Origin of the sequence: Paraburkholderia sp. CNPSo 3272 (genome assembly GCF_024206495.1) — a bacterium.
Taxonomy (GTDB): Bacteria; Pseudomonadota; Gammaproteobacteria; order Burkholderiales; family Burkholderiaceae; genus Paraburkholderia.
On record NZ_JAMBPQ010000005.1, the window covers coordinates 170913 to 228583 of the forward strand.

Annotated in this window: 41 protein-coding genes and 1 pseudogene (2 of these 42 cut by a window edge); 10 read left to right on the plus strand and 32 right to left on the minus strand. The window is 62.6% G+C overall.

Annotated features, from left to right (window positions below; genetic code table 11):
* Positions 1–64: the final stretch of a lytic transglycosylase domain-containing protein gene (locus M3I53_RS08715; RefSeq protein ID WP_375542487.1), read on the plus strand. Its footprint begins 569 nt before the window's first position; 64 of the gene's 633 nt are visible here — the last part of the coding sequence; its start codon lies beyond the left edge, outside the window; its stop codon occupies positions 62–64.
* A gap of 154 nt (positions 65–218) precedes the next feature.
* Here M3I53_RS08715 and M3I53_RS08720 read toward each other — a convergent pair whose 3' ends face one another.
* The 8 genes from M3I53_RS08720 to M3I53_RS08755 form a co-directional block, all read right to left on the minus strand.
* On the minus strand, positions 219–638 hold the full coding sequence (locus M3I53_RS08720) for a DUF1269 domain-containing protein (protein WP_375542483.1): 420 nt from the start codon (positions 636–638) through the stop codon (positions 219–221).
* 159 nt (positions 639–797) lie between these two features.
* Positions 798–2516 (minus strand): c-type cytochrome, encoded by a 1719-nt coding sequence (locus M3I53_RS08725; protein ID WP_254315542.1) that lies wholly within the window; start codon positions 2514–2516, stop codon positions 798–800.
* Positions 2513–3349, minus strand: a complete 837-nt coding sequence (locus M3I53_RS08730) for a hypothetical protein (RefSeq protein WP_254315543.1) — start codon at positions 3347–3349, stop codon at positions 2513–2515. Before M3I53_RS08730 ends, M3I53_RS08725 begins: the two co-directional genes overlap by 4 nt.
* A gap of 30 nt (positions 3350–3379) precedes the next feature.
* On the minus strand, positions 3380–4324 hold the full coding sequence (locus M3I53_RS08735) for an outer membrane lipoprotein-sorting protein (RefSeq protein ID WP_254315544.1): 945 nt from the start codon (positions 4322–4324) through the stop codon (positions 3380–3382).
* Between the two features lie 43 nt (positions 4325–4367).
* Positions 4368–4862 (minus strand): hypothetical protein, encoded by a 495-nt coding sequence (locus M3I53_RS08740; protein WP_254315545.1) that lies wholly within the window; start codon positions 4860–4862, stop codon positions 4368–4370.
* Positions 4859–13126, minus strand: a complete 8268-nt coding sequence (locus M3I53_RS08745; RefSeq protein WP_254315546.1) for a choice-of-anchor Q domain-containing protein — start codon at positions 13124–13126, stop codon at positions 4859–4861. Before M3I53_RS08745 ends, M3I53_RS08740 begins: the two co-directional genes overlap by 4 nt.
* A 17-nt stretch (positions 13127–13143) precedes the next feature.
* Positions 13144–14664, minus strand: a complete 1521-nt coding sequence (locus tag M3I53_RS08750; RefSeq protein ID WP_254315684.1) for a multicopper oxidase domain-containing protein — start codon at positions 14662–14664, stop codon at positions 13144–13146.
* A 171-nt stretch (positions 14665–14835) separates the two neighbouring features.
* Complete coding sequence (locus tag M3I53_RS08755; RefSeq protein ID WP_254315547.1) at positions 14836–16404, minus strand: multicopper oxidase domain-containing protein; 1569 nt, start codon at positions 16402–16404, stop codon at positions 14836–14838.
* A 522-nt stretch (positions 16405–16926) separates the two neighbouring features.
* Between M3I53_RS08755 and M3I53_RS08760 the strand changes: the two genes are divergently transcribed.
* Positions 16927–17778: a hypothetical protein gene (locus M3I53_RS08760; RefSeq protein ID WP_254315548.1), complete on the plus strand. Its 852-nt coding sequence runs from the start codon at positions 16927–16929 to the stop codon at positions 17776–17778.
* A 239-nt stretch (positions 17779–18017) separates the two neighbouring features.
* A complete protein-coding gene (locus M3I53_RS08765; RefSeq protein ID WP_254315549.1) occupies positions 18018–19463 on the plus strand; it encodes an MFS transporter in 1446 nt (481 codons plus the stop codon).
* 68 nt (positions 19464–19531) lie between these two features.
* On the opposite strand, the gene M3I53_RS08770 is transcribed toward M3I53_RS08765, so the two are convergent.
* The 4 genes from M3I53_RS08770 to M3I53_RS08785 form a co-directional block, all read right to left on the minus strand.
* Positions 19532–20437, minus strand: a complete 906-nt coding sequence (locus M3I53_RS08770) for a LysR family transcriptional regulator (protein WP_254315550.1) — start codon at positions 20435–20437, stop codon at positions 19532–19534.
* A gap of 183 nt (positions 20438–20620) precedes the next feature.
* Positions 20621–21013 carry a VOC family protein gene (locus M3I53_RS08775; protein ID WP_254315551.1) on the minus strand — a complete coding sequence of 131 codons (393 nt, stop codon included), beginning with the start codon at positions 21011–21013 and terminating at the stop codon, positions 20621–20623.
* Positions 21014–21025: 12 nt separating this feature from the next.
* Complete coding sequence (locus M3I53_RS08780) at positions 21026–22003, minus strand: hydroxymethylglutaryl-CoA lyase (protein WP_254315552.1); 978 nt, start codon at positions 22001–22003, stop codon at positions 21026–21028.
* Positions 22004–22018: 15 nt separating this feature from the next.
* Entirely contained in the window at positions 22019–23209 is a 1191-nt protein-coding gene (locus tag M3I53_RS08785; protein ID WP_254315553.1) for a CaiB/BaiF CoA-transferase family protein, read from the minus strand.
* 382 nt (positions 23210–23591) lie between these two features.
* On the opposite strand from M3I53_RS08785, the pseudogene M3I53_RS38415 reads away from it, so the two are divergent.
* A pseudogene (locus M3I53_RS38415) lies at positions 23592–23725 on the plus strand (glycerate dehydrogenase); the annotation flags it as partial.
* 45 nt (positions 23726–23770) lie between these two features.
* Here the strand turns inward: M3I53_RS38415 and M3I53_RS08790 are convergent.
* From M3I53_RS08790 to M3I53_RS08800, 3 genes are all read right to left on the minus strand, one after another.
* Positions 23771–24019 carry a hypothetical protein gene (locus M3I53_RS08790; protein ID WP_254315554.1) on the minus strand — a complete coding sequence of 83 codons (249 nt, stop codon included), beginning with the start codon at positions 24017–24019 and terminating at the stop codon, positions 23771–23773.
* A gap of 210 nt (positions 24020–24229) precedes the next feature.
* The gene (locus M3I53_RS08795; RefSeq protein ID WP_254315555.1) at positions 24230–25558 is read right to left on the minus strand and encodes an MFS transporter; all 1329 of its coding nucleotides are present in this window, start codon (positions 25556–25558) and stop codon (positions 24230–24232) included.
* A 91-nt stretch (positions 25559–25649) separates the two neighbouring features.
* Entirely contained in the window at positions 25650–27287 is a 1638-nt protein-coding gene (locus tag M3I53_RS08800) for a gamma-glutamyltransferase family protein (RefSeq protein ID WP_254315556.1), read from the minus strand.
* Positions 27288–27442: 155 nt separating this feature from the next.
* Here M3I53_RS08800 and M3I53_RS08805 point away from each other — a divergent pair, with 155 nt between their 5' ends.
* Complete coding sequence (locus M3I53_RS08805) at positions 27443–28306, plus strand: LysR family transcriptional regulator (protein ID WP_254315557.1); 864 nt, start codon at positions 27443–27445, stop codon at positions 28304–28306.
* A gap of 362 nt (positions 28307–28668) precedes the next feature.
* Here the strand turns inward: M3I53_RS08805 and tssJ are convergent, their stop codons facing one another.
* From tssJ to M3I53_RS08875, 14 genes are all read right to left on the minus strand, one after another.
* Positions 28669–29202: a type VI secretion system lipoprotein TssJ gene (gene tssJ / locus M3I53_RS08810; RefSeq protein ID WP_309249492.1), complete on the minus strand. Its 534-nt coding sequence runs from the start codon at positions 29200–29202 to the stop codon at positions 28669–28671.
* Positions 29203–29281: 79 nt separating this feature from the next.
* A complete protein-coding gene (locus M3I53_RS08815; RefSeq protein ID WP_254315559.1) occupies positions 29282–30016 on the minus strand; it encodes a hypothetical protein in 735 nt (244 codons plus the stop codon).
* Positions 30017–30021: 5 nt separating this feature from the next.
* The gene (locus tag M3I53_RS08820; RefSeq protein WP_254315560.1) at positions 30022–31134 is read right to left on the minus strand and encodes a phospholipase effector Tle1 domain-containing protein; all 1113 of its coding nucleotides are present in this window, start codon (positions 31132–31134) and stop codon (positions 30022–30024) included.
* A 23-nt stretch (positions 31135–31157) separates the two neighbouring features.
* The gene (locus M3I53_RS08825; RefSeq protein WP_254315561.1) at positions 31158–31601 is read right to left on the minus strand and encodes a DUF3304 domain-containing protein; all 444 of its coding nucleotides are present in this window, start codon (positions 31599–31601) and stop codon (positions 31158–31160) included.
* Positions 31602–31621: 20 nt separating this feature from the next.
* The gene (gene tssG, locus M3I53_RS08830; protein ID WP_254315562.1) at positions 31622–32704 is read right to left on the minus strand and encodes a type VI secretion system baseplate subunit TssG; all 1083 of its coding nucleotides are present in this window, start codon (positions 32702–32704) and stop codon (positions 31622–31624) included.
* A complete protein-coding gene (gene tssF, locus M3I53_RS08835) occupies positions 32701–34440 on the minus strand; it encodes a type VI secretion system baseplate subunit TssF (RefSeq protein ID WP_254315563.1) in 1740 nt (579 codons plus the stop codon). The genes tssG and tssF overlap by 4 nt, the downstream gene beginning before the upstream one ends.
* Positions 34441–34502: 62 nt before the next feature.
* Complete coding sequence (gene tssA, locus M3I53_RS08840) at positions 34503–36092, minus strand: type VI secretion system protein TssA (protein ID WP_254315564.1); 1590 nt, start codon at positions 36090–36092, stop codon at positions 34503–34505.
* 14 nt (positions 36093–36106) lie between these two features.
* Positions 36107–39670: an ImcF-related family protein gene (locus M3I53_RS08845; RefSeq protein ID WP_254315565.1), complete on the minus strand. Its 3564-nt coding sequence runs from the start codon at positions 39668–39670 to the stop codon at positions 36107–36109.
* Complete coding sequence (locus tag M3I53_RS08850) at positions 39667–40824, minus strand: hypothetical protein (protein ID WP_254315566.1); 1158 nt, start codon at positions 40822–40824, stop codon at positions 39667–39669. The genes M3I53_RS08845 and M3I53_RS08850 overlap by 4 nt, the downstream gene beginning before the upstream one ends.
* 83 nt (positions 40825–40907) lie before the next feature.
* Positions 40908–41159 (minus strand): PAAR domain-containing protein, encoded by a 252-nt coding sequence (locus M3I53_RS08855; protein WP_254315567.1) that lies wholly within the window; start codon positions 41157–41159, stop codon positions 40908–40910.
* Between the two features lie 26 nt (positions 41160–41185).
* On the minus strand, positions 41186–42907 hold the full coding sequence (locus M3I53_RS08860; protein ID WP_254315568.1) for a DUF2235 domain-containing protein: 1722 nt from the start codon (positions 42905–42907) through the stop codon (positions 41186–41188).
* Positions 42908–42928: 21 nt separating this feature from the next.
* Complete coding sequence (locus M3I53_RS08865; protein ID WP_254315569.1) at positions 42929–43348, minus strand: DUF3304 domain-containing protein; 420 nt, start codon at positions 43346–43348, stop codon at positions 42929–42931.
* Positions 43349–43881: 533 nt separating this feature from the next.
* Positions 43882–44781, minus strand: coding sequence for a DUF4123 domain-containing protein (locus tag M3I53_RS08870; RefSeq protein ID WP_254315570.1), 900 nt, complete (start codon positions 44779–44781; stop codon positions 43882–43884).
* Positions 44782–44790: 9 nt separating this feature from the next.
* The gene (locus M3I53_RS08875; RefSeq protein WP_254315571.1) at positions 44791–47157 is read right to left on the minus strand and encodes a type VI secretion system Vgr family protein; all 2367 of its coding nucleotides are present in this window, start codon (positions 47155–47157) and stop codon (positions 44791–44793) included.
* 647 nt (positions 47158–47804) lie between these two features.
* Between M3I53_RS08875 and tssK the strand changes: the two genes are divergently transcribed.
* From tssK to M3I53_RS08900, 5 genes are all read left to right on the plus strand, one after another.
* Positions 47805–49166 carry a type VI secretion system baseplate subunit TssK gene (gene tssK, locus M3I53_RS08880; RefSeq protein ID WP_254315572.1) on the plus strand — a complete coding sequence of 454 codons (1362 nt, stop codon included), beginning with the start codon at positions 47805–47807 and terminating at the stop codon, positions 49164–49166.
* Positions 49163–49828 carry a DotU family type IV/VI secretion system protein gene (locus tag M3I53_RS08885; protein ID WP_254315573.1) on the plus strand — a complete coding sequence of 222 codons (666 nt, stop codon included), beginning with the start codon at positions 49163–49165 and terminating at the stop codon, positions 49826–49828. The genes tssK and M3I53_RS08885 overlap by 4 nt, the downstream gene beginning before the upstream one ends.
* 290 nt (positions 49829–50118) lie before the next feature.
* Positions 50119–51735: a phospholipase D family protein gene (locus M3I53_RS08890; protein WP_375542484.1), complete on the plus strand. Its 1617-nt coding sequence runs from the start codon at positions 50119–50121 to the stop codon at positions 51733–51735.
* A 127-nt stretch (positions 51736–51862) separates the two neighbouring features.
* Positions 51863–53290 carry a cytosine permease gene (locus M3I53_RS08895; protein WP_254315574.1) on the plus strand — a complete coding sequence of 476 codons (1428 nt, stop codon included), beginning with the start codon at positions 51863–51865 and terminating at the stop codon, positions 53288–53290.
* A 106-nt stretch (positions 53291–53396) separates the two neighbouring features.
* Positions 53397–54455 (plus strand): porin, encoded by a 1059-nt coding sequence (locus M3I53_RS08900; RefSeq protein WP_254315575.1) that lies wholly within the window; start codon positions 53397–53399, stop codon positions 54453–54455.
* A 75-nt stretch (positions 54456–54530) separates the two neighbouring features.
* Here M3I53_RS08900 and hutG read toward each other — a convergent pair whose 3' ends face one another.
* The 3 genes in view from hutG to hutI are tightly spaced (at most 42 nt apart) and all read right to left on the minus strand, a layout consistent with a single transcriptional unit that may run on beyond the window.
* A complete protein-coding gene (gene hutG, locus M3I53_RS08905) occupies positions 54531–55340 on the minus strand; it encodes an N-formylglutamate deformylase (protein ID WP_254315576.1) in 810 nt (269 codons plus the stop codon).
* A 42-nt stretch (positions 55341–55382) separates the two neighbouring features.
* Positions 55383–56801: a formimidoylglutamate deiminase gene (locus M3I53_RS08910; protein ID WP_254315577.1), complete on the minus strand. Its 1419-nt coding sequence runs from the start codon at positions 56799–56801 to the stop codon at positions 55383–55385.
* A gap of 14 nt (positions 56802–56815) precedes the next feature.
* On the minus strand, positions 56816–57671 hold the 3' portion of the coding sequence (gene hutI / locus M3I53_RS08915; protein WP_254315578.1) for an imidazolonepropionase. 377 nt of this gene lie beyond the right edge of the window; only the last 856 of its 1233 coding nucleotides appear in the window; its start codon lies beyond the right edge, outside the window; the stop codon is at positions 56816–56818.

The window sequence follows — 57671 nt, forward strand, 5'->3', positions numbered from 1 at the left end:
GGAAACACGTCTGTACGTTCCGCGCGTCCTGGCGCGCTACAAGCAGCTTCTTGCGGCCAGTTAATCGCCCGCTTGCGCGCCCCTGACTGCCGGCATAGCGAACCGGCCGACTGAGGACCAGTTCAGTCGGCCGGACGCCCTCTGCGACGTAGAACGTGCACTTGCTGGGTGCTTCGTCCTACGCTCTCCCTGCGTTGTCTACCGCGTGCGGGCGCACATCACCGAAACAAGGGTATGGTCTTGTCCGCGCCCACGCCGTGCGCGTATGCATAGTGAAGCTCGATCATCTGCTCGATCTCCTCCACGCGCTCCTTCGGGACGTCGATCATCACCAGAAGTTCGCCGCGGAGAATCGCTTCCTCGAAGCGCTTCAATCGTGTGTTTCGTACCTCGACGCCTATCATCGCCGCTACCCCCGCGCCGAATCCCGCGCTTGAGAGTATGAGGATCACCACAGTGCCGCCGGCTATCCGTACGTCTTCGGGCGGCCAGACAAGAGCAATCAGCGCCACCAGCAATCCGGTCGCACAACCTGCTGCCGCACCTCGTGCCAGCGAAGCGAGCAGATCGCTGCGTTGCGCAAGCGATGCCTGCGGCAAGCCGTCGAGCGACACGCTCTCATTGGCCATGACATGCATATGCCGCCACTCGACCCGATGCAAAAGCAGTTCGCTGACGACCGCTCGCGCGCGCTGTGCGGTGGGCAGCAGAAAGTAGACGCGTTGCATTTGAGCGACCCCCGCTTTCCGTCGAAAGTGTGCAGACGCACGGCACGCCCCCGCAAAGCACCATCGATCTCACGGCACGATCCAGTCCCCATCCGCGACGAGCTTGATGTGGTCCGGCCCGGCAAAGCGGACGATATAGCCGCCCTTGGACGCGAACGTCTGCCCCGGTGCCAGCGTCAGGCGCGGATAGTAACCCGTCAGGATGCGTCGTTCGAGCATGTCCTGAATCCGCTCCACCAGATAGTCCCTCACGAACGCATCGACCATATGGCTCAGGGTCTCGGCGAGCAGACCGCAGGCAAGGTAGGTGTCCGCCTGCACCTGGGGAGCCACCATCGGTATCTGTCTGATTGAAAACCAGCCGAAGGCGTAGTCGACGCGCACACGCCGGCCCTCCGGCAAATCGAACGGGTACGCAAGGCGCGTGACGCCACGCCAGCTCGTCGGCAAGGGAATACTGTCCAGCCCGCCCATGAGGCCTGACATGAACACTGTATGCGTCGCTGGAGGGATTCTCGCGAGCGCCGCGATATCGGGCGGTCGCAACCACAATACGAGCACATCCGAACGCGGTATGCCATGCATCGCACCGGCAATGCCCTCACCGCGGGCGAGCGCGTGGTTCGATACCGCAATGCCGTGAGCCGCCAGCGCCGTGGCGAGCGACTGCGCCGCGCGTTCGCCGTTGTCGCCGGTGCGATAGACCTGCCACACGTGCGTCGGCGCTTTCGCCTCTTTCGTTCCCAGCGCCTGCGGCGCGCCGGCTTCATCGACGATGCGGGCCGCGATCAGCTCCGACTCGAGCAGCACGCCCTTCGAGAAATAAACGGAATAGAAGTCGCGATCGTTTTCGATCGGCACCTCGACGTTGGGAAAGAGACACGGCACGGCCTCCTGCTCGCAGAAGTCGTGAATCGGCGCCCAGTTTTTGCCGCCGAGACCCGACAACACCGCGAACACGGGCTGCCGGGCCAGAAACTGCGTGAGTTGCCCGCGCCAGGTGTCCGGCGGACCTTTGAGCTCCCACACGTGCAGTTCCCAGCGGCGATTGACCATGAACATCATCTTGCGCGACGAACGCAACGGCGGCACCGCACCGAGCGGAAAGACGTTCTTGTCGGCGAAGTAATGCGTGAGCACATCGAGCATCCCCGCGCGCTTCACCGGGTCCGCATCGGGGGTGATGACCGTCGCAAAGTGCAGCACGGTTTCCGTGACGCCCGTCGGCCTGCGCCGATCGAGCTGCTTCAGATAACCGATTAGCGCCTGCATATCGGCGTCGTTCAGCGCGTACTGCGGCATCAAGCTGCTGAGCGGCTTGCCTTCGGAGTCGATGCCTTCGCGAATGGCGCGCGCGACCGTCACCTCCGTGTACGGTTCACGTTCGGCGCGCATCCCGGGAACGTACGGCAACTCGCCCTCTTCCGGGTTTTGTGCGCGCGGCTCGACGAGGTAGCGCCAGCTGATTGGCGGGATGCTGCTGTTGCCTTCCCTCGAGCCCAGGCCGCTGCGGCGATGACAGTTCACACAGGCCGCGGCCGCGCCTTGCAGGCGCACGCCCCCGTCGTGCATCGCCTCGAGCGCTTCGCCCGAACCCAGTACGCCCTGCTGATAGAGGGCCTGCCCGGCGCTCGCGGTCGCGACTCGCTCGGCGGCAGGCGCGCAATGCACTTCGCGCGCAGGCACGATCAGCGCGGCGAGCAACGCGCATGGAGCGAGCCATCGCGCCGCCAGCGACGGCAACCGTGTGCGGCCTGCTGGCCTGCTTGCCGCGCGTTTCATGATCATGGCGACGGATATCCGGCGCCAGGCAGCGCCGGCGAGGCATCGACGTCGATCGAAACCGGTTTGCGGTGCATCTGCGGCGGCGCGGGTCTCGTGAAGATTCCATCGTCCAGCGCCGGATTGAGCGACACTTTGTCGATGGTCAGCTTGTCCTTCTTGTCGGACGCCGCTGCCCCGCTCTCGATCTCGAGCGGTATCTGCAGTCCCTCGACGCTCCTGAAGTCGCTGTAGTTCACCTCCACGACGACCGTCTGCCCGCGCGGCGTACGCACCTGATGATCGACCTGCACGTCGAGAAACGTTTGTGCGTCGATCCACACATGGCGGATCACACCGGAAGGCAGCTTCGCGGCAAGGCGATACGCATCGCGCCCGCCCACCTGATCCTTGCCCTCGAGCGTGACCGTGACGCCCTTCGCTTCATGGTCGATCAGGAGCCCGTCGATTACCTGCTCGTCGCGTGCGGACATCGCCTCATCCATCGAGTACGGCCGCGGCGTCGCGCTGCCCATGCCGTTCGGGCCGAGTTTCCAGCCTTGCTTGCCGTCGAATACGCGCACGGACTTCTGGTTGAACACGGTGACCTCGAAGCGTGTCTTGTTCGGGCGCTTCATGGCGAGGACGAACGGCAGGTCAGGTGCAGGCGCATTGGCGCTATCCACGTGACCGGACCAGATCATGGTCTGGACTTTGCGCCAGGCGTCGAGGCCGCCTCGCGCCTCGACGTTCTTCTCGACGATCTCATCGACGCCCAGGTCGTGCGCGGGGATCTGCTCGCCCGCGAATACGACCGCCGCAACGCTGCCGGCAAGCACCCATACCGCGACTGGTTTCATGACCGTCAACCTCATGGGGGCACCCAGCGGCTAGTGGCTCGCGCTCTGGCGCGTGCCGGCGTGCGCCCCGGCATTTGCGCCTGGGTTCGCACTCGCCGCCGGACGCGGGCTCGGGTTCGGGCTCGCGCTCGGGCCCGGGTTCGCGCTGACGACGGGCGCCGGGTGCGTGACTTTCGACACCGTGAGCTGCGGCTTGGCGAAGAGCGTGTCGTCCGCCTGCGGGTTCAGCGCGACCTTATCGATGATCAGCTTGTGCGTGCCTCTCGCGCCGACGACAACCGTCTCGAGCGTATGCGGCATGACGAGACCGCCCTCCTTGCGGTAGTCGCGATAGAAGATGGCGACGTTGTGCATCTTGCCGTCGAGCTTGCGCGGGTCGCCATCGATCTTCAGTTCGAGAAAGCTGGCCGCATCGATCCATACGCGGCGCGACGTGCCGTCCTTCAGCGTCAGCTTGAGCAAATACGCGCGGTGGCCTTCGACCATTTCCATGCCGAGCACGTCGATGCGCGTGCCTTTCGCCGCATAGTCCATGAGCGGACCGTCCAGTTCGGCCCACGATGCGGCCGCCCTGGCCTCCGCGGGCGTGTAGGGCTCCGCTTCATTGCGGCCGAGGAACGGCCTGACCTTCCAGCCCTGCGCGCCGTCGTAGACCTGGAAGGCCGTCTGGTCGTTGAAGCGGACCTCGATGCGGCTCTTGCGCGGGCGCTTGAGCGTCATCGTGAAGGGAAGTTTGGTGTTCTTCGTGCCGCCCGCCTCGAGCTGCCCCGACATCGTCATCGCGTTGACCGCGTGCCACGCCTGCAGGCCGCCGCGCGCCGCGACGTTGCGCTCGACGATCTGCGCCGCGCTCATGTGCGCCGCGCCCGCGGTCTGGGCGCTCGCCGCAGAAGACCCCGCGAGCGCGAACGGAGCGCTTGCCACGAGCGTCACCACCGACGCGGTCCGAATCGCCAGCGAAAGTAAGCGGTTCATGAGTCATCTCCTCTTCGTCTGCGCGTGAAAAGCGCTTGCGCAATCATTCGACTATCAGCCCGTCGATGTGGAACGTCCCCACGAATACGTCGACGCGCTCCCCGGCCTTGATCAGACCGCCCTTGTTCGAGAACACCATCCAGTACTCCTGACCGGTTTCCAGCGGACCGCTCTGGCGCAGCGCGCCGACCTTGTCCATCACCGGGATTTCGAGCAACGCATGGCTCGTGCGCCCGAACATCACGGCCGTCGCGGTCTTTTCGCCGAGCGGCCGCGCGGCCACCGGGTCCGTCACGCGATAGCTGAAGCGGACCAGGTTGCCCGACGCCGTGCGGCGCACGCTCAGGTGGTCGATGCCCTGCATCAGCTCGTAGTAGCCCCTCGCGCGCTGCGGCAGGCTCGCCGGCGAGTACGGCGACTGCTTCGCCGCCGCGCTCGCACCGGCCTCGCCCACCGCCGGCTGAAGCGAGGCGGCAGCGAGGCAGACACTGCCGGCCGTCAGCACGGCCCGCCGCGACCGGTGGCGACGCTGGCTCATGGCAACGCTCCCAGTGTCTTCAGACCCGCCGGCGTCGTGACTGCGGGCGGCGTGCCCACCGGCAGCGCAGGCTGGCCCGGATTGCCCTGTGCGCCTCCGATGCCGGGCAGCCCTCCGCTGTTCGCGGCGTTTGGCAGGATCCCCTGCAACAATCCGAGCAGCGTCACCGGATCGTTCACCCCGAGCGCGAGCGGATACGGCTGCGAGGCGAACACGCCGGGCCTCACGAACTCGACTGCGCCGATGTCGTAGCCACCCAGCTGCGGCCGCGGCGTGCCGAAGATGTCACGATTCGGCGCGCCCGCTGCCGTGGCATGGTTGACCGCCGGCGAGGTCCCGGGGATCGTGTAGTTGCCGAGCAGCGTGTTGCGTTGCGCGCCCGTGCTCGCCTCGTTGAACAGCGACAACGGACCGTACGACATGTTGATCCAGTTGTTGCCCTCGTCCGGCGTCGCCGACGGCAGCAGGCTGAACAACGGATTCGGCAGCACCGTGTCCGCAATACCCGGGGGCACCGTGATGCCGATACCGCCCGCCTCCGGCGGCACACGCGCACCGTTGCAGTACTGATGCACGACGCCCGGATTCGATCCGCTGTTGTTCGCGTTCGGATAGTCGCCGGCGTCGGTCAGGATCGAGTACCGCGGGTTCATCGTCAGACCGGACCCATGGTTCGCGGCTCCCGTGTCGCCGAACGCGCCGATGTCCCAGTAGACCGCCTTCGGATCGCAATAGCCCGTGGTGTGCCCGGCCTGGTTCAGCGACGGATTCAGCGTGACCACGTTCTGCAGCCCCGCAATGCCCGGATCCAGTCCTCCCACGGTGATGTAGAACGTGCGGTTCTGCCAGAACAGGTCATTCGTGAGCACCGGGTTCGAGAACGTCGTGCAGTCCGGGTTGCCCGCCGGGCACTTCACGTTCGGCCTGGTGAATGCCGCCACCAGGTTCTGCGTGTGGCGCGCGGTCTCGAGCCCGGCCGGCTCGTACTGCGACGTCGTGGTCGGCTGGCACGTCGTTTCCGAACCCGAGGTCGTGCAGTTCGGCGGCCCGACGTTGGCCTGGGTCGCAGCGGACGTGTTGAACAGCACACCGGCCGTCGCGGTCGAGTCGTTGGAGACGACCGTGTTGTTGACGAAGCTCACCGCCACGGCATCCTGCAGCGACACGCCACCGCCCGCCCAGCCCGCCACGTTGTTCGCGATGATGTTATTCGTCACCTTCACCCGATACCACCTAGAGCTGTCGTTCGGACTGCGTTGCACGTCGGTACCGTTGACGTTCTGCAGCCGCAGGCCGCCGCCCTTGCCGCTTTCCGCCGTGTTGCCGACGATCAGGTTGCCGTCGATCGTGATGTCCGGGCCCGCGCCGTCCGAGAGCTGCGGCGCGCAGTCGACGTCGGTGGCCGCGTTCTCGCAGAAGGTGCCGTCGGGCGGCACACCCTGAACGATCAGCCCGCCGCCGTACGTCGGCAGCGTCGGGTTGTTGCTCTGATTGAACAGGATCCAGTTGTGCGACAGGTCGCCGTTGTAGCTGAAGCCGAAGTGCGCGACACCGCCGCCGTCGCCGCTGCTGATGTTGCCGCATACCCAGTTGTAGTTGAACTTGTAGTAGTCGGCGCCCGAGCAGAACGTCACTCCTCCTGCCGAAGACGGCGTGGTCGAGTTGATTTCGTCGCCGTACGAAGCGTTCGACGTGACCTGGTTGTTGTGCACGTTCACGTGGACGTTGTACTGGAACGGCAACTGGGTCACGTTATTCGCCGCGATGTTGCCGTCGGGCACCTCGACCTGGCCGACGATGATGCCGCCCGTGAGCGTTCCCGCGTTGGAGAAGACGCGGTTGTTCGATACCTCCGTGTAGTGGTTCCAGCCATGCAGGTAGATACCACCGCCGCCTTGCGAGCTGTTCGTGAACGACATGCCGTCGATGCGCGACGGGTTGCACAGGAAGTTGCTCTGATAGGTATTGCAGTCCGCGGCGCTGTTGGTGAGCGGCGTGCAGATGCCGTTCGCGACGCAGTTCTGGTCCTGGGTCAGCACCCCGCCCACCAGCACGTCCTTCACACCCTTGCCGAGCACGGTAATGGCCGCGCCTTCGTACGCGCCCATCAGCGTCGGCTCGATCAGCGTCTCCGCGAGGTTACCGTTGAGGTTGAAATCCCAGCCCGAAGTCGGCTCGAACGGAATCCCGTCGATCTTGCGCTGCATCGAGGCAAGGCAACTGTATGCGCCGGTCGGATCGTACGGATTGCTCCCCGAGATCAGGCCGCCGTTCAGCGCATCGCCGAACAGGCACCCTATCTGCCTGCGCCACGGGTCGAGCTTGCCCGACGGATGCGGATTGGCGTCGACCGTCACGGACGTTGCCCCCACGCCTTGCAGCCGCACCGGCTTCCACATGAGCAGCATCTCCTTGTAGGTCCCGGGACCGACGACGATCATGTCGCCCGCGGTGGCATGGTCGATTGCGGTCTGGATTGCATTGCCGGCCGTGTTTTCGCCGCCCACGTAGGTGGGCGCCTTGCCGCCGATCGTCACGGTGACCGCATCGATCGAGCGCTTGCCGCTCGCTGCGGTGACGACGAGCTGGCCGCACTGGGTCGGCGTCGTCACGCCACGCTGCTGGATCGTGCAGGCCGCATCGGGACCGAGCAGAGGCGGCACAACCACGGTGATCTTCGCGTCGCTCCACGATGTCACCGGCGCCGGGATGCCCGCGATCGTCACGACGCCCCGTTGCTGGCCGAAACCGTAGTTGCGCGTGATGAACTTCTGGTTGAACGGCGCGGCGGTGGCAGCTGGACCCGTGTACGCATGGTTCGGCACCTGCTGCGTGCCGACCGACGTAATCGTCAGCGTCTTCAAGGGTCCACTAACCCACGGCCCCGCGCCGCCGTTGCTGCCCGCGGACGTATTGCCGGCAATCGCGTCGCCGGTCACGGAGGCAATGCCCGGCGTGCCGTCCGGGTAGGCGCAGTCCACCTGGTTATATCCGTCCGCGAAGGCCTGGACGGGCACCACCGGCGTATCCATGTACTGGGTCTGTCCGGGCATGAACGGAATCTCGTAGCAGAACTGGCTATATGCCGGGTTATAGAGCGGGTCCTTGATGGTCTGGCCGGAATGCGCAGGGTCGGGCATGTACGGATCGTTCATGCACGCAACCATCATCGTCGGCGCGTAGCCCGTCGGGTTCGGCGGGTTGACTTGCCAGGTCGAGTAGGTCAGCCCGTTGAAGATGCCCCACTGGTCCGAATAGGTGCGCGAAATTTCGTTGCCCGCGAAGTCCTTGAACGACACCGGCACGTTTGGCACTGCGAACTTCTCGCCGAACTGCGGCGAATACGGGTCGAACTCCGACGAGAAGTCGTCCAGCATGAAACCGGTGTAGTGGGCCGCAACGTGCGTCGAGCTGAAGATCCAGAACTTCGCCTGCACCGCGCTCTGATCGGTCAGTTCCACCTCCTTGCGGTCGCACAGGTTCCTCGAAGCCCCCGCGAACGGCGAGACTTCCTGCGAGCCCGGGAACAGGCTGATGTAGTCCGGGACGATCCGCAGCTCGCCGACGCACGGCCAGAAGCGTTCGATGGACCCGGTGTCGCCTTCTGCATGCGGGGTGGAGCCGAGATTCGAGGTCGGATTCTGCGGGTTGTTCCGGTTGTAGGTGGAGTTCATCGCCGCCTGGTCGGGCAGGATGAAGACATCGCCGATCCCGCCGAACTGCTGCGTGACCGGTGCAATGTAGTTGTCGCCGATCAGGATGTTCTTGTCCTCCTCCTTCACCAGTTCGTAGCCCGGCGGCACGATGATCTCGACCACATACTTGCCGGGCGGCAGCATCTGCGTGCCGTCCTTCGTGGGATTGGCGCTGCAGATCGTGCAGTGGGTGCCGGTCGGCAGGCCGCTATGCGGATCGCGGCCCGTCACGCTCGGGAACTCGTACATGCCGTCGAACGGCGCCGGCTGCACCTGGTTGAACACATGCATGCCGTCATAGCACTTGAACTGCGAGTTGTTGGGCAGCGCACGCTGCTGCGGGTCGAGCCAGTTCGGCGTGTTCCGCAGCGTGTAGAAGTACGGATCGCTGGTGCTCTGGCCCGGACAGTTCATGTTCGGCACGCCGTCCGAACGGAAGCCTTGGGCCCAGTCGTCCCAGCTCGCGGTCTTCGTCGTGTCGACGAGCTTCAGACTCGTGGAGCCGTCCGCCGCCACGCCTTCCTGGTACAGATTCACCGTGACGTTCGGCACGTCGGGGGTCCACTTTGTGTGAACCAGCAAGGTGGGATCGTCGAAGGGGCGCGTCGAAGCGTAGACGACTTCGCCACGGATCCCGCCGTTCTCGTTCGCCGCGTACTGCGTCTTGCCGAACTCGATGAACGAGTTCTGTCCCGAGAAGCCCTGCCAGCCCATCGTGGTCACCCACGGCGGATCGACGCGGCCGGTCGAGGGATTCGAGCCCGAGCGGTCGTTGCAGTCTGCGTCGTTGCAGTACACCGCGCCAGGCACCCGCAGGTTCGTCGGCAAATGCACCGATTCTTGCGTGTTCGCGAAGTTCGCGGCAATCGTCGACTTGCCGCCGCCCGGCGTGCCGTCGGGCGGACCGCCCGCGTCATAAACGACGTGCACGCCCGTCTGCTTGAAGCGCGTCAGGTCGGTATCGACGACATACCAGTTGAACAGCGGAAACTCTTCGTTGAACGATGCATAGCCGTTCCCGTCCGTGACGTTGAAATCCGAATAGCTGCCGTCGCGGAAACGGATATTGGTCGGCAGCAGCGCGAGGCCCGGCTTGCCGGGATCTCCCACGCCGTTGCCGTTCGTGTCGAGGAACGTCCGCGTATAGAGATTCGTTTGCCACTGAAGCACCGCGATATCTCCCGCGTCGGTCACCGTGCCGCCGCCGAGCGTCACGGCCGATGCGAGCCCGTCGACGATCTGGTCGTTCCACTGGTCGAACACGGTGATGCGGGTTATGCCGGCAGGCAGGCCCGTGAAGCTGAACGTGCCGTCCGCGTTGCACTTGGTGAACGCGTAGTCTTCGCCGTCCGGATCGCCCACGCTCACGTAGCATTGCGTGAAGCTCAACGGCTTGCGCGACTGGCTGCCGTACAGGTGCTCGTCAGGCGGACGGCTGTAGTGCAGGTTCGTCACCCGGCCCTTGAGCCCGTTGTTGCAGCCCGAGGTGGCGCACAGCAAAGGCAGCCGCGCGTTGATGATCTTCGGGTTCGCAAAGCCGATCGACACGTGGAAGCCCGCCGGACCGAATTCCTGGAAGTACGCGGGGCCACCGATCTTGATGAACGAGTCGTGGGCTTTCTCGCCGTCCAGCGTGTTCGTCTGCAGCCATTCCTCGCCTCGTGCGATGCGGTCAGCAGCGGGCGTCGCGATGATGCCGTAGCGGCCCGGCATCAGGTTCGCGATGATGGCCTGACCAACGAGCGGCGACAGCGTCTTGCCATCCGACTCGTATTTCGGGCAGGTCGGGATCATGCCGACGAGGCCATCGGTCGATGTCGAAATCGGGCACGCGTTGAGCCCGCTGACCGGATCGATCGTGCCTTGCAGCGAATTGGACAGTGGCATGTTGAACATGTCGTAGGTCATCTGTCCGGTCGGCTGACCGCTGCCGCCAGCGTCATCCCACAGCTTGATTTCGAAGCCGCCGAGTCCCGGTTCGCGCGCCGAGCCGAAGGTGTCGGTGCCGCCGCTCACGTCCACTTCGCCGTTCAGCGGTGCGTCGTCCTCGAACACGAACACGGAAACCTTCGCAGTCGGGAAAGGCGACTCCTCCAGCAACACGTTGACCGAAGTCTGACCGGCCGCGATCGGCGCGCCGCCCATGCCGTTGCCGCACTTGCCCGTGCCCGGCGCGAAGTTCGCGACGCCCGGACAGTCTTTGGAAATGTCGAACTGCCGCTGCGCGCCTGAGGGATTGTTCGGGTCGACCGGCTGCGGAACGCCGCCGCCGTTCGTGAACGAGTTGTACGCGTTGCCCGGCAGGATCGAAATGTAATAGCGCTTCTTCGGATCGAGCGCCACCTGCGACGGATCCACCGGCACCTGCTGCGCCGCCGTGGTCCGGCACACGCCGTTGCCGACATCGCAAACTGCCGGCAGGTGGGTCTGGCTGACCGGGTCATAGACCGTCTGCCCCGCTTCGCACGCGGCGACGCCGACACAGCCTGCCGCCACCACCGGCATGTAGCTCGTATGGAAGTTCGCACCGAGACTCGGCACAGGCAGCGGAGGACACGTCGCCGGACGCGTGGGCGAGTTCACCTGGCACGCCGGATCGATCTGGAACGTGCGGTCTTCCTCGATGATCCAGCGGTAGTCGCTGATCTTCACCGGCGTCTTGCCCGGCTGCGTGCTGGGCGCATCGAGTACGTTGACGACGAGTCCGCTGCCGCCCTTGAACGTCACCGTCACGGTCGCCGTGTTGCTCGCCGTATTCTGCGCATTCACCGCCTTGTACTGGAACGTCACGCTCGCGGACGCCGCGCTGCCCATAGGCGCCGTCGCCGGGCTCGCCGTGAAGGAGCCGTCGGGATTCAGCGTGACAGAGCCGCCCGTCGGCGTGCCGACAAGCGTTGCGGCGAGCTGCAGGCCATTCGGATCGCTGGCGTACGTGAGCACACCGGGCTCGGAGATCTGCAGCCGCGAGGCGATATTGCTCGTATAGGCGGCGTTGCCGGCCGTGGGCGGTCCGGACTGACACCCGTTGCCCGTCGTGCACGCGGTGAGCGTCACCGTCGCCGCGGCGTTCGGGTTGCCGTTCGCCTGGTACACGAAGCTGTCGGCCGTCGTGCCTTGACTCGGCGTGTAGACGAACGTGCCGTCCGGGTTCAGCGTGAGCGAGCCGCCAGTCGGTGGCGTCTTCACCTGCACGCCGTAGACGTTGGCGTCCTTCGCCGCCACGCCTCTCGCCGGGTCGGACACGGTCAGCGTCTTGCCGGGTACGAAGAAATACGTGGACCCGGTGACCGAAGCGTTCGCCACGGCGGCGGCGGACGCCGCGGTGGAGTTGTTCACGCTGATGTAACCCTGCATGCCGCCGTCACGCGCGTTGTTCGTCGACAGGCTCAGTTCGCGATCGAACACTGGCAGCGCGGAGGCGGCTGCCCCTGGCATGTTGACCAGCGCGTCGTAGGTCTTGCCTGCCGCCATGAACACTTCCGACTGAATCCGCGGATTGCCGGGCAGCACATTGCCGTCTTCGGCGATCAAAGCGAAGCCGGAGACCGGGGTCGTGCCCGTTTGCGCGCCGACCACAGCCGGCACGTGCATGCGCAGCCCCGCGTTGACGAAGCGAAGCATCACCGGCCCGGTGGTCGCGGCACTCGTCGCGGCAAACGTCGAAGCGCCCGAATTGGTGCGGTCGAACGAGACGCCGTTGATCAGGTAGTAGCGCGGATCGTAGTTCACCGTGGGCGGATAGCAGGTGCCGAACGCGGTCGACTTCGAATCGCCGCAGCCGCCCGGCTGCCCGGACCACGACAGGGTTTCGCTGAAGCCCGGCGTCGCGACCGCGGCGGCGACCGCGGTGTTCTGCACCGGGTCGATTTCGCTCAGCACGAGCGGCACGTCGGTGTCGTAGCTGACGCCCGGATACGCCTGCGCGGGCGTCGCCCCATTGGCCGCCGTTCTCACCACCAGCACCCCATAGAGCCCCATCGGCCCCTGGATCGACGGGTGCGTGCCCGACTCGATCAGATAGGTGCCGGGGTTCAGGTTGCTCCACGCGAGCGCAGTGGTGCTGCCGTGCGCTACTTCGGTCGCGAACGACTGCACGCGGGCCGCTTGCGTCGGCGGCGTGAACGTCGCCCCGCCGGGCGCGGCGGCGGCGGTCGGCCACGTGGTCGCGGTCTGGGTGGGGTGCGTCGGGCTCGGCATGCTCGTCGCCGTCGTGCCCAGACCGCCGCCCAGTTGCCCGACGACCACGAGCGAAGTCGGCACGGAGCCGGGCAAGCTGTTCTTGAGACTGATCGTGAGCGGCCCTGGCGGCACCGTGATGACGACGGGCGACCAGTTCGCCCCTGCCCCGGGGTTCGCCGCCGTACACGTGGCAGGCGCAGCAGCAGCCGTGCAGCTGTAACCCCACATCGGCACGGCCTGCCCGTCGGGCATCACGGCCGTGGTGGCCTTCGCAGTGAGATTGACGGATGCCTGGGCGAATGCCATCCCGCTCGCGCCCAGCAAAACGGAAGCGGCAATCGACGCCTTAAGCATCCCTAACAGATTTGCCTTGAGTGTGGTGGATCTCATCGCCGTTCTCCCCGCCTCTAGTTCGATTCGTCGATCAGGAACGCTTGCGGATCAACGAGCATCATCATCATCATTCCGCCAGGAAAGATGTTGTTCGTGGTGATCTCGCGCTCGTTGTGCGAGTGCCACATGAATGCGAAGCCGGCTTCCGTTTGCGGCGGATTCACCGACGTGCCGCTTGGCGGCGTCGTGCCCGTGGGTGAAGTCGCGCGCATGGTCGCGTCGGGTCCGAGATAGGGGCTGCCGCCGTACCAGAAGCCGTTGGTCAGCACGTGCGAGTCGGGCAGCGTCACCGGGCCGCCGCTCCCCACCTTGCCGAACGGATGGGTTTCGAGCGCTTTGTTGTGATCCGCGCACCATTCGTAATAGTTCGGCGCCGTCGGATCCTGCGTGTAGTAGCCGTTTGCATCCGGGATACAGACGCTGCCGTCGCCGGGATAGTGCCCATAGACGTCCCAGTTCAGGCCCTTGCCCGTCCAGTAGAAGATCCCGTCCATCGCAAGGCCCGGCGTCGTCGTGGTCGTGAAAAGCAGCGGGCCAGCCACCTTGGTCGCGTCCGTTTTCGCGAGCAGCATGTTGCCGTCGCGCGCGAGCACGCGCACGTGATTGCCGTGCTCGTGGAACGGGTGTTGCCAGCGCCCCGTGCCGATGATACGCAGCAGCACCAGCTCGCCGGGATGCATGTGCGGGTTGCCGTTGTATGGCTGATTCGGATATTGCGCCGCGTAGTTCGGGTCCATGTCGTCCGGCATCGAGCGTCCGTTCACCATGAAATACGCCGGGTGATAGGGCTCCGTCTCGACCGTCATGCAGCCGGTCGGACTCGTGCAGGCGTTGCCGGCCTGCTGCTCCGCCTGGGCATGAATGCGCGGATCCATTTCGGAGAACTGAAACAGATACTCGCGGTCGTAGCACGCGGCGCTGTGGTTGTAGGCCGCCGCGGCATTGCGGAAGTCGGGCTGGCCGTCCAGCAGCTTGCGCGTTCCCTGGATCGGGTTGCAGCCGGTCGGCACCGCGAGCGTGCCGGGCGACGACGTCGGCAGGACGATGACTGCGCCATACATGCCCATTTCGATCTGCAGATCGCCCTGCGTGCCGCTGTAGTAAGCGTGCGTGCCCGGTGTCGCCGCGATGAAGCTATAGGTGACCGCGACCGTATGGGACGCCTCGCGCGTGAGCAGGCCCTGCACGCCCGTCGGCGTGCCGGAGCAGAGCCTCGTCGTCGGGTCGATCGTTCCCATGCATACGTCAAACCCGGGAAAGAGAATCGACGTGTTGCCCGCCGCCGCGGGCAGATTGTTGGTGAGCGTCACCGTGACGATGTCGCCCTGGTTGACGATCAGCGTCGGGCCGGGAATCTGCATGGTCGGGCAATTCGCGCCGGCAATGTTGGGCGGCGAAAATCCGGCCGGAGCCGTATTGCAGCCGTAGCCCCACGAATAGACGCTATTGCCGTCCGGCTGGGTAATGCGGCTCGCCTCGGCGCGCAGGTCGAAATGCGTGCCCGTGATGCCAGGCGCGGCCGCATGCACCTGCATGCAGAAGAGCGCCGCCACGCCGAACCGTGCAAGCCGTCCGAGGCGCGCGAGGGTCGCGATCCCTATGCGGTAAGTGATGTGTCCCACGGCTCTTCTCCTAAGTGCAGGACTTCCTGGCCGGGTCCATGGCAGGCCAGCCATGAACCGTCTTTATCGCGTGCATGAAGCGTCTCATAGCGTGCAGACCTTCGTCTTCGGATCCACCGACCTGCAGATGTGCACCTCTGTCATCAGGCCTCCGAAGTTTTCCTGATCGTTTGCCAGATGATCCAGATTCGGCGTGTACAGGTAGAACACCTGCCCTGACTGATACTTCGTCGTGTCACTGGCGTCGAGGATCAGGTCGAGCGACTCACCGCCCCCGAGCGTGATCGAGTTCGTGTAGTAGGTCATGTCGTTGCCGGCCATGTCGCGCAGCAGCCGCGCATTGAGCGCGACCACGTGCATCGGAATGCCGAGCGAGGCGAGCGTCTGATATTCGGTGACGTCGAGGTCCGAGATGCGCAGCAGCACCTTGCCGCCGACGGGGATATTGATCAGCGACGGCAGCGGTTGCGAGAAGCGCGGCACGCCGTCCGACGCGGGCGTCGAAAGCGGATTCGGATTCACGGTGTCCGGATAGCTGCGGCCATTCAGCATGAAGAATTTGTCTTTCATGTCGGTGAAGGGCTCCGGATTGAACGTCATGCCGACGAAGTGGAAGTTCGGATCGAAGCCATGGATCTGCACCGGATACTCGACGTCATAGGCGGTCGAGCCATCGCCGTCGTTGTATGCGTAGAGCGTGGGCGTCCCGCTCAAATTGTTCACGTGCAGCACGCCGTTCTGTGGCGGCAGCGGCGTCGTGCAGAGAATGTCGGTGCCGCACCGCGTGCGCAGATCCTGCTGCTGCAACACCAGCGACTGGTACAGCGACTTGCCCGCGGGCACGCGGTTCTGACGCGGACGCACGAAGATCTGGCCGACCATCCCCATCTGCAGGTGCTCCGGCGGCGTGATGTGGCAGTGCCAGAAGTAGGTCCCCGCATCCGGGGCGAGGTAGTAGTAGGTGAAGCTCGCGCCGATGTTGATCGCGACCGAGGCGTCCGGCACGCCGTCATAGAACGACGAGGCATTCGGATAGCCGTGGAAGTGCACCGTGTGCTTCTCGAACAGGTCGGGGCGCATGATCATGCCGACGTTCGTGAGCGTGAGGAAGAACTCGTCGTCCTCGTCGATCGCCATCATCGGCGCGGGCTCGTTGCCGTTCATCACGCCGACGTCCATGATCGGCCGCGGATCGACATGGCCCGTGAGCTGGCCAGGCGGCGTGGATTCCGGATCGGGCGTGAGACCGACCGCGCCGTTGTAGGTCGGATCCGTTCTGGGATCGCCGACGGTGTTGAACACCGAGGCGAACTGCGTGCCGGGCAAGCCGGCCTTGATGTCGGCGAGACCGGACAGTGGCCCGAACGCGAACAGATAGGTCTGCACGCCATTGGCCATCGTCGCGTAACCGTCGCCACCCGAGATCTGCTGGCACTTGATGGCGCCGTTGACGACACCGGTCGATGCCGAGGTCTGGCCCGTGAAGGACGGTCCCGTGTACGGCGGTTCGCCGGCGCCCGACGGCAGCGCCGTCGGATGCGACGGCGTGGTCGGCGGGCATTGAACCATGAACGACTGGGCAAATGAGGGGATCGCAAACATCATGCACAGCAGGGTTGCCACGCTGTTGCGACACATGCGGATGCTGAACATATGACCTCCGTCCTTGGGGTCAAGCAGCGCGTCAGGCGCTGAACGTCACGCTCAACTGCAGTTGCGGGCTGATGCGATCGTCACACTGACCCGTATGTGGATTCTGGATATGGGCAGCGGGGCCTGCGATGGGTCACCTCCCTACACTTGCAGTAGGGCAAACCCATCGCGTTGCGCGGTCGTCGTCCTGACGGGCGATGGAGTGTGTCCTGGCCGACACAAACGACGCGTCATGCCGCGATTGCGGCTGTGGAAGCGGAGCGCTCGCGCAACGCCATATCTTTCGTTTGCATTTCGAATCATCTTCGCTCATCGAATAAATCTGACGATTGAAACGTCGTTCTTATGTGCCCTGTGGCATATAGCGTCGAACTTCCGATGGGTACAATCCCGCGTATTCACGTCATGCGCGCAAATGCGAATACCGCGGACGCTTCTCTATCGCGCGGTCAGACGGACGGCACTCACCTCCTGGTCTCATGCCGGCGAGGGACTTGGCGGACTTGGCGGCGGGGGTGGGACATGGATTTTCTGGAAAACAGAGCGGTGGCGAATCTCGTCGAACGGAAAGATCACGCCCTTGAACTGGTCGAACCGGAAAGCGCGAAGCGAACGTACTACCCCACCATGTCGATGTGGTTGAAGCTGGAACAGCTTCAGGTGGCGCAGCAACTCGTCGAGCCGCTGGACCAGGACCGGCAGCCTGTTCTGTCCACGTCGCTCCACGGCGTGGCGCATCTCGACGGCCAGGAGCTTTCGATCATCGGCGTTCCCCAGCAGGCGACGCGCATGCTTCAGGTGAGCTTCGAAGCCCGCGACGTCAGCACGGCCGACCGGCTTGGCCTGCGCGCGCTGGAAGACGAACTCGGCAACTCGATGTCCGATGTGGCGCTCGGCACGGCCCGGCTGGGCTTCAATCCCGCCGATGAGGATTCCGGCGAACCCGATCAGTGGTGGCTCGCGTGCCACATTCCCCCCGCCTGCCTGCAGGTGCTGGCGAAGGCAATCTCGGACGGCCAGCTTGGCGCGGTAGAGCTGGGTCTGGCGATGCGGCGCCTCTATACGTTGGAAGATCCGGCGGCCGAGCCCGCACGCCGGCCCCGGCTCTTTCTGCGTCCCAATGAAAGCGACGACACGATCGAATGGCCGAATATAGCGACTGGCTATGTCACCCATCTCCGGATCGATTTTGCGACGGCTTCATTGCGCGGCTCGGCGGCGAGCGGCGACCCGGAGGGAGCGGCGAAGGTCGTCGCGCAAGCCGTCAGCTCGCTGGGACCGACGCTCCTCAACCTCAGACTGACGGTAAGGTGGATCGGCATCCTGATTGCCGTGCTGCTCTTCCTTGAAGTTCTCGAGCGGCTGCAGATCTGAGCCGGCGCCCGCCTGGGGCTAGCAGGAGCAAAGCTACATGTAGTTCGGGCGCAAAGACGCGGCTCGAACGCGCCGCCACGCCCCAGCCTTTCCCCGCGGGAAAGCACGCTTCACCCTTCCTCAATTTTCGCGCTCGCGAAAATCTCCCACACTTGCCATCACGCCTGGTCCGTACCGTTCGTACGGAGTTGCGCCCCGACCGCGGCTCGCGACGCGGCATCCAAAATACTGGAGACAGCATGAACAGCCATCCCCTCGACCTGGGCGGCAGCGCGCCGGGCGAAGCGCCACGCCGCCCGCTCACCGCGGAAGCCCCGTTGCCAGCCCCCCAGCGGGTCACGCTCAGCAGCTTCATGGACGACATGCCCGTGGGCGCGCTGCACCGCTTCGTGGTATGGGTGATCGGCATCGGCCTATTCTTCGACATGTACGAGATCTTCCTCGTCAGTTCGATCGGCTCCGCGCTGCAGAACGAGTATGGACTCGATGCGCACAGCCTCGCGTTCAAGCTCCTGCTGGCCTCGGCCTTTGTCGGCATGTTTTTCGGCTCGCTCTTCCTCGGCAGTCTCGCCGACCGCATCGGGCGGCGGCGCGCCTTCCTGCTCACGCTCCTGTGGTACAGCGCGTTCTCGCTGCTCGCCGCGTTCTCCGTGAACGCCACCATGCTCGTGGCGTGCCGCTTTCTGACCGGCGTGGGCGTCGGTGCGATCTATCCGGTGGCCGACAGCTTCCTTTCGGAAATCCTGCCGAAGGAGAAACGCGGCCGGATGGCCGCGTGGGCCTATACAACTTCGTACGTCGCGGTGCCGCTGGTCGGCTTCCTCGCGGTTTGGCTCAACCCGATCCATCTCGCCGGCATTGCGGGATGGCGCATCATCCTCGCCATCGGCAGCCTTGGCGCCCTGTTCGTGCTGGCCGTGCAGCATCGCCTGCCGGAAAGCCCGCGCTGGCTGCTGGCGCAAGGCCGCGCCGACGAGGCCTATGCGATGCTGGGCCGCTTCGCGCAAAGCGCCGCCGCGCCGATGCCGAAGCGCTTTGCCGAGCCGCAAACGCGCCAGCACCCGCTGAGCCTCCCGGAGCGCATCGCCGTACTGCGGCGCGCACCCTATGACAAGCGCTATGTCATGCTCGTCGTGTTTCACCTGTTCCAGGCCTTCGGCTACTACGGCTTCGGCACGCTTGCCGGGGTCGTCGTGAAGAGCCGCGGCATCGACGTGACGGGCAGCACGCTGTTCGTCGCCCTCTCGTTCCTCGGCTACCCGATCGGCTCGCTGCTCTCAGTGCCCCTGCTCAACTGGATCGAGCGCCGCACGCTCGTGATCGCCTCGCTGATCTCCATCGGCATTTTTGGCCTTGGCTTCGCGTACTCGGCTCAGGCCGCGCTGATCGTTTGCTTCGGCGTGCTGACGAACTGCGCATCGAATGTGTTCAGCAACGCTTACCACGTGTACCAGGCCGAGATTTTCCCCGCCAGCGTGCGCTCGACAGCGATCGGCAGCACCTATTCGCTCTCGCGCATCATGAGCAGCGCCCTGCCCTTCATCTTGCTGCCGGTACTCACGCAGCACGGCCCGATCGCGATGTTCGGCGTGATCTCCGCCGCGCTGACCATCGTCGCGGTGACCCTGCGTGCGCTCGGTCCCCTCACCACGCGGCGCAGCCAGGACGAGATCAATCCGGTCTGACCCGCCGATGCCTCGAGCGTCCCTCGATCATGGGGGCGGCTGCCGCGTCGTGCGGGGCGCCCCGATTTTCATTGCGCCGCGCGCGCCGACATGTAGTCGAACAGACTCACGATGTCCGAGCTTGGCGCGCTATCCGCCTTCATGCCGATCCAGAGCGTGCGCCACGCCCACGCGTCCGCCAGCTTCACCTTGACGACCCCGGCTTTGCCGCGCTCGTCGCTCACCGCGTCGCGCGGCAGCACGCCGATACCCAGCCCCGCTTCGATCATGCGAAACACGCCGTCGAAGTTCGAGGCCTGGATGCGCAGCTTAAGCGATCGCTCGATGGCGAATGCCGCGTCCGTCATGCGCGCGAGCAGCGAGCTGCCATCGCTCAGGCCCACGTAGTCTTCGTCGAGCGTATCGGCGAAGCGGATCACGTCGAGTTGCGCAAAGCGATGATTGCGCGGCACGAGCAGGACGAGTTCGTCGCGCCGATAGAGGCGCCGCTCGATGCCGGGCGCGGGCACGTTGTCGGCGAACACGCCGAGGTCGGCCTTGCCTGCGCCGAGCGCCTCGACGATCTCGTGGCTCAGCCGCTCTTCGAGACTGACTTTGATGCCCGGATGCTCATTCAGGAAGCACGCGAGATCGACGGGCAGAAACTGCACGATCGCCGACGTATTCGCCCACATGCGCACGTGCCCGCGCACGCCGGCGGCGTAGTCGCTCATTTCGGTGGCCATGCGATTCACCTGATCGACCACGCGCGTTGCGTGCTCCAGCAGCGCACGCCCCGCCGGTGTGAGATCCACGCCACGCGCGCGACGGATGAACAAGGCGCAGTCGGTCACGCTTTCGAGTTCGGCAATGCGCTTGCTGACGGCCGAAAGCGTGAGCTGCCCGTGCTCGGCGGCCTTGGTGAGGCTGCCATGTTCCGCGACGAGCAGAAAGACCCGCAGCGACTGCAGATCGAAGTGAAGTGGATTGACCATGATGAAGGCGACAGAGCCGGCGCGAAAAACGATTGTCCTGCATCGCGGGCCTGGGAGGAAGTGCGGATGTGGAAATGCAGAGGCGGACCTGTAGCGATGCACGTCCGCCGCCGGCCATGCGGGCCGGCGTGCTCACCGCCGCACACTCCCCCCCGGCTCAACGGCGAAAACCGGCGAGAAGGATCAACCGGCCTGGATCGGTTCAGAAATTTCGATGAGGTTCAGATCCGGGTCGCGCACATAGACGGAGCGAATCTTCTGCGTCGCGCCCGTGCGCTCGACCGGACCTTCGACGATCGGCCAGTTCTTCTCTGCGAGATGCGCGATCACCGCATCGAGCGGTACCGCGGCGATGAAGCACAGGTCGAGCGCGCCCGGCACCGGCACATGCGCCTTGGGCTCGAACTCCGCGCCACGCACATGCAGATTGATCTTCTGGTTGCCGAAGCGAAACGCGAGCCGCCCCGCGCCGAAGGTCTCCAGTTGCATCTGCAACACTTCCGTATAGAAGTGCTTCGTGGCCTCGGGGTCCACGCAGGTCAGCACCAGATGGTCGAGGTGGTCGATCAACGCCATGCTTCGCTCCTGTCATGAGTACGCGCGTTGTGGGGGCATGCCTTGCGCCTGCTCAGGCACCGGATGCAGGTCGAGGCGGCGGCCGGCCTTAAGAATCTGGCTGGGCACATCATGACCGATCAGTCCGGGCAGCAGCGCGGCGGCGTCGAGCACGGCGGCGAGATCGACGCCGGTGTCGTAGCCGTCGAGTTCGAGCATGTGCACGAGCTCTTCCGTGCACACGTTACCGCTCGCGCCCGGCGCGTATGGACAGCCGCCGAGGCCGCCTAGCGAGGCGTCGAAGCGCACGATGCCCGCATCGAGCGCAGCAAGCGTGTTGGCCAGCGCCATGCCGCGTGTGTTGTGGAAGTGCAGCGTCAGTTCGAGCGCGCCGAACGCCTGCGCAGCGCTTTCGCACAACCTACGCACCTGCGCCGGATGCGCCATGCCGGTCGTATCGCAAAGCGTTACGCCCTGCACGCCCAGTTCTGCGAATCGCCGCATCCAGCCGAGCACGTCCTGCACGGGCACGTCGCCTTCCATCGGGCAGCCCATTGCTGTGGAGAGCGAAACATTGATCGCCACGCCCGTGCCGCGCAGCGCATCGATCACGTCGCGCAACTGCGCGAACGACTGCTCGCGCGTCATGCGCAGGTTGCTGCGATTATGGGTCTCGCTCACCGACATCACGAGATTCACTTCATTGACGTTGCACGACAGCGCGCGCTCGGCGCCGCGCACGTTCGGCACGAGCACCGTATAGACGACGCCCGGCACGCGCTCGATGCCGTGCATCACCGCCTCGGCGTCGCGCAGCGCGGGAATCGCCTTGGGCGACGTGAACGAGGTGACTTCGATCTTCGCGTAGCCGCAGGCGCTCAGGCGGTTGATCAGCGCGATCTTGTCGTCCGTGTCGATGAAGGCGGCTTCGTTCTGGAAGCCGTCGCGCGTCGCGACTTCGTTCAGATACAGCACCTTGCCCTTGAAGTTGTCCTTATTTCCGGTCGTCATCTCGCTGCTCCCCGTTCAGATCACGCCGCGAGCGCGCCATGCTTCACGCGTTGGAGCGTCCACGCCTATCGATTCCAGCACCGTGTCGGTATGCTCGCCGAGCTTCGGCGCGCTGCGCTCGATCGTGCCCGGTGTGCCGCACAGTTTGGGCACCACGCCCGGCACCTGCACCGCCGTGCCGTCGGCCAAGGTGTCGCCCACGATCATCCCGCGGGCGTGGTAATGCGGATCGGCCGCGATGTCCGCGACGTCGTAGATACGGCCCGCCGGAATGCGCGCTTCGTTGAGCGCCGCGAGCACCTCGTCGAGCGTATGCCGCGCGGTCCATTCGCCGATCGCGGCATCGATGCGCTCGACCTGCGCGACGCGCCCGTCGTTCTGCGCGAGCGCGGGATCGTTGCCGAGGTCCGGGCGGCCAATCAGTTCCATCAGGCGGCGATAGATGCTGTCGCCGTTGCCTGCGATCAGCGCGTACTTGCCGTCGCTGCAGCGGTAGGCGTTGCTCGGCGCGATGCCGGGCAGGCTGCTGCCCGCTGGCTGGCGCACGGCGCCGAACACCGAATACTCGGGCAGCAGGCTTTCCATCATGTTGAAGACCGACTCGTAGAGCGCGACGTCCACGACCTGGCCCTTGCCACCCTGCTGCTCGCGGTGCCGCAGCGCCAGCAGGATGCCGATCACGCCATGCAGCGCGGAGAGCGAATCGCCGATCGAGATGCCCACGCGCACCGGCGTGCGCCCGGGCTCCCCGCTCAGGTGACGCAGACCGCCCATCGCTTCTGCGACCACGCCAAAACCGGGCCGGTCGCGATAGGGGCCGGTCTGCCCGTAGCCCGAAACGCGCAGCATGACGAGGCTGGAATTGATCGCGCTGAGTTCGTCCCAGCCAAGGCCCCAGCCTTCGAGCGTGCCGGGACGGAAATTTTCGATCAGCACGTCGGTTTCCCGGACGAGACGGCGAATCACGTCCTGCCCTTCGGGCGTGCGCAGATCGAGCGTGATGGATTCCTTGTTGCGCGACTGGGCGGCCCACCAGACCGACGTGCCGTCGTGCAGCAGACGCCACTTGCGCAACGGATCGCCCACGCCGGGCGGCTCGACCTTGATGACGCTCGCGCCGAATTCGGCGAGCATGCGTCCAGCAAACGGACCCGCGATGAGCTGTCCGAGCTCCAGAACGCGGATTCCTTCGAGTGGTCGTGGCATGGCTTGTCTCCTGTCGACCAGAGCTGGGGCAAAGCTGTCGATCAGAGTTAGCGCTTTAGCTGTCGATCAGAGTTAGCGCTTTAGCGCTTACTCTGATCCCATGCAAAGCTCCTTACTCTGATCCCATGCAAAGCGCCTTACTCTGGGCCCATGAAAGGGGTTATTTCGGACCGTCAGCGACTGACTATGGGAGACATGATGAACCGGAGCGCACCCTTTGATAATCGATGCTTGCTCAATCTGGCTTGAGCAAATGGAAAGGCTGCGCGAATGTCTCGCGCGCTCGAGCGTTCGCGTCGCTTCGCGTGGTGCGCGGCGCTGCTGCGAACTTCCTCACCGGAAACCCCTAGGTGCCGCTCGAAACGCTGCTAGAAGAAAGTGACATCCGGCGTTCATCCTCACACCCCACGTAGCGTGGGCGAGCGATGAAGCCATGCAGGCGCTTGCGGATCAACTCGTGGAAACGTTGCGGCGTTTTGCGAACGCAAGCCGCGCAATCGGGTCAGTGCGCGTTGAGCGCGAGGCGCGGCAACCGCAGCGGGGTTGCCCGCGCCTGAATCATCAGGCCATTTCCGGCTGCCTGGCGTACCACCATTCGTCGACGGCCTGCTTCGCCGTTTGTTCGACCACGCTCAACGCCATCAGCACATCGATCTTCAGCTTGGGAATTGCAAGCTCCACGGAAGGCAGCCTGGCCGTTTCCACTTGTGCGTCGGCACCTTCCACTACCGCGCGGCACAGCCATTGCGTGTCCGTCGCGTCTGCTCTCGCATCGACTGTGACTCGAAAGCCACGATACTCGACTGCCATATACTCTCCCGAAACCTGACAAAACGTAATGCTCGCCCCGCCGGTCGGCGGTGAGGGGGCGACTATATCACCACTTTCGTGAGGCTTCAGCGACGTCCACACGAAGTCGCGAAGCAGTCGTGCAAAAACACCGCGCCCGCATTCACGCCCTGTTTTAAGGAGCGATTCTGCGGGCGCAAGAACAATCGGGTCAGTTCGGACTTCCGACTTTCAGCTCGCGAGCGTGGTGCGCAACGAAGCCTGGCGCATCGTCCGCCAGCCGACGATTGCGAGCGAAACGCCCGAGATCACGGCGGCAACCGAGACGTAATACGCGGGCGCGAGCGTATCGCCCGTCACGTGAATCAACACTTCGGCAATCGTCGGCGCGAAGCCGCCAAAGAGCGTCACACCCAGGCTATATGCGATGGAAAGCCCCGCCGAGCGCACGCGCACCGGAAAGATCTCCGACATCAGCGCTGGCATCGGGCCCGAATAGGCGGCCTTGAAGATGCCCGCCGCGCCCTGGAGCACGAGCAGCCAGCCGAGCGTGGGATGCCGCTGCAGCAGCGCGAACATGGGATACGTGAGCGCCGCGAGCAGGATCGATGTGGTCAGCATGATGCGAATACGGCCGATGCGGTCCGAGAGCGCGCCCATCACCGGCGAAAGCGCGAACTGCAGGCCGCCGTTGAGCACGACCACGCCGAACGAGGTCGCCGCCGCCATGTGGAGCTGCTTCACCGCGTACATCGGCATGTAGAGCTGAAGGATGTACACGCCGACGGTGGACTGCGCAACGATGCCCACCGCGAGCACCAGGTTCACCCATTGGCACCCCAGCCCCGGCTCATTCGTTGCGCGCGCATCTTGTTCGCTGTGCGCTCGCTGGTTCGCGACGAATTCTGGCGTCTCGTCCAGATGCGAGCGGATGTACCAGCCCACGGGCCCGAGCACGAGCCCGAAAAAGAACGGCACGCGCCAGCCCCATGCTTGCAATTGCTCGGGCGGCAGCCACCATGCGAGCACGCCGCCAAACGACGCCGCGAGAATCGCCGCCGCGCCCTGGCTCGCGAACTGCCAGCTTGCGTAGTAGCCGCGCTTCGCGGAGCTGTGCTCGACCATGAACGCCGTCGCGCTGCCGAATTCGCCGCCCACCGCGAAGCCCTGCACAAGGCGCGCGAGCAGGATCAGGAGCGGCGCGGCGATGCCGATCGACGCATACGGAGGCATGACGGCCATCGCGAGCGTGCCCGCCATCATGAGCGCAATGGCGAGCGTGAGGGCGCCCTTGCGTCCCTTGCGGTCGCCGTAGACGCCCAGCACGATCGCGCCGAGCGGCCGCATGAGAAAAGAGATGCCGAACGTGCCGACCGCCAGCAGCGTGGACAGCCATTCGTCGTGCATGGGAAAGAACTGCTTCGCGATGATGGGCGCGAAGTAGCCGTAGACGAGAAAGTCGAACCACTCCAGCGCATTGCCGATCGACGAGGAGAACACGATGCGGCGCACCATGCCGCGGCTCAGTGGCGCGCCCGTTACCGACGACCCGGTCTCCATGTCAGTCTCCTCCGTTTTTATTCGGTCTACTCATTGTTCGTCGTGAACCGCGAGCGGGGCATTCCCGCTCGCGGCAAACGCTGCTTGCCGCCTAGAAGCCCGCGGCGAGCCCGTCGCGGCGCGCGTCGCTCGCGGCCACATAACCGCGCTCGGGGTCGTTGCGATCGAGCTTCCAGATGAACTGACCCGACCCGAAGTCCATGTACGGATCGTCGATTCCCTTGATCTCGTGGCCGAGCCCTTGCAGCGCGCGCGCAGTCTGCGGATTGAAGGTCGATTCGATATCGAGCGTGAAGTCGCGGTTGACCTTCCAGCGCGGCGCATCGCACGCGGCCTGCGGCTGCTGGCCGTAGTCGAGCATGCGTACAACCGACTGCAGATGCCCTTGCGGCTGCATGTCGCCGCCCATCACCCCAAAGCTCATCACCGCTTCCTGGCGGCCGTCCACCTGCTGCGTGAGGAACGCCGGAATGATCGTGTGGAACGGGCGCTTGCCGCCTGCCACGACGTTCGGCGATGCCGGGTCCATCGAAAAGCCGCAGCCGCGGTTCTGCAGTGCGATGCCCGTGCCCGGCACGACCACGCCCGAACCGAAGCCCATGTAGTTCGACTGGATGAAGCTCACCATCATGCCGCGCTCGTCCACGGCGGAAAGGTAGATCGTGCCGCCCGAACGCGGCATGCCGAAGTCGAACTGCGTGGCCCGCTTCGGATCGATCAGCTTCGCGCGTTCTTTCAGGTAGGCGTCGTCGAGCATCTGCTCGGGCGTGACTTCCATCGAACGCGGATCGGCCACGTAGCGATAGACGTCCGCGAACGCGAGCTTCATGGCCTCGATCTGCAAATGCTGCGATTCGAGGCTGTCGAGCGCGAGCGAGCCGATGTCGAATTGCTCGAGAATGCCGAGCGCGATCAGCGCAGCGATGCCCTGCCCGTTGGGCGGAATCTCGTGGACCGTGTAGCCGCGATAGTTCTTGCCGATCGGCTCGACCCATTCCGGGCGATAGTTGCGCAGGTCGTCCAGCGTGAGCGCCCCGCCGCCTTCGCGCGCAAACGCAGCGATGCGCTCGGCGAGTTCGCCTTCGTAATAGTCGCGCGGACCGCGTTCCGCGAGGCGCCGCAGCGTGGCGGCGTGGCCGGGAAAGCACACGCGCTCGCTCACTTCGGGCGCGCGGCCGCGCGGCATGAACGTATCGGCAAAGCCCGGCTGATTGTGCAACTCGGGAATTGCCGCCTGCCACTTGCGCGTGACGATGGTCGCCACCGCATGGCCGCGCTCCGCGATTTCGATGGCCGGCTCCATGAGGTCCGCGAACGGCAGCTTGCCGAACTTCGCATGCAGCGCTTCCCAGCCCGCGATCACGCCCGGCACGGTCACCGTGTCCCAGCCGCGTTTGGGCTGCTTCGCGAGACCGTTTTCCTCGCCGTACTTGCGGCGAAAATAATCGACGCTCCACCCCGCCGGCGCATTGCCCGACGCGTTCAGGCCGTGCAGCTTCGCGCCGTCCCACACGAGCGCGAAGCAGTCGCTGCCGAGGCCGTTCGACACCGGCTCGACCACGGTGATGGCGGCTGCGGCGGCAATGGCGGCGTCGACGGCATTCCCGCCTTTCCAGAGCATGCGCAGCCCGGCCTGGGCGGCAAGCGGATGCGACGTCGAAACGATATTGCGGGCGAACACCGGCAGGCGCGGCGTCGGATAGGGGTTTTGCCAGTTGAAGCGCGTCATGGAAATTCGGATTCCGGTAATGAACTAAAGCAGCGTCGCGCGCACCACCACCCTCAGTGGTGATCACGCACGGCTCATGCCGATCTATCGATTATCTTGAAGGATCAAGCGAAAAAATATTAATATTTTATTATCGACACTTAAGTTTTATTTACATGCTAACCCTACGTATGCTCCGCACCTTGCAGGCCGTCGCACGCAGCGGGTCGTTCGCCACGGCGGCGGAAAAAACGGCGCTCACCCAGGCCGCCGTGAGCCTGCAGATGCGCGGGCTCGAAGAGGCGCTCGGCCGGCAGATCTTCGACCGCCGCGCGCGCCAGGTCGCGCTCACGCGCGAAGGCCGCGAAATCTGCGCGAAGGTCGAGCACATTCTCGCGCTGATCGACGAGCTGCCCGCCAGCGCCGGCGATACGATGCGCGGCTCGATCATCATCGGCGCGGTGGTGTCGGTGATCGGCGCGCTGTCGCTGGCCGTCGCGCATCTGAAAACGGGCCATCCGGAACTCGAAGTGCGCCTCACGTCGGCGCGCTCGAACGAACTGGCGCGCATGGTGGAAGACGGCGACGTGGATCTCGCCGTGGTAGTTGGCAGTGCAGATGGTTCGCTTCACGAGTCGCTCGCGTGGACGCCGCTCTACGAAGAGCCTTTGATGCTCGTGACGAGCCGCGCGACGCCCGGCGACGACGCGCGCCGCATCCTGCGCGAGCGCGGCTTTCTGCGCTTCGACCGGCGCGTGCCGACGGGCGTCGTGATCGACCGCGCACTTGGCGAGCTAGGCATCGAACCGCTCGAATATCTGGAGCTGAACTCGATCGAAACGATCGTCTCGCTGGTGCGCAACGACGTGGGCGTGAGTGTGTTGCCAGTCCTGCAAGGCGGCAAATGGCAGAGCGATCCGAATTTGCGGCTTGTGTCGCTGCCCGGGCGGCCATTCATCCGCACGGTGGGGATGATTCACCGGAAAGCGCACAAGCAGACGTTGCTCACACAAACGATTGCAGACATGCTGCGTCGGTGACAGAACGCGTGACTGCCATGTTTGCGGGCCAGGTGTTTGCACAGACCGCCGCACCGGCAAGCACGCAAGGAAGGGCAGCCCGCCGCCACGGTGACGCATAACGACCCGATCGTTCGCAAGCGAATGGAAGTTCGCGAGGCCAACCGGCAACCGCGCGCCCGCACAGCGGAAGCGCGCCACACCTTCCGGCAGGAAGCACGTGACGCCCGGGCCGAGCGCAACCAGTCGGCGCAAGACTCGCGCGCCCGCGCGCAAGCGGCGCGAAATGCAGGGCTTCGTCGCGACAGATGCAACCGGCGGATTTACGACCGCCGCCGGAATACGGGGCCACGCGACTGACGCGACAAACAGGCGCGCGATTTTCACGGTGCGGGCCGCGTCTTCTGCGTGTCACCGGCAGCGACGAGATCGTTGCCGACAAGTTCGAGCTTCAGCGGGTCATCAGGTGATAGTTGCTTCTTCGCGAACACACGGCGCCAGCTTGTACTGCCCGTCGCGTCACGGAAGAATGCCACCACGGCAACGTACTCGGCATCGGGCTTCATGGGCTGCGTGACATTTACCGCCCCTCCCGGGGCGACGACGACGCTGGCCATATCCTGGAGATCCTGGGCCAGCACCGAACGGTCATCATTCAGGAGGTCGTCGTACGATGCGGCGTCAAACCCCTTGCGGTCCTTGAGCTGATAGATGCGCACAGCAACCGAGAACGGCTGGTTGCCCGAGGTACTGTTCAGCGATGACCGAGCGCTGAGGTCCACGTTGAGCGTCTTGACCGTCTTGTGAAACACCGCGTTGTACGCACTCGCCGTGCCGTCCGACACGGATTGCCACGCGCCACACGCAGACAGGATGAGGCACAGGCCCGCTGTGGCCACTACAGGAAATATGCGCACGGTTCCTCCGTGATTTACGGGTTCAGACCGTCGCAGCGGTCCGGATGCCGAACGTGCTTGCGATAACGAAGAGTACTGTTCATACGGTGGCCCCTTCCCCAGTTCCAGCCAGTGCGTCTTGCGCAACCTCGGCGTTCAGAGACCCTCTACTGTCTTGTGACGCAGAGGCGACTGTCTGCTCGTGGCTATTCCGGTACACGTTCCGATAACGCAGGTAGCCACCGGTAATGTCCTGCGGCTCCATATTCGTCGGAAGCCGGAATCCCGCGCGCGAGTCGTGCAAATAGTGATTGAATAGCTCCTGCACACCTTTTGGGACGTCGGCACTTTCGGTAACGGCCGAAAAGAGCTCACGGGTGTCGCCGCTTGTCGGACGATGTTCCCATGCATACATTAACGCTGTGACGGGCGAGAGCAAACCTAGCATGGCTTCGGTACTTACCGTTTTAAGCGGAGATTGCAGGCTGGTACGAATGGCATTTACCTGCTCGACCAGATCCTCCTGTGGTTCCCGCAGCTGGTTCTTGTCAAGGTTTGTTGCCGCCGAAAAGAAGTCGCGGTTTTGCAGATCGACTTTCGTCGGCAATGCCTTGCGCCACCGCAGGTACTGACGCGTGTGCTGATGAATCATGTCCAGTACACCGTCCTTGCCTGATGCGTTCGATTTAATGTTGGAATCGCTCCAGTACGAATTATAAGCTTCAAGCAATTCGGTTGGTATATCAAACTGATTTTTTAGGGCGGCGAATTCTTGACTGTTGATTTCTTCCCGGGATCTCAATGGGACCCCGGCTTTGAGCGCTTCGTAGTACATGTCGTTTAATGGAATCTGGGACAGCTGCCCGGATTTTCCCTGTTCCGTCGGAAGGTATCCGCCACCCACATCCGAGTGCATCCCAGGGTATGCCACCTGATGCACGTTGTCCGCCATTTCCAGAGGAAAGCACGCACGCGCTGCTCGTGCAGTGCAACGAAGTGGACACACTTTTCCACAGTTGCAGGAATGGATTGTGTGCCTTCGGCCCATGACATATGGCCGTTCACACCGGGTATCATGTTTGGGACACCTACTGAGGCGACGGTATCGAAAAGACCCATGAAATATATACGCAACGGAACGCCTGCAAGCGTGTGAATCCCGCCGTCATCCTGCTTGAGCAATTCACTCAACCAGTTCGTAAATGCGCGAGCTTCCGCAGAGCCTCGAGAGAAGCCGAACACCGCGACGTTGACGGAGGTAACCTTGCGTTTGCACTGATCGCTTGTAAGGACTGCCCTGAGCTTTTCTTCCCATTTGCGAAAATCCGCAATGCGGCGTTGATTTTCCAGAGCCATGTTCGCCAGCGTCTGCCCCATTTTTGCCCCCACACCAACAGCAATAGAGGTGGGCAGCGCTTGCTGCATAATTGCGCTCGAGTCGGAGCTTGAACTAGAACTGATCGAATTAACGAGTTTCTTTGCTACGTCATCGGTGAGTAGCACATGGCCTTCTGTGGCATACGAGTGTATCGAGTTGAATATTCGTGTGATGCTCCAATTAATACGGTCCGCACCCATGTAGCCGGCACCCATCCCAAGCGTATTTCCGCTCTGATTATTGTCGCCGATATCCTTCATTGGCGTGCCGACACCGGTGATGTACCAAGGAAATAATCCTGTCCGCGCATCAGGAATTGCGGCATTGAAAAGCCGGGCAACATTGCTGTGCTTGTTGCGAGCCCGTTGATCGCCAGACGTCTTCGGTTCAGTCCAGTCTTGGTTGTTACCAGTGCCGTCGAAGAAAATGGTGGCGTACACTTGCCCTTGGCAATGCCCGGCCTCCTGCTTGTGTACGCAATCCATTGCGGCGGCTCTCTGCGTCATTTCGCGCGGGGAAAGCTTGCGATAGCCGTCCGCCGGGAGAGGATCCGGGATCGTGAGCGTGTAAGACATATTCTGCGTCCGTGTTATTGGATTTACATTTTGGCTTCGTCACCCTTTAACGGGTATTCTGGATTGGTTGTCAGAACAAGATCCGTAACGAAAACCTTGATCTCGCCGCTCCGTAGGAAGTGCACTGCGAAGACTCCTGTATCTTTAGGGCGGAAAGGAGGAACAGTAACCGTCCTGCTTTGGGGATTTTTGTCGTAGTTGTCCGTCCAACGCACTGTCACTGTCATACCCGGTGTATATTTCGCGTGCACGGAAACACAGCATGCAAAGCCTCCCTGTTCATGCTTGGCTAGAAACGACCCTGCTTCACTATTCACGGAGAAGCTACCGATCGAGTGATCTGTATGGTTGTAGCCCACGACGTCGAGTCCCATCGTGTCATCGGTAGCCGCATTGCGATGAATAAGAAGAGCACTCGACAATGCGAGTATCTCAATACATGCAAGGATCTTTATCAAGCGATACATGTTGGGATCCTTCTTATTCTTTATTGATTTAGCGAGTTGTATCGACCGAGATTGATCGCTACCGTTTGGTTGGCCGCTGGCGTGAGCAATGCAGTCCAGGCGAGGCGCGGCCGATGCACGCCGGATGGCGCGGCGCCGCCTGTCAGGGAAAGAATGGGCGCGGAAGATGAGGGAATCTCCATGCGCAGCACTGCGTCCGCCTTGTCGCCGAGATAAAGGCCCACCAGACGCATCAGATCCTCATGGACCACCGCGCCCGGTAGCAATGCGTGCACTTGCGCGGTGTCGAGCGGCCGGATCGTTACGAGGATTGCGTGCGAGCGGTCCAGCACACGCGAGCCCAGCACATGGCCATCACCGAGACCGCTCACGGGGGGGCCGTTGGCCCGGCGGCCACGCGGCCTCGCGGTCAGCCCCTGCTGCTGCCCGGCTGGCGTCCACTGCGGGTAGAACTCGCGCACCGTGACACTTGCCCCATCAAGCAGGTGGCTCACGACGCTCTTCACCCCTTCGGCGGGGCGCGTGCGCTGCATGAAGAGTCCCACCAAAGCCAGAAGCCGCGACGGTGCCAGGCCGGATTTGCCGGCCGGATCGCCAATACCCATTCCGGCGAGAGACAGGAGGTACTTCGAGATCTCATCAGTACCGCCCGGGCGGAAATTAACCGGGTAGTGGTACTTGAGCCAGGCGCGGTAGAGCAGCGTGACGATGCGATGGTTGAAGATGTCGAGAAAGGCAGTCACCTTCTCGTACCCTTCCTTGCGCAGCACGATGTCATCGATCAGATGCGGCGGCATGGCCGCATCCACGCCATAGAGGCCAAGGAAAGTCGTCTGCACTGACGGCGGTGCATCCTCATCTTCCTCATCGAAAGTTACGCCCGCAACTTCGGACCCTGGGAACCCCACCCTCGCACGAGGCTGGAAGCGCACGGGCTCATGCTCCGGTGTGTCCTGCGTACCGAAGCCGGGTTTATCGGGCGTTTGCAGTTCGAGCAGACGCAGCAGCTGGAACACATTCATCTGCGGTGCAGCAGACAGAAGCGCGCGGACAAACGGCGCGAACTTTGGCCGACGGATCCGCATGACATCCATCGCGCTCATAGCGGCGACCTGTCCGACTTGCTCGCGGGCCACTCGATGCGCTCGTGGTTGGGGAGGCTGACGACCACGAGCTGCGTGAAGTGATTCACGTCAGCATAGAGTTCGAAAAAGCGATGCAGCATCTCGCCGAAGAGCATCATGTCGCCCTCGCCGGCAAACGCGCGGCTGTCGAGCGTCACCTCGATCTGCGTGCCCCGCTCTACCGCGCCCTGCATGACCTTACGCAGGCCCTTGCGGGCGACCTTCTGGATCCCGTCGAGGCGTCGACGGTTCATCTCGCCGTTGGTCCAGTCGTACAGCGCGAGTGTGCCGCGCAGGATTTCCGCATCGAGCTGCGACAGGTAGTTCGGGGCGAGATGGGAAAGAATGCGCCATTGATAACGGTCGCCCTTCGGCGGATGCAGTGGCAACGTGGGCGACACGAGATTGCGAACGTGTGTGACGTTCGAGATCCCCTTGCCCATCTCGTTGATGCCGGCTTCACGCAGGCTCTTGCGGGGAAGCATGCCGTTCGTGCCCGTGACGCGCAGCGACAGCGTTTCGCGCGGCAGCGCCTCGGCGTTCTCCCACGCCTGGCCGCCCAGCACCAGGCACGTCTCGTAGAGCCCCTTCACGCCCTGCTGAACGCGCGTATGGTAGTAGCGCTCAGGCGCCTCGTGCCGGAGCATGCCGCCTCGGTGCTTGAAACTCGAGAACGGCACGTAATCGACGCGGTCACCGGTCAGGTGATCATGCGCGTCGACCGCATCAACGGAGTACGTTTCGACGTGCTCGCCGTGGCGCAACCGTGGCCGCACGACATAGGACGTCGCGTGATGGTCAACGCGGATCGGCTCCGCGTCCATGCGGAACAGGTTGATGATCGGCGTGCAGAACAACCGGATGTTCTTTTCCGAGAAACGCAGATCGGACGGATAGGTCTTGTTTAGCACCACCTCGACTTCGAACTCGGTCACGCTCGGGGCGAGCGCGGCGAGATCGATGCCGTGGAGGTCAATGAAAAGGAACTTCTCGGGGAAGCTGAAATATTCGAGGAGCAGCTGATAGCCGCCAAAGGAATTATCAGCTTTTGGCCACAAGCGCTCATCGGCCCCGAATCCAGCCGTCGCGAAGTACGCGTCAGGCAGCGAACGCGGTGCGCCATCGCGCACGGAAGGAAGGCGCAACAGGATGTCGTCGACATGACGGGTCAGCGCCAGATGCAGGGCCGTGGCCACCGGCCGGTCGGCGTTCAGATAGAGTCGTAGATGCGGAACGCTGAGCGTGTTCTGTCGCGACTGGGCTTCGATCTGGAACGTCAGACGAATGGTCGAACGCCCGTCTTCCCGCATGCCGGCACTGGCCGACCTCAGCTGCAGCGGAAGCAGGTCCACTGGCCATGTCGTGCGGTAGGTGCAGCGGGTGCCTTCCGGGCCGATCGGATCGGAACGCACCTCGATGTCTGCCGGGATCGTCTCGCGCTTCTGCAGCGTGCCAAAGTCGGGGACGAGCTCGAGGATGGAGAGCGAAGGGAGCGTGCGCAGATAGTGTGGCCAGAGCAGACTCACCAGTGCCTCGGTGATCTCCGGTAGTTCGTCATCGAGTTTCTGGCGCAGGCGCCCGACCAAAAACGCAAAGCCCTCGAACAGTCGTTCGACGTAGGGGTCGCGCTCGCCCACGCGATCGAGATTGAGCATCCGTGCGCGGTCCGGATTGGCTTTCGCGAACTCCCGACCGGCTTCGGTCAGATAGCGCATCTCGGATTCGTAATAGCGCAGCGTGGAATCGTCGTCCATGCAATTTTTCCTGGGTATCTTTTTTACAGAACGGCGATGGCCCGAGCGGGATCGAGCACGGTCATTTCATGGCCGAGCTTTTCGATCTGGCGGGTGATGGCCGGTTTGTCGGCATCCTTGCGGTTCATGGATGCCTTGAGCGTCTTGAGCAGGTGGTGCTTGACCTCGAATGTCAGCGATGGCTCCCATCCGGCGAGCCGGAACTGTGGGCCACCGGCGTCCAGTCCGACCAGCAGGCGAAGGCAGATATCCGGTCGGCTGGCGTTGTCTGCGACGCGCGCCATGACCCAGCGCTGCAGGTAGCGCTGGCGATCCGTGCGGATTCCGGGCAACCCGTCAATCCACGCAAAGGCCGCTTCAATGCCTTGTGACTGTGCAAGCTCGCGCGCCTGTGTTTCCATTTCCTGCCAGTTCGCCACAGCGCCATCTCCGTCGTCGGTCGACACCGGCAACGCGGCGAGCGCTTCCCCCTGGTCAAGATTGCGCACGACCGCATTACTTGCGATCCATTCGAGCGTCGCATCGTCGGCGAATGGCGTGCCGTCATTGAATGCGAGCCGCTGGATGCCTGGCATGCGCTCGAGAAAGAGTGCGAAGTCGGTCTTGAGGATGTCCCGCCATTCCGTGTATGGCGACCCCGCGTGGTCGAGCGCCACGTGCTGGTAGTACTGCAGGTCCGGCCAAAGGTGGTTGACGCCCTCCATATAGGCGCCTTCCACTCGCTCGAGCAGTTCTGGCCACTGCTTCTGCAGGACGAGGCGTTTGAACTGCTGGCGCAACTCGGCGCGTGTTGGTGAGAGACGCGTGTGCCCCTTCGGATCGGCCGGTGGCACCTCATGAACGGTGTCCCAGCGCATGCAGCGCACGAGACGCGCAGCCGGCAGATAGCCATGCTCCTCATCGCGCAGACATTTCGCGAGCACGCGGGTGTACTCGAGCGCGTCGCGCGTCGAGGCGATAGTCGTGACGCCAGTGGAGAGCGAGCCCGATCCGCCCGGCATTGCCGTCAAACTTTCCGGCACCGGTCGCACTACGTCTTCGCCGCCATCAAAACGGGAAACGAGCGCCTGGAGGTTCGGCCGGGCCGTCTCCGGCCATTCTGCGGTTTTGCCGATCAGCAGGTTCAGCGCCGCCATGGCCCGCTCGAGCTCCGCGGGCGCGAACTCGCCGTGGCAGTCGAGCTGCTCCAGTATGCGTGCTGTCGCGACCCATTCGATTGCCGAGCGCTTTGCTTCGTCGCGGCCCGGAAGCAGCGCGTGTCCAAAGCGGTCGACGAGTGCTGCGATGAGTTCGAGTCCATCGGCAAGACCTGCGGTGCCGTCCTGGCGAACCCGTGCGAACACGTAATAGGCCGCAAGGCGCAGATCCTTGCCGACCTCGCAGATCATTTGCTGGCAGTTCTGGACGATCAGCGTGTCGTCGATTTCGGAAAGCTTGCCGATCTCTTCCTTGACCGCAATGAAGGCGTCGTCGTATCCGGGGTCCCGGCCCACTACCTTGCCGTCCGCGGACGGCAGGGGCTTGAGCCACGCTTCCCACGCACTGAACCGCTCGCGAGCGAGATCGTCCGGGTTACGCGCGCCGAAGAGCTGCTTGATGAAATTGGCGAACATGCTCATTCGTTTGTCTATTCGTTATCGGGCACTGCGCCGTGGGGAAGTGAAATCGCTGCGCGGCGGGCGGCTGCGACCGCCGATGTGGGCAGGGGCGGCGGCCCCGCGTTCTTCATCGCACCCGCGCCCGGCGCGGCCGCCGGCGCAAAAATTCTCGTAGGCATCGAGAAGCCGCGCAGGGCAAGCAACTCCAGCGGGCCCCTGCCCGCATCGGTGCGCATCACATAGGTGAGCGGGTGCGTCACGTTCTTCGGCACCGCAGTCTCAGGCGCCTTTGTCGTCAGCGTCGTTGGGTCGCTCGCCATCGTGGGCGCCGAGGCGGCGGCGGCACTCGATGCAACGGCTGCGGCCGCCACGGTGGTGGGCACCGGTCCGGGTGTAGCGATCCACGTCAGCTTGTATCGCGTATCCGAGAGCGGTTCGACGCTGGCCGACGCCAGCATACGCACGAACGCCCAGCGGCCCTGCTTTTCATAGCCCTTGTTGAGTCCCGACTGCACGGTCTGCCACTCGAGGCGCGTACCGGTCACGAGCAGGACGTTACCCGGCCACACGAACGCTTGCCAGCGATCGGCGGAGTTCAGGTATTTCATCGTCTGCCCATCGACGGTGAGCTGCGTTTCCGTTACATCGGCGCTGGGTTGCGGCATTAGATCGAAACGGTACTGTGCGGCGCCTGAGGCCAGCATGTGAGAGGCAATACCCTGCAGCACGTTGATCGCCTTCAGGAATGCCGGATCGAACCGTAGACCCGCACCTGCACTGCCAGGCACCCAGTGATCACCGTGCAGTTCGAGCGCACCGGCGAGCTGCTGGTTGATGAACGCGGGTACGAGGCCGGTCTGATCGCGCAGGAACCGCACGAGCTCCGGAAAGGATGCGTCGTCATCGCTTGATGCGAACGGATAGCGGCCCTGGAAGGCGCGCGCCCACGGCTCGACAATGCTTTGGCGCCATGCGTCGTTCAGGCTCTCCTGAGCTGGTTGCATGACCGCCTGCATCGCCTGGTCGACAGGACGCAGGAAAAGCGAATCCCCCAGCCCGGACCACTGCTCACCGAGGCTCGCTGCAACGAGGCTGGCATAGATGCGGGTGTCCGACAGTTCGGAACTCTTGCCTTGGAACTGCGCCTGTGCGAGCCGCTTCGCCTGATCATCCATGCTGCCGCTGTTGGTCATGGCCTCGATCTTCAGTCGCAGCGTCGTAATGGCGTCGAGGTAGCGCTGCAGGCTGATGTTCGAGTCAACAGCTTTCCCCTGCGGCTGGGCTGCGCTCACGAGACGCAGGAGCGGCCCGAAGGCGGCGTCCAGGGGCGCAGCCGGGATGACGGCCCGCGCTGCGCCTTCGACGGCACCCGCATATGCATGGTTGCCGATCAAGTTCTGGGCCTTTGCGACAAGGGTGTCAGACAGCGACGCGATGTTCTCCCCCGCGCGTCCCTGATACTCAAGTGCCTTCATCAGCGCGATCATGGGGGACTGGCGAGAATCAGCGAACAGCCGCAGTTGTTCGGCGATCGCGGGCAACGTGGGCGCGCTTACCCACTGGATCGAATTGGCGAACGCCTGCCACTGTCTGCCGTATGCGTCGAAATACATGTCGCGCAGCGCATTGCGAAGCTCATCGACCGACTGCGCTGGCTGTGTAATTGCAGATGCGTTCAACACCCAGTCGGTCGTCACGTTCTGGCGTTGGGCAGCATCGTCGATGGCTTGCGAAATCTGGCCATCCCATGCCTGCCGTGTGTAGACGCCCGGCGCTATGGCGCCCGTGCGGAATAGCCCGCGCGCATCGGTCCCGGCCAGCAGCGTGGCCAGCGTCTGATCGCCGTACTTCCCGGTCGCCGCATCAATAATCGAGTGATAGATCGTATCCGTCGAGTTGCTCGTGCCGATCAGCGCGAGCAGCACCTGTCGCGTGTTGTTCACGAGATCAGTGCGGGGCTGGATCGCCCATTCAGGGTGTGCCGGGAGATGCTGTGCAAAGAACAGGAAAAACTGATGAGCCAAGTCCTGTCGTTCGCCAACGGTCAGGCTGGCGTTCGTGATCCAGCTCCACGTCAGCTCGGGCTCCATCACCTTCGCGTCGGCGCGCTTCGGTTCTGCCAGCATCAGGTAGGTGCGAAGGGTCTTGTGCCCGGCGAGCGCCTGCTCGCTCGTTGCCTCGTCCGAAACATCCGTACGCATGGCGGCCACATTTCCCAACGAGGATTCGAGTCCCTGCTGCGTTGGTGAGACGAGGAGACGTCGACTTGCAGGGGTGTAGGCCTGCCAAAGCCCCGCAAGAATCGCCTTGTCGCGGTTCAGGCCGAAGCGCGAATACCACGGCGCGCCAGTCGACGCGCGATATTCGAAGCGCTCGATGTCGTGCTGGACATCGAGTAGTGCGTGCAGCCCTGAGCGGCGATCGGGCGCCGACGCCTGTTGTCGAGCCAGCTGGTTCGCATAGATGAGTTCACGCGTATTGGATGCGCCAGAGGCGAACATGCCGGCAATCCAGACGCAGCCGAGAACGGTGATCACGGAGGCGCATATAGAGCTAGGGTGCCAGCCTGTGCGGCGGCCACCGATTTTGATACTGCGCTTGCCGATTTCACTCCAGAGGCTGGGCAACCGATGTGCCTCTGGATCTGCAGTCACTTGCCCTGCAGCCGCGGGCAAAAACCACAAACCGCGAATGTTCAGTGAACATCGGATTGAAGTCGACAACGCCTCAATGAAATCGGTTAGCGCCTTTCGACGGTGTTCAATCTGAACTGACAGTCCGGCGAGGTAGCGGAGTCGCCGGTCTTCGGCAAGGCGCCTGGTCCCGGCAACAGCCAGTTTTTCGCTCAGCGTCCGTAGAGCGTCTGCAGTGGTGCCGTCATGTTTCCTTGGAAGGATGCAACCGATCGGGTCGAGCGCTTCTTTGTCCAGCGCCTTGATACCTGAATCCGCGACCAGGTATACGGGTGCTGAAAAGCGCAGCATGCGGGAGATGCCAAAAAATAATGATCCAAGCGATGCCGTACGGCGCGCCAACGCAGACGGATCGTTCCTGCCGTCGATGACGAACGCAATGGCGTCGACAGGCCTGCGTCCGCGAAGTTTGCGCAGCTTGAGTAGCCAAGCTTCGTCGGGCAAACCACTCTTGTTTCGCGGTGCCCATAAAAGAACAACATCATTGGTCGAACACCACTGCTTTCTGGCAAGGACCGGCAACTGGTTCGTGACGAGCCGGTCATCACCTGAAACGAGCACCCACGGCAAAAAATAACGCCAGCGCCAGCCATAGCGGGTACGCAACTCCTGTTCGAGTTCCAGCTCCCAATCCCCATTTTCCGTCGACACCAAGCGAGCAGCCGCATCGCGAGAATATCGGTCCGCGTTCCTCGTCGGTGCGAGCTTGGCAAACAGTCTCCAGGCCCATGCAAGTGCACTTTGAATCAGGAGTAAAACTGCACCAGCAAGCAGTACAGCAAGCACACGAACCGTCGGCGATGAATTGATCGAGTCACCCTTAAACAGGGCGGTCGCAGCCAGCCCGATTGTCATTGTTCCAACGACGATCCAGTACCCCAATACCTTCTTGTTCTTCATCCAGTCTGTTCCGCTTGATTTGTTTGCTCCGCCGGTCGAACCATAGCCATGCGAATAGTGCCCTGTCGGGTGCAGACAAGCTGCGGCGTTCCGGCCTCGCTCGCCTGTTCTGCTGCGAGTGCAATAGCGAGCCAACTTGCAGCTTCACCGGTGTTCCCCAACGCCGCATCTATGTCGTGGAACCCTGTCGGCTCATCTGCTTCCACCAACGCAAGTTCAAGATCAGACGCCGCTTTTGACAGAACGTCATCGTCCCCCTCGGAGAGACCCGCTTGCCACATATCAAGAACTTCCCTCGCCTCAGTGTTCCCCCAAAGCAGGCTCTTAGACACTTCGTCGACTGTCAGCTCTTCCTGCACGTCCACTGGTCTGTGCAGCTTCGCGATCACATCCAGATGCATACGCTCAGCAAGTGGTGACCACGCCATCAGCACCGCAACAGCGGCTTCTGAATCGTTTGGCGAAGCGTCACCAGAGGCTTGCACTGCAATGAAAAGTGCGAACCTCTCCAGCGAAGGGCCGCCGTGAATATCGAGCCATTCGTCGATGGCCATCAATCCGTCTTCCTTCGTGAGGCGAAGCGGCTCCGCCAAAGTGATCCCGATTGCCTTTGTGCACGCCCGCCAGGCCTCCTGGACTTCTTCACCACTCAAAGTCTCAGGTACCTGCAGATACACGTCGAGCAGCATATTTGACGGCACCCGCTGGATCACACTGTGAACACCTCGCATTACTTCGAATAGACACAACTGAAACCGTGCGAAGCCATCCGTACCATCAAGAATATCGAGGTGAGTGCGCCGCAGTGTTATCCCTGTTGTCGGCGATTGTTGCGATCGGAGTGCCCGCTCGCAACCCGCGATACGTGCGCCGACGTTCCCGCTTCCCATAGCCGTCAGGTAAGCCAGTCCTAGAACCGCAAGCGGCTCTTGGCCGAACCTGATCGCCTTCGCTCGATCTGCTGCATCCGTTTCCTCGTCCGCCTCATGCAACGAAACTTGCTGCCCGTAGAATAGCCACCTGAGGCCAAAAACGAAGCCGGCAGACATCAAAGGAAGAACAAACGTCCGGACCCAAAACCACGGATCTGAAGTCGACTTCCCATGGGACCACGTCGCAATCGACAATGCCATTCCTAGCGCGGCGAGCAGCACACCGACACCTCCCCAAATAAATACATTGGGTGGTGCCGGCGGCGTCTGGTCGTCGCGCGATGGGGGAAGCTCAACCGGCATCTTCAGCCCAAACTAGATATCAGACGACAGCCGCACATCGCGTGATGGCCATCCCTCGTAAGTGGGATTCCATTGTCGTTTGCCTTGATATCCCCTTCCGTTATCAGATTGGGACGGACATCAGGATGCTTCGGGCATGTGACTTCATCGCCCTTTCTCGCCACGAATCGACCGCGCATGCGTACCTTCTTTGACGCAGTGATCACTTTCCCGCCATGATCAGTGCTATCTCCAAGTCGTATGAAATTTTTCATAGCAACGAAATTGCCTCGCAAAGTGATCAGGCCACCATCGTCTGAGCGTCGGAGTCCGAATCGACAACAGACCCAGACTGCTGCGGAACTGACGCCACATTGGCCGCGAGACGCTCGTTCTGGTAAATATTTCTGTATCTAAGGTAGCCGCCAGTAATGTCCGATGGTTCCAGCTTGGAAATCGGAATAGAAGTAAAGCCAGCCCGAGAATCGTGGACATAGTCGTCAAAAAAGTCACTTACGGCCTGAGGCAAGGTCGCATGCTTGTCGAGTTCCGCGAGCAAACTGCGCGTCACCGCATCGACTGGCTTTACCTTCGGGGTACCACCGTACAAGCCAACGAGTCCAGTATTATCAATCCGACTCTGCGGAATATTCTCCGCATCAATTTGCAAGCGTAGTCTCTTAACCTGGCCCTCCAGATCATCCTCCGCTTTGCGCAACTGCCCACGGTCTACGTCGTTAGAATCCCTGAAGAAGCGGCGCGTTGACAGCCCCTTTCCAGCTACAAGCATCCCGCCCCGCCATTGGACATATTGGTGGGTGTGTTGGCGTACGATATCGCGAAGTCTTCCGCCTGACGCAAGACCGCAGGCCGTCCAGAATTGGTTATACGCAGCCGTGAGTTCCTTAGGAATATGGAAAGCCGTCTTCAGGTCACCATGCGAATTGATCTCATCGATCGACATTAATGGCACGCCAGCACGTATCGCCTCGACGTGCATGTCATTCAAAGGAATCTGCGAACATTGAGCAAGTTCTCCCTGTTCCGTTGGCAAGTATCCACCACCCACGTCGGAATGCATGCCGGGGTAAACTATCTGTTTGACGTTGCTCGCCGCCTCCGCCGGAAAACATGCGCGTTGCTCGTGAAGTGCTACATAGTGAACGCATTGTTCGACGGTAGCCGGGATGGCCATCACCCCATCGGCCCACGCCATATGACCATCCCAACCCGAAACGAGATTTGGCGCTCCAACTGAAGCAACGGTGTCAAAGATTCCAAGAAAATAGAAACGTACAGACATACCAGCCAGCTCAAACCCACCATCATTCTGCTTAACGATGTCGGTGAACCAGTTGGCAAACGCTCTTGCTTCAGCCGATCCACGTGAGAATCCGAAGACAGCCAAGTTGATTTGGGTCACCTTGCGCTGACTGCTTTGTGCGACTGCCGCCAGCTTCTTTTCCCATGTCTGCAGGACCATCTTCCGGTAGGCTGCTTCAAATGAAAGCGCACCGACGGCGGAACTCATGTTCCTGACAATCGCCTTTGCGCTTGCGCCGCTGAAAAGATCTGATCCGGTCAGGTAGTGATGAACCGCGTTATAGACTCTTGTTATTGCCCAATTGATTCGGTCGGCCCCCATGTGACCGGAACCTAATCCTAGAGGCGCGCCGAGCGTCTTGCCACCGTCTGTGTCGTCGACGTCTGGAAATGGGGTACCCACGCCAGCGATGTAGTAGGGGAATAAACCATTTGGATTGTCGACCATCGCAGCATCGAACAGCCTAGCAACGTTGCTATGCTTGCAGCGCTCCTTCTGAGTTTTGCTCCCTCCCTCTTTGTCATCTTTATTGTTGCCGGTCCCATCGAAAAATAGCGTTACATAGACCTGTCCCTGGCATTGCGCCGTCTCTCTGCTTCGGATACAAGTCAGCGCGCGTTGTCGTCGCATCATTTCTTGCGGTGAGAGCTTTCGGTAGCCCTCTGCAGGCATTGGATCGGGAATTACCGCTGATGTCATCGTGCAATCCTTGTAGTCGGTCTACAACTTTGCTGCGCTGCCTTTTAGGGGATAGTTAGGGTTTTCCGGGTAGTACATTGTTACGAAAACCTCTATATCACCATTCTTCAGAAAATGTACGGCGATATGACCTGCAGTATCGGCCGAATAGGGCGGAACAGATACCATCCTCTCCTGTTCCTTTCCGATTTCCTCTCCGCCCCATCTGACGGTTACCGTCATCCCCGGTACATATTTTTCAGGAATAGAAACACAGCATGCAGATCCGCCTTGACCATGCCTCGCAACGAAGGAGCCACCTTGTCCATTAACGGAATAGAATCCAATATCTTTATCAGTGTGGTTATAACCAGTAACATCTAGCCCCATCGCGTCGCTTTTTGCCTGGCAACCGGATAGTGCAATAGAAAACAGAATCAATGCGAAAATTTTGGCGGTCACTCGCAACAAAGGCATCGTTTTGATTTCCCTTAGTTCAATTTCGAAGATTTCGTATTCCGGGTTGGCGAAACTACAGCCAAACCTATCGAGTCACAGCACTACGATTTCCATAGGTCTTGGAGTTCAAAATTCCTAAGTCGCAAGACGGTTCCTGTCGACCGGAACAACAAGTGTCCACTTCGATGCACAGGATCGCAGTTGCGCATGAGTGAGTACCGCCCCAGCATAGCTCGCCACATACACCACTCCGATAGATATCAATAACGACGCCACGCCATAACCCAGTCGCTTCCACGTCACCCGCGGCTTCAAAAAAGCAATTGCGCAACCCGTTAGTACCGGTATCGGTACGGTGGCAACGAGCACAAGTGCGAGGAAGATAACCATCCCCGCGCTCATATCGCCTTCCGTGCATATGCGGCGGTAAGCTCCATCGATACCGAATACAACGAGGACGTTGAGCACAACGAAGCTGACCACCGAAGAAGCGCCAACGTAAGCAAGCACCCCGAAGGCTTTTTTTGCTGACGTTGCTAGAGTCGGTGCGATGCGTCGCTTGCGTTCCCGTCCTTGGAGTCTTCTGCGACCTTCGCGCTTCTCGCCCAAAGAGGCTGTCCCGCGGTCCAGGCTTCCTCTGGAAGTTTCTCTATCCATTGCTGAAAAATTTCTTGACTGTTGGCAAAACCCGCCTTCAGGTGATCCGAGATGCCCGGAAACTCAACGTAATTGCCTGAAGTGGAAAGAGCGAGAATCATCAGTTGAAGCTGGTCAGCCCTATCCGTTAGCCCATATTCCCGTGCTCTCTGCAACTGACTGCTGATGAATGGATGCAAGATGTCGCGCGGTACACGATCTATCTCCGCCCTGATGTTGCGCCGAAGCTCGTAGATCAACAGGTCGGGTTCCGCTGCGTCGAATAGCGCTTGCTCCTGCGCCAAGTCAAATGTGAGCGGAACAGGTTCGAGAGACTGCACGCCGCTGCTATTTGGCATCTGCTGCTCCTCAACTACGCCGAACCGGTCATAGATCTTCCACGCCGTGATGCCGCGCGTAAAAGTGGCTGCCTGCTGAGGGTTCAGAACGCTCATCAACGCCGGAAGAATGCGAGTGTCATACCAGCGCATCACCATCAATTTGCCACTTGACATTTCGAACAGGTGAAATTTCCGGAGATGCTCGCCGAGCTCCTCGAGAGATTTCGTCGAATCTAGGGTGCTCACGCAGGGCTTCAGGATGCCGATTCGCGTCGTCTCGTCAAGCACAGATTGTGTGATGTCACAGTCGACTGTCACGTCGATCAGGAGCGGAGCAATGTCGCGGAATGGTTCTTCCGGATGACCATCGAACAGTGAGACATATTGCGCCCCCAGTCGGTCAAGCCGACTGGAAAAGTGCATATGCTGACTCGAGTCGAACAGAATATAGCGATACACTTGACGCTCCTAGCTGGTGTGGACGCCGGGTGAACCTTGGCGCATCGCATCGATGAGGCAACTCTTGCAGGTCGTCCGTGGGAACTGCGGCAAAGGCAGAGTTTCCGAGGCGGGTTCGACGGTATCCCAGAACGCGCAACGCTCGAGAATGTCACCCGGCGACACGTTCTCGATGCCGCTACCGGTAATCTTGATGTACGACCCGCCGGAGCCGATCCAGACTTCCTTGGACGCAGAAATGACCACGCGGCCATTCGTGCTTGTTACAGTGAGATCTTTCAAAGAGCCCAGAGACATTTCGTCGCCCTGCGCCTGGATTTCGACCTTGCCTTGAGAGGCGAAGATTTTGATTCCGAGTTTTTGGGCGAAAAGTGATATGGCGTCGCCAACAGACACTGTCAATTTTCGCAGGACGCCGATGTCGGCGTTGCCACCGGCCGTAGCGATAAGGTTTTTGGAGGCGCTAACCTGCAGATGGTCGCCGGAGACAAGGCCCATACCAGCAGGTGCACTCAGCAGGATGCCGGCTTGTTTGAGCCCCTTGAGCGTTTCGTTCAGCAGGTCCCGCTGCTTCTCGACGTCCGCCGCATACGCGTTAGCCGTTTTGGCGGCATCCGAAACAGCCTGCATCTGCTCGATGGCCTGCTGAAGCAGATCCTCCGCCGCACGCATCTCAAGCTGCTTGCCCGAGGCCATTGGCTGGCTGTCAGCAGAGACGAATACGCCCTGGCCGCCCCGGACCGCTACGTGATCGTCACTACGCAGCTCTGCCCCGCTGCCCCGCTTGTCCCGGCTCGAGTTGACGATACTCCCAAGGTTAAGCTGGCTCTTGCCACCGCCCTCGGTTGCAAGCTTGATGTGCTCTTCCCCTTCAAAGTCTTCCATCTGAAGGGTATTATTCGACTGCGTGTGAATAACGTTGCGTGTCATCCAGCGATCGTCGCTCGTAATCACATCCGGATTCACGCTGTCGTGCATCACGTGAGCGATAAACGGAAAATCCGGATTGCCGTTCTCGAAGCCGACTTCGACGCCGGAGCCGTCCAGCGCCGGGAAATGAGTTCCGGTGGTCTTGGGACCAGCAAAGGACTTCGCGATACGCATCCAGCAACTCGTCAACCCGCCCGTACGCTCTTCGCGATCAAAGTCGAACGAGACCATATAGTGGCCGTCCTTGTTGACGTAGCTATATTTGTATCGGTTCGGAGATGTGATACGTCCGCTGATGGTGCCGTGGATTTTGGGCCACGTCTCCTCGAGCAGGGGCATACGGTAAATCAGGTGTGACGGGATCGCTGTATAGGTGTTGTGGTAGGCCTTGTCGCGCGATCCAGCGTGTTCAACGCGCGTGATCAACTGACCATACTCGGCCTCGGGCAGTGCCCGGTTGGTGAACCGGAAAACACGGCCGGGCGCGACGCACAGCACGTTCCCCTCGCCCGTATAGACGATCTTTTCGCACAGCAGCGCCTCGTGTCGCAACTGGGCTTCCCACTCAGCCTGATCGTTGCTCAGGTGTCCAGCGGCCCAGACGTCTGGCGTGCCCCACGTGGTTTTGTCGTCCGGGGCAGCGTTGGCTTCCCCATCGATGGGTTGCGGAGCCTTGCGGTGGTTGTAGTGGCGCACCGTAACCGCCTGGGCGATCGTCTTCGTGCGGGTCTCGAACTTCTCGACCGACTCGGCACCTGTGCTTTCAAGACCGGAGGCTGGCCTGAAGGGAGCAACGAATGCATCGCTGCGCTCGTAGTGCGTGAAGTCATCGCCGAAGTGCGTCACTTCGCCGTATTCGCCCTGGCGAATCACAAACCAGATGCCGGAGCGGCGCGCGAGACGGGTAAAAAACTGGAAGTCCGTCTCGTTCCATTGCATCACGAAGTCGCGCTTCGGATACTCACGGCGAAGCGTAAATTCGAAGTCGCTCGTGCCTGCACCAAACCCGTACTCGCGGAATATTTGCTCGATGATCTCGGGATCGGTTTGCCCGAGGAATATACGACAACGTTTGACGTTTCGCAGCAGGGCAACACGCGACTCGAGCACGGCCTCGTAAGTTGTCTCGTCCCTGCTGCTGGAAAGCTGGTTGAACTCTGTAATGACGCCCTGAAACTGTCGGCTAGGGCCAGCAGGCAGCGCCACACCTGCCAGGGTAGGCGGCCGGATGGAAAAGACGGCCGTCTTCGTCAGGATCTCATCTATCGGCAGATCCGCTACCCGGTGGGTCAGCTTGATCCTGAAGTGAGTGGGCGCACCCGCCTCCTCGACGCCGGCAAATTCCACGACGTCGAAACCTGGCGCGCTCTTGCTGCCGGTCAGATCAAGATGATAGGCCTGCAGGCCATCCCTTTTCAGTGCTCCGATCGCTTCGTTGACACCCATCTTCGCCACTCCTGGGGTAACCTGCTACCGAATACACCGGCCAGAATTTCAGCCGGCGTATTCGGCAGCAGTAAATCGACAAGACGTCGCCAGCGCGCGAGTGGCACCGGCGACTGGTCTTCAGTTCTCGGCCTTGGGCATCTGCGACACCAGCGACAGGCCCACAAGCAGTTTCAGAAGTACCTCGACTTTTTTGTGCGCGCCACCCGTGTGCAGATCAACGGAAACGTTGATTCTGCTTAGCCGAATTTCTTTGTGATAATCAGCGGACTATCACCGTAGGCGCCTCGGGGTTTGCAGCGAGTGCGTTATTAGTCAGGTAGGAATCCTATTTAGGTGCATGCCGTCATTGTGGGAGTGAACGGTGTTTTCACCATCGTGTCGGTGTGGAATTAAAGCGGGTAAACCGCCTTTAGTCAAACCGAATTACGCATGAGGATTTTTGAGATTGTGAATAAATGTGAAAATCAGACGCGTCGCATTGACACCCCCTTGTTAGCGACGTTATTGCGTGCGAATTTCACTGATCTTCTTGATTGAAACGTGTTGAGTGGTCGTTATGCATTGTTTACTGGACGATGTGCAATGTATTGTGGTTAAAATCCGGCACCCGATGTTCAGTAAACCTTATTGATCACAATCACAATATGCGGACATTCAAACCGCTGTGGCAAGAGGGCATTGTGCTCTCACCGCATCATTTCCAGCAGCAGGGCCGTTGGTGGGAGTTCGCCCAGCAACAGTTCGTCCCGCTCGCAATAGCGGAGCCATGGGGCGTACTGGAAGCCGCGCCGGACGAGGAGCTTTTGCTCAACGGACGCGTGAAACTCACTACTCTCAAGATGCGCTTCGCTGATGGCACGCCCATCGATACATCAATTGCTGACGTACTGCCGCCGGCGCGGGATCTTGCTCGCGATGTTGGGTCTGACGTGCAAAGCGTGATTGTCTTCGTTGGGCTCCCGCTACTCGACGCAGTGGGGAACAACTGCCGTGCAGACGGGGAGACAGTCTCCCGACCGCGACGGTATTTCCGCGAGTACGCAGAGGTGCCTGATCTGCACGGCACGGTTGACGCGGAGCTTGCCGTCGAGCGCCATGCGCTCCAGCTGCTGTTCGATTTCGAATCGCATGCTGACTACGTCGTCTGCCCGATTTTCCGTCTTGTGCGCGGCCAGCGTGGGGTATTCGACGTTGATCATGACTGGGTGCCGCCGTGCCTTGCGCTCTCTGGTCATCCGCGCCACGAGGAGCGGGTATCCCGCATTGCCGATATTCTCCAGGCGAAGAGCATTGCACTGGCTGCACGACGCAGCGAGCGCATCGACGACGTCGCCGAATTCGGTGTAGCAGACGTTTCGCTCTTCTGGCTCCTTCACTGCCTGAATACGCAGTGGCCCGAACTGCGCTTTCTCGCGAGCCACCCTTACCAGCCGCCCGAGCGGCTTTATCACGTCCTGGCGCAACTCACCGGCGCGCTGATGACTTTCTCGACGCGGGCGAACCTGGCCGAGATTCCAGCATACGAACATGCTCGCCAGGACGAGGTTTTCTCGAAGCTGGAAACGCTGATCCGCGAACTGCTCGACGCCGTCATTCCGTCGCGCGTGGTACCGATCGGCCTGCTGAAGAAAGCGACGACGTACTGGAGTGGCCAGATCCACGACGATCGGCTGCTCGAAGGCGCCGACTGGTATCTGTCGGTCAACGCAGCGATGCCGGCTTTCGATCTGGTCGAATTGCTCCCGCGACTGTGCAAGATTGGCGCACCCGACGAGGTTACCCATATCGTCAACGCTGCACTGCCCGGCGTGCCGCTTCGTTCGGTACAGCGTGTACCCGCGGCCATTCCTGTCCGGCTTGAGAACCAGTATTTCGCGCTCGACGCGAAGGATCCCGTGTTCACACGGATGCTCGCCGCGCGCACCTGCCAGATCTATCTGCCGGCGTCCGTTCCCGAGGCGTCGCTGGAGCTCTATGCCGTGCTGACTTCGCAGGGCGACAAATGACATCCGGCCGCCCGCTTCCGCTTTGCGCCCTGCTTCGCAACACGGCGCTCGAAATCTCGCAGCTCGCGCAAGGTGGCACGACGGATGACGTTGAGGACCTGCGTGTACAGTGTCGCAGGCTGACCGACGACTTTGCCTCGGCCATGGAAGCACGCAAGGTGCCGGTTGACGTCGCCCGCGATGCTCTCTACATGCAGTGCGGCCTGCTCGACGAAACCGTGCTTGCGCATCTGCCAGCTGAAAGTCGTCCGCTCTGGGAGGCGACGCCGTTGCAGGTGGAACGGTACGGCGAACATGATGCAGGCGAACAGGTGTACAGCCAGCTCGCGGCACGCATGCGCGCAGCCCCGCCGAACGTGGACCTGCTCGAGTGTTACGCAACCGTACTGGGACTGGGTTTCCAGGGACGGTATGCCCGCGAGGGTGCCGCCCAGCGTGCGGCAATCATCCGCGCGCTCAATGAGCAGCTCGGGAAGCTGACTCCCGGGGAAGAATCGGGGCTGGTCGTTGACGCAACAGGTACGCATCGCTTCGACTGGTTCTATCGGCTCTCGCCGTGGGCGATCGCCGGACTCGTGTGTGCGGGCGCCGCCATCGTTTTCGTGCTCATCGGGCAAGGTCTCGATCTGCAGGCCTCCCATTTGCTGTCGGCGAAGACCTGATGCCCAATGCGTTGTGAGGATGCGGCGAAACTCGTGCTCCGGACGCGCCTCGCACTGGAACGCCTGCAAAACGGCGAGGTGAATCGCCGTCTGATCAACGATTTATCCAGGCGGTACTGATAACCAACTTTGTCACCGCAGCCTCGCCACCCACGCGTTCGCTCCTTGGCTGTACGCCCGTCGTGGTGCCCGCCACGCCAATCGCGTAAGCTAACGTCGTTGCACGCTCACTCGCGAAGCCCCGCGCTTCGCGCCTAGAAGCGGGATCGACACGGAAAAGCGGACGCTCCATGCAAAGATCGCTCATCGCGCTGGCTGCAAACGGGTTGCGAAAACTGCGCGCCATGGCGTTGCCGCTGTGCGCAATCGCGCTCGCCACAGGTCTTGCCGCGTGTCAGCAGTTACCTCCTATCGGCGAGCGCACGCAAACGACGGCGCTCACGTCAGCCGAAGCGCGATCGACTCAACTTGGCAAAGCCGTAGCGGCCGAACTCGCCACCCATCCCGACTCCACCGGCATCGACCCGCTCGCGAACCCGCTCGACGCGTTCGCCTCGCGCGTGGCGCTCGTGCGCAACGCCCAGCGTACGCTGGACGTCCAGTACTACATCTGGCGCAACGATCTCACGGGTACGCTGCTGCTCGAAGAACTGCGCGAAGCCGCCGACCGCGGCGTGCGCGTGCGCCTGCTGCTCGACGACAACGGCATTCCGTCCTCGCTCGACCCCACGCTTGCGGCGCTCAATGGGCATCCGAACATCGAGGTCCGGCTGTTCAACCCGTTCGTCACCCGCAAGCCCAAAGCCATCGGCTTTATCACCGACTTCTCGCGGCTGAACCGGCGCATGCACAACAAGTCGCTCACGGCTGACGGCGTGGCGACCATCCTTGGCGGCCGCAATATCGGCGACGAGTATTTCGGTGCGACCGACGGCGTCGTGTTCGCCGACCTCGATGTGCTCGCCATCGGGCCCGCCGCCACCGATGTCGCGAACGACTTCGACCGCTACTGGGCCAGCGCTTCGTCATTCCCCGCGTCGCAAATCCTGCCGTACACGGCGCCCGACGCACTCGCCACGCTCGATCGTGCGGCGCTTGCCGCGCGCACCGATCCGGCCGCGCAGGAATACATCGAATCGCTGCGCAAGACCACCGACGTGCGCCGCCTGCTGGACGGCACGCTGCCGCTCGAATGGGCGAAGACGCTGCTGGTCAGCGACGACCCGGCGAAAGCGCTCGGCACGGCGCCCAAGGAGACGCTCATCCTGAGCCAGCTCCACGAGATCGTCGGCGATCCGCACCGTGAACTCGATCTGGTTTCGCCTTATTTCGTGCCGGGCGAGGTGGGCACGCAATACTTCACCCAGCTCGCCGCCCAGGGCGTGACCGTGCGCGTGCTGACGAACTCGCTCGAAGCCACGGATGTTTCCGCCGTCCATTCCGGCTACGCGCGGCGTCGCGTGGCGCTACTCAAAGGCGGCGTGGAGCTGTTCGAGTTGCAGCGCGCGGCGGGCACGAGCAAGGCTACGGACAAAGCGGCGGGCAAAGGCGCAGGCAGTGGTCCGTTCGGCAGCACGGGCTCCAGCCTGCACGCCAAAACCTTCGCCGTCGATGCGGAGCGCGTCTTCGTCGGCTCGGTGAATTTCGACCCGCGCTCGGCCAATCTCAACACCGAACTGGGGCTCGTGATCGACAGCCCCGTGCTCGCCACCCAGATCGAAAAAGCGTTCTGGACGCGCGTGCCGCAACTCGCCTATCAGGCGCACCTCGACGAGAACGGCAAGCTCTACTGGACGCGCCTTTCCGATGACACGGTCATCCGCTACGACACGGAGCCGAACACCACATGGAACCAGCGCCTGAGCGTCTGGTTCTTCTCCATCCTGCCTATCGAGTGGCTTTTGTAAGCCACCCATCGGAAGGGTTATCCCCAATTTCTCCGAGGTTGTCTATACAACATCATGCGGACATTCCCATCGTCCGCGGCTCGCGGGCGCCCAGTACTCACCCTAATGTTCGGAGCCGTCCGTGGCCATGCCTGAATCCGTCGCCAACCTCGAAACCGATGGCCGCAAGATCCTGGAAACGCGTTCGATCGATTACATCCCCGACGCGGAGCGCCACGGCAGCCTGTTCAGCCAGTTCACGCTCTGGCTTTCCGCGAACCTGCAGGTCACCGCGATCATTACCGGCGCGCTAGCTGTCGTGCTTGGCGGGGACGTCTTCTGGTCGCTCATCGCGCTGTTGGCGGGACAACTCATCGGCGGCACGGTCATGGCGCTGCACGGCGCGCAAGGCCCTCAGCTCGGCCTGCCGCAGATGATCTCCAGCCGCGTGCAGTTCGGCGTCTACGGCGCGGTCATTCCCATCGTGCTCGTCTGCATCATGTATGTGGGCTTTTCGGCGAGCGGCACGGTGCTTGCCGGCCAGGCCACGGCGCAACTGCTCGACGTTTCCGATACGGCGGGCATCTGTCTCTTCGCGGCGCTGATCGTCGTGCTGACGCTGCTCGGCTATCGCTCGATTCACTTCGTCGGGCGCATTGCCAGCGTGATCGGCGTACTCGCGTTCGTGTTCATGTTCGCGCAGCTCTTTACGCACCACGATGTCGGCGCACTACTGGCCAATCGCCATTTTTCGATCGCCAGCTTCCTGCTTTCGATGTCGCTTTCGGCTTCCTGGCAGATCGCATTCGGCCCCTATGTTGCCGACTATTCGCGCTACTTGCCGCGCTCGACTTCGCCCGTGCGCACGTTCCTCGCCGTCGGGCTCGGCTCGGTGGTCGGCGCGCAGGCAGCGATGGTGTTCGGCGTGTTTGCGGCCGCGCTCGCAGGCCACGCGTTCGCGCACCATGAGGTGGCGTATATCGTGAGCCTCGGCGCGAGCGGCGCGGTCGCCGCGATGCTCTACTTCAGCATCGCCTTCGGCAAGCTCACCGTCACGACGCTCAACGCCTACGGCAGCTTCATGTCGATGGCGACGATCGTGAGCGCGTTTCGCGCGAAGCGCGCGATCTCCACGCGCCACCGTTTCGTCTACATCATCGGCATGGTGGGCATTTCGACGCTCGTCGCGCTCGCGGGCCGCCATTCGTTCCTCAAGGAATTCACGGCGTTCATCCTGTTTCTACTCGCGTTCTTCACGCCGTGGAGCGCAATCAACCTGGTGGACTTCTACTGCTTCACGCGCTCGCGCTACGACGTGCCGGCGCTCTCGAACCCCGATGGCCGTTACGGCCGCTGGAACGCCAAGGCCATCGGCATCTACGTGCTCGGCGTGCTGGTGCAAATGCCGTTCATCTCGACGAGCTTCTATACGGGCCCCTTCGTCGACGCACTCGGCGGCACGGACATCTCGTGGATTCTCGGCCTGATCGTGCCGGGCGTGCTCTACTACGTCGCCATACTCCTCACGCCGCCGGTCATTCCGGAACGCCTGATCCTGCCGGTCGAGCAGGATTGAACCGCGCGGCGCAGCGCGCCGCTTCCCTGAGCAACACAGTTCCATTCGCGCGGGTCTCACCACCCGCGCGTTCGTTTCATTCCTCCAAAAAATAGTTGTACTGATAATGAAAAAGCACCCCGCTACGACTGTTCGCCCCTGCGCTCGCGTCATAGGCAGCACGTTTTGCGCCACGGCACTCGGCCTCTTTGCGCACAGCGCGCTCGCCCAGGACGGCGTGACGCTCTATGGGCTCATCGACGAATTCGCCCAATACGTCAACACAGGCAACGGTTACACGGCCGCGCTCGGTTCGAGCGGTCAATGGGGCAGCCGGTTCGGCCTCAAAGGCAAGGAGGACCTGGGCGGCGGCCAAACGCTGTCGTTCGCCCTCGAAAACGGCTTCAACCCAACGGACGGCACGCTGGCCACGAAGGGATCGTTGTTCGATCGCCAGGCATGGGTCGGCCTCTCGGGCGGCTGGGGCCAGGTGCGCGTGGGCCGGCAGAATTCGCCGCTCTTTAACGATCAAGGCGGCCAGGACGCTTTTGGCGGCGTTACGCAGGCTTCGGCCATGGACAATCTCACTGTATTCACGTTCCGCACGAGCAACACCGTCTCCTATGTCACGCCGGAGTTCGCGGGCCTTCAGGCCGGCATCTACGTGGGCTTCGGCGACGCAGGCGGCTTGCGCGCCGCGGGTTCGAGCCAGCAGTTCGACGTGACCTATGCGCACGGTCCGTTCGCCGCGTTCTTGGCGGGACAGTGGCTCAAGAACAGCGAGGGCAGCGCAACAGACCGCACGATCATGGCGGGCACCTCGTACGCGATCGGGCGCGCCACGATCTTCGGCGGCTATTCGGACATGAAATGGCCCGACCTCGCGTTGAACGCCTATACAGTGGGCCTTTCAGCGAAGTATCAGTTCAACGTGAACAACGCCGTGTCGCTCGGCTACGCCACCCTGCACGATCGTACCTCGCAAGGCGACAATGCCGATCAGATCGGCCTGATGTACGAATACGACCTGTCGAAGACCACGAACTTCTACGGCGCGCTCTCGTTCCTGCGCAACCGCAACGAGGCGAGTTACACGCTCGCGGGCGCGGCGAATCCGGGCCTGCCGCTCGCCTACCCCGGCGCGGATGCGCGCGGTGTGCAGATCGGCATCGTTCACCGCTTCTAAACGCAACAACGGCTCTCGATCGTTCGATCGAGAGCCGTTGTGCCTACGCCCAGCCCGTACGCCCGATCGGATTGCTCAGGCCGCGGCGGCGTTTATCGCCTCGATGGCCTCGAGTGCGCCGCCCACCATCTCGCGCAGCACGGGCTGGACTTTCTCAGCGAGCGCGGGGACGTAATCGAACGGCGCCGTTTCGTTCATGTAGACCGATTGGCACATCTCCAGCTGGATCGTATGCACGCCGTCTTCGGGCGCGCCGAAATGGCGCGTGATGTAGCCGCCCTTGAAGCGTCCGTTCGCGATCCACGTATAGCCGCTTGCCGCCGCCGCGCGTTCCGCGCGCGCCTGCACCGCCGGGTTCACCGTGCGGCCGTCCTGGGTGCCGATATTCAGGTCGGGCAGCTTGTTGTCGAACAGGCGCGGCAGCACGCTCGCGATCGAATGCGCCTCCCACAGCAGCACGTTCGCATGCGCCGCGCGCAGGCGCTTCAATTCGGCGGCGAGCGTGTCGTGATACGGTTGCCAGAATGTCTGCACGCGGCGCTGACGCTCCGACGCGTCCGGCGCGCAGCCGTCGCGGTAGATCGGCTCGCCGCGAAACGTTTCGGTCGGACACAGCGACGTGGTGGTCTGGCCGGGATAGAGACTCTCGTCGTTCGGCGGCCGGTTCAGGTCGATCACATAGCGCGAAACGCGCGCGCCGAGCACGGTCGCGCCCAGTTCCTTCGCAAACGCATAAAGACGATCGAGATGCCAGTCCGTATCGGCGACGGCGAGGGCCACGTCCGTGTACTCGCCATGCATCGCGGCGGGAATGTGCGTGCCCAGGTGAGGGATCGAAATGATGAGCGGCGCGCTGCCGCGTTCCAGTGAAAAGATATCGGTCATCGAAATTTGTCTCGTGAATGGCGCATGCGTTCGGGCCCGCTTTCAATTATCAGCCAACAGCCTGGCGAGCGCTGCGCGATAGTCGGCGTAAAGGCGCGCTTCGTCGCGATGGCGGCGCGCTTCCACGACTCTCACGCCGCCGGTATAGACGTCGCGCACCGGCGTTTCGCCATGCTCGCAAAAGACGACCGACGAGAGCCACGTGAGCGGCCTTTGCTCGGCGAGGTTCGGATGCTGCGCGTCGAGCACGATCCAGTCGGCGCGCGCGCCTTCCTTCAATGCGCCGACCTGGCGCCCGGTCGCACTGGCGCCGCCGGCGAGCGCGGCGTCGAACAGCCGGTCGGCAACCTGCGCCTGATGCGTCGCGGCCAATACATTGCGCTCGCGCCGCGTGAGCCGCTGACCGTATTCGAGCAAGCGAAGCTCCGCACGCCAGTCCACGCCGATATGACTGTCCGAGCCCACGCCGAAAGCGCCGCCCGCATCGAGATACTCGCGCGCGGGGAAAATGCCGTCGCCGAGATTCGCTTCGGTCGTGAGACACAGGCCCGCAATCGCACCGCTCTGCGCTAGCTCGGCGGTCTCGCGCGCATCGATATGCGTGGCATGAACGAGGCACCAGCGTGCGTTCACGTCGAACCGGTCGAGCAGCCATTGCACCGGCCGCGCGCCTTCGGTCGCGAGGCAAGCTTCGACCTCGGCCGTCTGTTCGGCGATGTGGATATGCACGGGCGCGTGAGGAAACGCGTGATCCAGGCCTTCGAGCAGCGCGCGCAAGGAGTCGTGCGAAACGGCGCGCAGCGAATGGGGGGCGACGCCGTAGCGCAACGCCCCGTGCTCGGGCTGCCACGCACGCAACGCCTCGACGATGCCGAGCAACTGTTCAGGCGTGTTGATGAAACGGCGCTGATCGTCGCGCGGCGCTTGCGCGCCGAAGCCGCTGTATTGATAGAGCACGGGCAACATCGTCATGCCGATGCCGGTCACGCTCGCAGCGTCCACCACGCGTTGCGCCAGTTCGGCGGGACTCGCATAGCGCTGGCCATCGTTGCCGTGATGCACGTAGTGAAATTCGCAAACCGAGGTGTAGCCCGCTTTCAACATCTCGACGTAAAGCCAGCGCGCAATCGCCCCGAGATCGTCGGGCGTGATGCGCGCGGCGAAGCGGTACATGAGGTCGCGCCAGCTCCAGAAGCTGTCGGTGGGGTTCGCGCGATATTCGGTGAGGCCCGCCATGGCGCGTTGAAATGCATGCGAATGAAGATTAGGCATGCCAGGCATGATCGGGCCCGCCGCTCGCGCGACGCCTCGAGGCGCTTGCGCAAGATCGGGCGTCACGTTGTGCAGCGTTCCCGCGGCGTCCCATTCGAGCAGCACGTTGCGGCGCCAGCCGTCGGGCAACCAGGCGTACTCGGCGAAGAGGGCGCGCGAAGTCGGATTCGTTTCGATGGTGTGATTCATGCTCAAAATAGCGCTCAAACGCGACGCTCAAATGCGCGACGCTCAAAGACGGTCTCGCCGCCGCGCACCACGCGTGCACAGAGCGGACGGCCGATCCAGTAAGCCAGTTCCGCGAGCGACTGCACCGTCCACACGGCAAAGTCCGCGGGACGGCCAGCCCCGAGCGTGCCGTGACGCTCGGCGTCGCCGAAAGCCTGCGCGGCATGCCGCGTCACGCCCTGCAACACCTCCGGCACGGTCATGCGGAACAGCGTGGTTGCCATGTTCATCATGAGCAGCAGCGAGGTGGCGGGCGAAGTGCCCGGATTGCTGTCGGTCGAAATGGCGATCGGCACCTCGTAGCGCCGCAGCAAGTCGAGCGGCGGAAGCTGCGTTTCGCGGATGAAGTAGTACGCACCCGGCAGCAGCACTGCCACGGTGCCCGCTTGCTTCATGGCGGCGACGCCCGCTTCGTCGAGAAACTCCAGATGGTCGGCGGACAATGCGCCGTGACGCGCCGCGAGCGCCGCGCCGCCGCTATTGGAAAGCTGCTCGGCGTGCATCTTGACCGCGAGCTTGTGTCGCGCGGCTGCCTCGAACACGCGCTCGCTCTGAGCGAGCGAAAAGCCGATTCGTTCGCAGAACACATCGACGGCGTCCACGAGCCCCTCGTCAGCGAGCGCGGGAAGCATCCGTTCGCACACTTCGTCGATATAGTCGTCGGCGCGGCCCGCGAACTCGGGCGGCAACGCGTGCGCACCGAGAAACGTCGTACGCACCGTGACCGGATAACGCTCGCCAAGCTGACGCGCGACGCGCAGCATCTTGCGCTCGCTCGCCAGATCGAGGCCGTAGCCCGATTTGATTTCGACTGCCGTTACGCCTTCGGCG

Excerpts from the sequence above, each read along its gene's own strand:
- M3I53_RS08800 (WP_254315556.1), bottom strand. The coding sequence starts at position 27,287 with ATGACGCGCTTCAACTGGCAAAACCCCTATCCGACGCCGCGCCTGCCG.
- M3I53_RS08780 (WP_254315552.1), bottom strand. The coding sequence starts at position 22,003 with ATGACGACCGGAAATAAGGACAACTTCAAGGGCAAGGTGCTGTATCTG.
- M3I53_RS08785 (WP_254315553.1), bottom strand. The coding sequence starts at position 23,209 with ATGCCACGACCACTCGAAGGAATCCGCGTTCTGGAGCTCGGACAGCTC.
- M3I53_RS08760 (WP_254315548.1), top strand. The coding sequence starts at position 16,927 with ATGGATTTTCTGGAAAACAGAGCGGTGGCGAATCTCGTCGAACGGAAA.
- M3I53_RS08775 (WP_254315551.1), bottom strand. The coding sequence starts at position 21,013 with ATGGCGTTGATCGACCACCTCGACCATCTGGTGCTGACCTGCGTGGAC.
- M3I53_RS08725 (WP_254315542.1), bottom strand. The coding sequence starts at position 2,516 with ATGATCATGAAACGCGCGGCAAGCAGGCCAGCAGGCCGCACACGGTTG.
- tssG (WP_254315562.1), bottom strand. The coding sequence starts at position 32,704 with ATGAGCGCGATGGATGTCATGCGGATCCGTCGGCCAAAGTTCGCGCCG.
- M3I53_RS08815 (WP_254315559.1), bottom strand. The coding sequence starts at position 30,016 with ATGTACTACGAAGCGCTCAAAGCCGGGGTCCCATTGAGATCCCGGGAA.
- M3I53_RS08790 (WP_254315554.1), bottom strand. The coding sequence starts at position 24,019 with ATGGCAGTCGAGTATCGTGGCTTTCGAGTCACAGTCGATGCGAGAGCA.
- tssA (WP_254315564.1), bottom strand. The coding sequence starts at position 36,092 with ATGTTCGCCAATTTCATCAAGCAGCTCTTCGGCGCGCGTAACCCGGAC.
- M3I53_RS08750 (WP_254315684.1), bottom strand. The coding sequence starts at position 14,664 with ATGCAGGTGCATGCGGCCGCGCCTGGCATCACGGGCACGCATTTCGAC.
- M3I53_RS08820 (WP_254315560.1), bottom strand. The coding sequence starts at position 31,134 with ATGTCTTACACGCTCACGATCCCGGATCCTCTCCCGGCGGACGGCTAT.
- M3I53_RS08765 (WP_254315549.1), top strand. The coding sequence starts at position 18,018 with ATGAACAGCCATCCCCTCGACCTGGGCGGCAGCGCGCCGGGCGAAGCG.
- tssF (WP_254315563.1), bottom strand. The coding sequence starts at position 34,440 with ATGCGCTATCTGACCGAAGCCGGTCGGGAGTTCGCGAAAGCCAATCCG.
- M3I53_RS08720 (WP_375542483.1), bottom strand. The coding sequence starts at position 638 with ATGCATGTCATGGCCAATGAGAGCGTGTCGCTCGACGGCTTGCCGCAG.
- M3I53_RS08755 (WP_254315547.1), bottom strand. The coding sequence starts at position 16,404 with ATGTTCAGCATCCGCATGTGTCGCAACAGCGTGGCAACCCTGCTGTGC.
- M3I53_RS08900 (WP_254315575.1), top strand. The coding sequence starts at position 53,397 with ATGAAAAAGCACCCCGCTACGACTGTTCGCCCCTGCGCTCGCGTCATA.
- M3I53_RS08795 (WP_254315555.1), bottom strand. The coding sequence starts at position 25,558 with ATGGAGACCGGGTCGTCGGTAACGGGCGCGCCACTGAGCCGCGGCATG.
- hutG (WP_254315576.1), bottom strand. The coding sequence starts at position 55,340 with ATGACCGATATCTTTTCACTGGAACGCGGCAGCGCGCCGCTCATCATT.
- M3I53_RS08740 (WP_254315545.1), bottom strand. The coding sequence starts at position 4,862 with ATGAGCCAGCGTCGCCACCGGTCGCGGCGGGCCGTGCTGACGGCCGGC.
- M3I53_RS08745 (WP_254315546.1), bottom strand. The coding sequence starts at position 13,126 with ATGAGATCCACCACACTCAAGGCAAATCTGTTAGGGATGCTTAAGGCG.
- M3I53_RS08855 (WP_254315567.1), bottom strand. The coding sequence starts at position 41,159 with ATGAAAAATTTCATACGACTTGGAGATAGCACTGATCATGGCGGGAAA.
- M3I53_RS08890 (WP_375542484.1), top strand. The coding sequence starts at position 50,119 with ATGCAAAGATCGCTCATCGCGCTGGCTGCAAACGGGTTGCGAAAACTG.
- M3I53_RS08730 (WP_254315543.1), bottom strand. The coding sequence starts at position 3,349 with ATGAAACCAGTCGCGGTATGGGTGCTTGCCGGCAGCGTTGCGGCGGTC.
- M3I53_RS08770 (WP_254315550.1), bottom strand. The coding sequence starts at position 20,437 with ATGGTCAATCCACTTCACTTCGATCTGCAGTCGCTGCGGGTCTTTCTG.
- M3I53_RS08805 (WP_254315557.1), top strand. The coding sequence starts at position 27,443 with ATGCTAACCCTACGTATGCTCCGCACCTTGCAGGCCGTCGCACGCAGC.
- tssK (WP_254315572.1), top strand. The coding sequence starts at position 47,805 with ATGCGGACATTCAAACCGCTGTGGCAAGAGGGCATTGTGCTCTCACCG.
- M3I53_RS08885 (WP_254315573.1), top strand. The coding sequence starts at position 49,163 with ATGACATCCGGCCGCCCGCTTCCGCTTTGCGCCCTGCTTCGCAACACG.
- M3I53_RS08825 (WP_254315561.1), bottom strand. The coding sequence starts at position 31,601 with ATGTATCGCTTGATAAAGATCCTTGCATGTATTGAGATACTCGCATTG.
- M3I53_RS08845 (WP_254315565.1), bottom strand. The coding sequence starts at position 39,670 with ATGAAGAACAAGAAGGTATTGGGGTACTGGATCGTCGTTGGAACAATG.
- M3I53_RS08735 (WP_254315544.1), bottom strand. The coding sequence starts at position 4,324 with ATGAACCGCTTACTTTCGCTGGCGATTCGGACCGCGTCGGTGGTGACG.
- M3I53_RS08860 (WP_254315568.1), bottom strand. The coding sequence starts at position 42,907 with ATGACATCAGCGGTAATTCCCGATCCAATGCCTGCAGAGGGCTACCGA.
- M3I53_RS08910 (WP_254315577.1), bottom strand. The coding sequence starts at position 56,801 with ATGAATCACACCATCGAAACGAATCCGACTTCGCGCGCCCTCTTCGCC.
- M3I53_RS08875 (WP_254315571.1), bottom strand. The coding sequence starts at position 47,157 with ATGGGTGTCAACGAAGCGATCGGAGCACTGAAAAGGGATGGCCTGCAG.
- M3I53_RS08895 (WP_254315574.1), top strand. The coding sequence starts at position 51,863 with ATGCCTGAATCCGTCGCCAACCTCGAAACCGATGGCCGCAAGATCCTG.